Raw genomic sequence first — 56,632 nt, forward strand, 5'->3', positions numbered from 1 at the left:
ATTAGGGTGGAATCGTGACTGATCTAATGTGAGTTCGCAGCCCGTTTAGCTAAGTATTTTTCGTAGGTTTTCCCAATTCCAACGATAGAGTTGCCCGGCATCCTTGACCGGAGTGTAGTTTCCGTCTCGATAGCCAATGATTTGTACCACTTTTTTCCCTTGATCCCGGGCCATTTTGATTTCCTTCAATACACCGGGCGCGCGGTGCGTTTGAGGACCGACCATGACGAGCACAACCCTGGCTCTACCGATTGCCCTATAAGCCTTGGCCTCCCAACTCATCTCGGGAGCTGCTTCCTTCAACGAGTGATCGATGACTTGGAACGGCGAGTCGGGCCTACGAGCTTGTTGGATTATGAAATCCTTTAGCCGTCGGTCGTTGTCAAAGTCGAAGCTTACAAAAATCGGTGTCTTCAATCTTACCTCGTCTCGTGGAGCTTGTGGGTGGGCAGAGAACATCTAGTGCCGACTCTAGATATATTGTGGTGCGTCCGTCCTGCGATTGCAACTTCTAGTGGCGAACATCAGTACAGCAACCGCAAGTAATCGGTTTTCCTCGGGTGCCTAATGTTTCAAAGCGACGGTTGTTACGTGCGGAACTAGTGCGGCCATTTTCGGCTCGTGGCCGTGGGTGATAGAAGTTGAGGAGGTCTATTGTCCCTCTGCTGTCCCGTCCCATTGATCATGGCCCCTCCTGTCCTTTGGTCAGGACCGCGCCCTACTCGGCCGGCTGCACGCAGCCGGCCTCCCCGAGATGAAACGCTGCCTCTCCCTGCGACGTGCTGCTGGCCGGGCAGTCTCCTCCGGAGCCATCCCGACCAGCCGTCGCATGGTCGTGGCAACGCTTCATCTCGGCCATTCGGTAACGGTCGCTGGGGCGGGGCGGATTGCCTCAATGGTCTCGTCCAGCGCGCCTCCGCCGGCAGTATTCCTCGCATTGCCGGACATGCTGTTCTGCCATCATTGACCGTAGACGACGCTCGACGACTGCCGGATTGCATTGGCAGCAATTGGCAGAGGACCGGAGATCATTGCGATGCAAGAAATCGCAAACGATTGGGCTGCCGAAGAGGGGCCGTTCAAAATCGGGATGAACCGCGCCCGGTGCAGATGCTTCGACGGTCTGCTTCAAATCGCTCAGTCAGATGGCACCACACTCGACCAGCTTGCCTGCGGATGTGCGCTGGCGCGCCACGTTGGGCAAGGCTCGGCAAAGCGCGAACCCGTCCGGCTGCGGCTCGGGGTGAGAGGGCTGAAAAGACACCGCCCCCGGTCGTTCTATTGGCAGTTCACCCAGTTTCCAGTCGCGGCCATCGCACTTCTCCCGATGTGTTGCTTTGCATGACATGCTGGTCGCAGCTGTCGTCCCGTCCACAAAGGTTGTCGCCGATCTTTTTCCCCTGTCCCTGCGGGCCATTCCTCGCGCGCCAAAAAGACCGGCGCCTGCCCCTCTCCGCTGCGCTTCGCCTTCGGTGTGGCCAGGCCTTGGCCAGCTGCAAGGTGACCATCATTGCAACGCAAACAAGGAGAAGAGCAATGACCACGAACTGCATCAAATTCACCAGCGCCGACATCGAAACCGCCAAGGGCGTCGGCTCCATCTCGACCCTGACCTTCGATCTCGACATCACGGTCGAACCCGTCGCAAGCGCGAACCCGATGGCCCCCACGCACCGCGTCCTCGGCCGTTCCCCGCGCGGCAAGCTGGTCGAGTGCGGCGGCATCTGGAAGAAGCAGAACAAGGAGACCGGCGCGGACTACTACACGCTGACCATCCGCGACCACGGCTTCAACGCCAACCTCGGCAAGGCCGCGAACCAGGACGATCTGTCCCTGCAGGCGGTCATCCCCTGGGGTCCCAAAGACGCCGCCTAAGCCAACAGCCAGGCCGCTCCGGCGGTCTGGCCTTTTCTCGTTCCGAGGAACTGGTCCTGGGCGGGCGCAAGATCAGTGTCCAAAGATTGCCGCATATTTCGGACTCGGACGTAGTGGCGGGTAGTCAGACTGGATCGGTCACAGATGCGGCTCCGATCTTTCGGTTCAGTGTCAGCGTGGACCGTGGGAACCCGAGGCGGAACCGAATGTCCGCAGGGAGAGCTGGCAGCGCACTGAGCGAGGCAAGTGCACCCCTTCTCTTATTCGAGCAACCCGCGCTTGGGTCGTGTCGGCGAAGCTGCCAGGGCGCCGAACTCACCTTGTGCCGCGAGGGTGCAATCCGCAGATGAACGTCATGCGTCTGGAGGGCATCGTCTCCAATCCGTGTCACCGCCGCGCGCCTTTCCGTCGACCTGTTGGCCTTAGAGATCGCTAGCCCGGGGTCGAGCGGTCGGCAACGCCGGGGGCAGGTTTCTGGACGGCTGACGCCTTGAGCGCTGCGGTGCATCTCTCACAACAAACCTGCCCTCGGCGTGCTCCATTTCATTCCGCCCCGTGCCGGGTGCAGCCCGCTCTCATGCCCCCGGTCTTTTCCACGATCTGTCCAACGACGATCAACGGAAAGGATCACATCATGACACTGGAACAATCCATCGACCTCGCCGAACTGCAAGCCGATATGGCCTTCGATGCCTACCTCGCCGCCTTTGATGAAGACGCCCATCCCGAGACACTCGACAGCCTCGAGACCGAGGCTCTGATCGCCCGCAGCCGCTACGACGATCTGCGCAATCAGGGACTGGGTCACTGACCCAGACACCCCTGCGGGTCTTCGGATCCGCAGGGGGCTGACGCTGTTTCGTTCAAGTTCTTGATGCCCTAACCGGGCGTGACCTGCGCCATCCCGCGCGGGCCGTTTTCGTGGTCCTGGCGCCGATCCGTGACCGGCTCGGGCGTTCGGTTTGTCTGTCGTTGCGTCCTGCTTGAGCGCAAGTTTCGGAAGATTTTCGACCTGGCTGTCATGCATCTATGAGGGCGGGACCCGTTCCATGTCGGGCCGCGACACGCGGTCTTGATGGCATCCAAAGCCAGCAAAAAGACATGACACGCAAAACGTAATATTGCGCAATATGATGTATTGAAGTATAAGCGAATGAGAGAAGGAAGACGTTGGCAGGATATGGCCAATGTTTGCACATTTTGTCCGAGGGGTCTGACCCGTGCCGAGGCCAGCGAAAAACCTGAAGCTTGAAGAGCGCATCGAAGTCGCGCAGCGCTTTGCAGCGGGCGAAAGCGCGAAGGACCTGGCGGCGGCATTTGGTATCTCTCCGCGCCACGTGAACCGGCTCGCGAAAGAGGAGGCGGGCGAGGGGATTGCGGTGCGCGATCCGAGCGAGACAGTGGCGTTCAGGGCCAGCCGATCCGAGCTGGACGCCTTCGATGCGGAGTGGCGCGAACGGGGCTATGCCAACCGGTCTCAGGCATTCAATGCGGTGCTGCGCGGTCGCTGCGGTTTCCTCGATGTACCCCGTGATCTGGTCGCGGAGTTCTGCTCCGCATGGCGTCAGGCGAAGGACGTGAGCGACGCCGGATTGGTGCTCGCCAAGGCGGTCCATCGCGGTCGGCTGGAGGTCTCGGAGGCGGACCGGGCGGTGCTGATCGAGTTGCTCGATCTGGCGCAGTTAATGAGCCGTGAGATGGGTCGGATGAAGGATGCGGCGCAGGTGCTGCGTCATCAGGAGTGGCCGCGAAAGGAAGAAGGGCAGGGGGCGGAGAGCGCGGTTCTGGAGGACGGCCCGCGCACGATCGAACGCGGATTGAGGCTTGTCAGGAATGGCTGACCCGCTCGCCCTCTACGCCTCGGTCATGGGGCGGCTCTGGGAGGATGAGCGCATCCGGGGCCAGGCCGCGGCGCGGATCGACGCGCGGCTGGCGGGACGTCGGCAGGGGCGGAGTTTTGCGCGCGTCGGCTCGATGTCGGCACGCAACGCGCTGAAGGCGGCGTCGGGTCAGAGCCGCGCGGCGGTGTTCAAACGGATCCGGGCCGGGGGCTGCAAGACGCGTGCCTCGCTCGGTGCGCAGATCTCCTACATCAACGACAAGGCGGTCTACACCTACTCGACGATGACCAATGCGCTGACCGATGCGGCGGTGCTTTCCGAGGAGCAGAAAGAGGACATCATCGAAGACTGGGCCGGGACCTGGCGCGGCTCGACCAAGCTCGGCTTCACCTCGCACATGCTGCTCTCCTTCCCGACCGACGTGACGGTCGACCAGGTGCGCGACATCGCGATGGACTGGACGGAGCATTTCTTCGAGAGCGGCGAATACGGCGATCAGTGGGACTATGTCCTCGCGGTTCACGACGACCGGGCGCACAAGCACGCCCACATCATCCTGAACAATCGCGGCGTCGAGAAGGGCACCTGGTTTTCGTGTTGGGCCGAAGGCGTGATGTCGCCTCAGCTGATGCGTGAGAAGCAGGCCGAGATCGCGGAACGCTACGGCGTGATGCTCGACGCCACGACCCGGCTCGAGCGGGGCATCTTCGAGAAGCCTGCCGGGATCGAGGAAATCTATCGTGCCAAGGAAGAGGCCCGCCTGCCGCGCGAGATCGTCATGACGGCCCAGGAATCCGCCATCGCGCAGGCGCAGGTGGTGGGCTTCGCCAAGGACTACAAGAACCTCGCCGACCTGCTGGACCGGATGGACCAGCGCCACATGGCGCGCGCCGTGCGCGGCATGGCGGAAGGGCTCGGCTCCGGCACGCCGTGGAACTTCACCGAAGGAGAGATAGACATGAAGGACATCAAGACCGTCGGTGACGCGATCGACTATTCAGAGCGCACGATCGAAGCGCTGAGGCTCAAGGCCGAAGAACTGGACCCGGCCGAGCGTGCCGCGTTCGAGGCCAAGGCCGCGCCGATCATCGCGGATCTCTCGCAGATGGTGCCCGACCCGGAGTTGCGCGCGCGCTTCGGCAAGCAGCTTGAAGAACCCTATCCGCCGGGGGCGGGCAGCGAGGTGCTGATCGCGGCACTTCAGGCTGGCAATGATGAAGGGCTGCGTGACGTGCTCGAGCGCGCCGAAGAGGCAGGCATGGACAGCGAAGAGCTGGTGGCCCGGATCGCGGCGGGTGGCACGCGGAACTACGGCATGGCACAGGACTGGGTCGAGCGGGACATGAACGCGGTGCTGGCGAAGGATGGCCTCAGCGTTGAGATGGCCAATGACGACCAACTGGATGTCGCGCTCGAGAAGGTCGACGGGGTGATGGACGCGCTTATGGAACGCGCGAAGGAACTGGGCGTCGAGATCGGCCGGACCCTCGCGGACGAGGAGGAGGCGACCTTGCCTCTCATCGACGAGGACGCCCGGAAGCCCAATCCCTACCTGCAGGACCTCGCCGACATGTTGCGGGATGGCAAGCTCACCGAGGAACAGGAAGAGGTGGTCGAGCGGACCCTGCAATCCGAGCTTTTCAAGGAGCTGGGCGAAGAGGGCTTGGCCGAGCTACGCCGTGGCAACTACGAAGTGCTGGATGCGGCCCTGCCGAGCAAGCTCGACCAGATCACCGTCACGCAGGAATTCCTCGAGATGACCTTTGAGGAGACCGGCGATCAGGTCTTCACCGACCGCGCTGCCGGGTTGCAGCAGGACAAGGCGACCGAAGTGGCGCGGATGCGTGGCCAGCAGGAGGAGCTGGGCCGCGATCTTGGTCGCGACCGCGGTCTCGATGACGAGATGGAATTCTGAGGGGGATGACCACCATGACCAAGACACTTCCCCTCTGGGCTGCGCTCCTCTTCGGCGTGATCTGCGGTGCTGTCATCGGCACGATCATCGCCGCCTTCTACCTGACCCTTGCCCTGAAATCCGGGTTTCAAAGCTTCGACATGTTGGCGCTCTGGAAGGCCAGCGCCGGCACCCGCGCGGCGCACCCCGAGGCCTTCAAAGTGGGGTTTGGCGCTGTCGGGCTCAGTTCCATCGGCCTCGGTGTCCTCGCTCTCGCCTGGACCTGGAAAAAGGAGAGAGACGATTACGGATCGGCGCATTGGCAGACCAAGGCGGAGCTGAAGAAGAACGACATGCTTCAGGCCCCCGGCAAGGGTTTTGTCTGCGGCAAGCTTGGCGCGCCGACTTCGAAGGCGGAGTTCATCTCCTCGACGATGATCCCGCATGTGATGATGGTCGCGCCGACCCGTGCCGGTAAGGGTGTGGGTTTCGTGATCCCGAACCTTCTGAGCTTCGCGGGCTCGGTCGTGGTGCTCGACGTGAAGGGTGAGAACTTCGAGAAGACCGCGCGGCTGCGGGCGCTCAACGGCGACGAGGTCTATCGCTTCAGCCCCTTCGACTGGGCCAACGCCACGCACCGCTACAACCCGCTTGCGCGGATCGCGAAGGCCCCGAGCTTCGCGCAGCGCTTCACCGAGGTCTCGATCCTCGCTGATCTCTTCCTCGACAAGGACAACAAAACGCTCGACACCTTCTCCGAGGCCGGCAAGTCGATCTTTGTCGCGGCCTGTCTACTGGCGATTCAGCGCGGCACGCCGAACCTCGGGGAAGTCAACAAGATCGTCGCCGGGGGCGAGTACAAGAACGCGCAATACAAGACCTATGCCGACGAGGCCGAGGAAGACATCCTGCGCGAGCTCTGGACCAATGCGGCGTCTGCCTCGTCGCGGCTGCTGACCTCGAACATCCAGGCGCTGATGACTGCCGGTCTCAAGCAATGGGACAACCCGGCGGTGCGCTCGGCCACCGAGGCGAGCGACTTCGATTTCTCGACCTTCCGCAAGACCCCGCAGTCGCTTTATATCGCGGTGTCCGAGGATCACATCGCCACCCTCGCCCCGCTCCTGCGCCTTATGTTCGCCGATCTCATCGCCTCGATCCGGCTCAACGAACCGGGTCCGGACGAACCCTGGCCGGTCATGATGATGATCGACGAATTCCAGCAGATGGGGGCGATGCCCTATCTGGAGCGCGCGATTCATTCGCTGGCAAGCTATGGTGGCCGCGTCGCGATGATTGCGCAGTCGCTGGCCTCGCTCGACCGGATCTACGGGCCCGAGGGCCGTGAAAGTCTCGAGAACGGTGCAGGGTTGAAGCTCTACATCACGCCACGCGACCAGCGCACCGTGAAGGAGGTCTCCGCAGCCGTCGGCAGTACCACCCGCGAGGCCGTGACCCGGATGTATGGTCGCAACAAGGGGTTCCTTGGCGCGACCTCGACCTCGGCGCGGCTGGAAGAGCGACCGCTGCTTTCCGAGACCGAAGCGCGCCTGATGGACCCCGACGAGGTGATCATCCTCGCCTCGCCCCAGCATCCGATCAAGGCGAGCCGGATCAAGTATTACGACGATCCGTTCTTCAAGGAGATGTTGACACGCCAGGAGGGCAAGCCGTTCCCCTATCCGCCGAGCGTGCAAGGCGTGGGACCTTGGGGCGGCGATGGTGGTGACGAGACCGGCGCAGACGAGCAGGCGAAACCAGCCGACCGCGCGCCTGTCCGGGATAGATCGCAGCGGCGCGAGGCGCGGGCGATGAGCGTGATGGCGTTGGAGGCCGGGCGCGGGCAGCCCGAGCCCGAGACGCTCGAGCGGGAAGCTGCGGTGCCGAAGGAATGGGAGGCGGCGCTCGACCGGCAGGAGGATTTCATCGAGGAATTGTTGGGAGGGTGAGCGCCGTCGACTAGTCCCCTATTCGTCGTAGTAGAATTTCAAGTCGCGTCGCTCTTTCAACTGGGCAGGTCGGTAGGGCTTAACCTCGCCACACTGGGCGACGGCCTTGGCTCGCATGCGCTCTTCGACTGAAGGATGGAGCGGGAAGTCGTCGCCAACTGCGCGAATTCCCTTCTTCCAGCGGATGCGGAGGGGGCCAAATGCTACCAACGCGTCTTCGCGGTGCTGCAAACCCAGAGGGTCAGGGGCGCGGTTCAAGACGTTCTCGTTGATCTGGATCGACGGCACGCAGTCTTTCAATTCGTCGACCATCCAATCGAGGGCGATATCGCTCAGGCGGGACTCTGCCTCGGGATAGCTTCCGCCGATGTCGCTATGGCAGCCCGGGAACCAGACCTGCTTCAACCACTTCGGCTCTCGATCTTTGGTTTCGATCGCGGCCGCCTTGGATGCCCATCCGACCCTTGGAAAGTCAGCACGGTCTTCGTCGATCGCCATGGCGTGACGGGCGTGTTGGACATCGGGATCAAGCCACTTGTCGTAGTTGCGCTTGTTCCAAGCCGCGAAATGACCCGTCTTGAGAATCTGCGGCCAATCGGTTGGGTGCCATAGCGTCAGTTTGTGCTCAGGATCGTCAGAGAAATATTTGAAGTTGTCGAGCAACAGGGAACCAAGCTGCCAAAGAAGCGCTACTAGTAGGACGCCGAGTGGAACAACCAAAAGCCAAGACCACCCGAATGCAGCACCTGCGGCAAAAGCCGCTCCGACCCCGAAAGTGACGCCCCAGACCAAGGTGCGGACAACTGCCGTTCGCAGTGATGCCACCGTGTCGAAGACCCCGATGAAGGTAGGCTGAACGTTGCCTTGGTTGTCTTCACCTTCATTGGGAAAGCTCGAATACTTCTTGCGGAATCGTTTGCCGAGCTCTTCACGGTTCTTGAAGTAAGGATCTTGTCCGCGCGGTTTTCCAGCACCGTGATTATACACGAATTTTACAGCGTCCTTGGCGATCTTGCGCAATCCGGGGCCGTAACGCGGGACCGGCGAACCATCTGGCATCTGCGTCGGGACACCGCAGAGGTTCATAACGTTTGCCAGTGCTCTTACTGTGTAGGCCCCGCGCGAGAACCCAAACAGCAGCACGCGATCACCGGGCTCGTAATGGGCGATGATCTGCTCGTAGCAATCGATGATGTTGTGGTCGATGCCAGTTCCGACGGCGCTTTCCAGGATCGGCTTGATCCGACCGAAAAACCCACCGCGTTCTCCTGTTCCCAGGCCCGGGTCGTAAAAAGCCACTTGGTCCTTAGGGCTAATTGGTGAATCTGGGCCGGGACGCATGGCTCGATACATTTTGTAGACATTCGACAGCCGTTGGTCCGGCCTGGCGCCACCCATCTGGCCGGTTCCGTCCGAGAATATGCAGATGTTCTTTACCATTTGTCGCCCTATTCAAGAACACGAAGTACAGTCGAAGTCCTAAACCTGCAGCAGTTCTGCCATGCTAGGAGTGAGTGCAGCGGAAATGTTTCGCCCGAGTCGGGAAAAATTAGAACATAGTGGAAACACGGATGTCCACCTGATATTGTGGCGCACAAGAAAGGAGTGCCCAATATGTTGGACAAGAAGCAGCAAATGGAAGTGTTCCCGACGACGATCGATCTCAAGCGGATCGATCCGTCTCTCAACATGCGGCGCTTCTATCGAATGAGCGTTCAGTCAGAACTCTTTGGCGGCGCATGTCTCGTGCGGGAATGGGGCCGCATCGGGTTTCGAGGACAGATGCTAATCGAACAGCACCCCGACGAGGGTATCGAGCTGCTGTCGATCAACGAGAGCAGCGGGTCTCGGGTGTGCCAATCGTTAGCGATGCCATTGCCGCCAGCCAAGACGAACGTAAAATCAAGAGCATACGGGCTGAAGAGCCATAGAAAATCTGCAAATACGGTTCCGCAAAAAGGTTGAAAAGTCGGGGCCAAACGAACATCTTTAAGTTGAGGTCGATTGAGTTAGGAAGTTGATGATGAACACGAGTTCGAACATAGGTTTTGGCTATAACGTCGCGATTGAAAAACTTGCTGAAGAATTGGCAGTGCCACAAGATCGCTTTGATCAAGCCGAACGACGCTACAAGGACCTTGGCGAGTTCTTGCATCGCGATGAGTCCAAGGTTCGTGACCATGATCCCGATGTCTATATTCAAGGCTCGTTCGCGCTCGGCACGCCGATCAAGCCGACGTCAAAGAACGAAGACTACGATCTCGACATCGTTGTTTCTTTCCGGTCTCTGACAAAAGCGCAGATTACCCAGGCAGATCTCCGCGCTCATCTGCTGGCTGAGCTCGAGGCGTATCGCGATGCGCGAGGGATCAAAAACGAGGTAGGTGAGTCTAGAAGGTGCTGCACCTTGATCTACGCCGATGGTGCGCAATTTCACATGGACGTGTTGCCGGCGGTTCCAGACGAGGCAAATATGCGCGCGATCCTTTCTACTTACCTCGCGGATCAAGCGCTTGCGGAAGGTGCGATCGCCATCACCGACAGCGATAAGGCTGAAACTTACCATGTCATTACGGATGATTGGCGCACGAGCAATCCCAGGGGCTTTGCCGCATGGTTCAAGTCAAGGCAGATCGAACAACTGAACGAACGTAGAAGGGCAATCCTGGACGCCCAAGGCAAAGTGACAGCGAGTGTGGAGGACGTCCCGGTATTTCGGGTAAGAACACCTCTCCAGTCATCCATCATGATTTTGAAACGTCACAGAGATGAGTGGTTCGCGGCGCGGGATAAGGACCTGAAGGTTATCAGTGTGATCCTCACGACGCTCTCGACCCATGCGTATGCAGGCGAAGCAAGGGTATCGGATGCAATTGCCAAGATTCTGAGGGATATGCATCTCGCGATCGAAGAGCGGAATGGGGTGTCATGGATCGCCAACCCTACGGACCCTTCAGAGAATTTTGCGGATAGGTGGGAAAAATTTCCCGGGCGCCGGGAATCCTTCTTTGCGTGGCTTGAGGCTGCTCGAACGGATTTTGGTGCCGTTCAAAGGTTCAGCGACACAAATATTGTTCTAAACGAGCTCTCACGAAATCTTGGAAGCACCCTCGTTGAAGGTGCGCGCTCGAGGGTAGCGACATCTGCGGGGTCACGTGCGGCATCCGTTGCTCCTGCCGCTGCAGCCGGGGCTTCTGCGCCCGGTCTCGTCTTTGGTGGTGAGGATCGGAGGCCGACGGAGCCAAAAGGTTTTGGTTGATGGACTTCACAGTCGGCGAAGCGCGGCTAATCCGTGAGTGTGAAGAGCTCGCTGACCTAGCCGCGGCATCAGATTGGCTGGAAGAACCCCAATTCAGCAAAAACGCCGATGGCCTGCTGACTTGGTCGTTTGTTCTGCTCGCCGGGGAGCGTCGCATTCCATTGCGGCTGGTTTTCCCAGCACTTTTTCCAGATCTGCCACCATTTGTACTTCCAGCCGACAGCTCGGTCCGGCTATCCCAGCACCAGTATGGCGAGGGTGGCGAACTATGCCTTCAGTATAGACCGGATAACTGGCACCCCGACTGCAAAAGCACGGATGTGGTCCGGAGTGCCAAAGCACTTCTCGAGGCAACCCCAAAGGACGATGCTTTCTCAGACGTGGAAAGCGCTCATCCAGCCGACTTACCTTCGTTGCTCTCGGGGTGCTCCCGGCGCTTCATGCTACCGCCTGACACCGCACGGCTTTTAAGGTTGCGCCTTGCCGGACACGCAACCGATATTCATATGACTTTGGAGCGCCGGGTTGGGGGTTCTGAAGTTCTTGTTGCTCGCATCGCGAGCATCGGGCTGGATTCTGGTTTACGGGTGCCGATTGATGGTGCGGGATTTGGGGGAAGGGTGGTCCCTGGGGTCCTATATCGATTGCCCGATATTCGACAAATTCCAGATCTGCATCCCGAAGAGCTGAAGGGGCTCCTGTACCAGTACCTGCCTTCATGGCTCCGTAAATGGGTAGAAGACGCCGGCGACATGTTGGTTGTCATGTCAAATGGTAGGCGAGAGGTATTGCTGCGCGTTCGGCACAACGGATCGAAACGAAAGATTGACCTGTTTCATACCTTTGAACCGCCGAAGGCTAGAGAACGCCGACTCCACGGGAAGATGTTTCGAGAATCTAGCATCTGCATCATTGGCGCAGGTTCGCTGGGATCAAAAGTGGCCGCCAGTCTTGCGCGCGAAGGCGTCGGTCATTTCATGTTGCTGGATAATGATGTTCTTTGGTCCGACAACTTGGTTCGAAACGAACTCGATGAAATGGATGTGGGGCATCACAAGGCAGTTTCTCTAAGGCACAGATTGTTGCGAATAAATCCGGCAGTAAAAGTCGGTGCTTTGGGTATGAGTCTGACGTCTCAATCCGCTGTCCAGCATATTGCTCAGTTGAGCGAGATCATCAGCACTTGTGATCTCGTCATAGATACGACGGCTGATAGCGGAGTGTTTCGAATGGCAGCGGCCATTTGCACGCAGAAGCGTAAACCCCTCGTTTGGGGACGAGTCTACGCGGGAGGGCTCGGAGGATTGATTGCACGAAGTATCCCGTCTGAAGATCCGCCACCACTGACCGCTGCAACTCAATTGCGAGCATGGTGCGACGAGAAAGGTATGGCACCGCCAGAGGGCCGCGAGCACAATTACGGGGTGCAAGGTGATGACGACGATGAACCCCTCTTCGCTTCTGACGGCGATGTGGGTGTCATTGCCAATAGGCTGGCACGTCACGCCCTAGACGCCCTGGCAATCACAGAGATGAGAGTTCATCCGGAACCTGCCTACTTTGTCGGGCTGCGCAAAGGTTGGATCTTTGATCATCCCTTCGACACCCACCCAGTTATTTTCGCTCCTCACGAAGGATGGGAAAAGGGCAGCACTAGTTGTGCAGAAGAGGGCGTTGAACGCGTCATGACTCACCTTGGAGTACAAGATGACGCTTAGCCTCACAGTCTCACGCTCGCAGCTTGCTAAACTGCAGACCCACCTCAAGAAGGGCGGCAACCGCGAGATCGGCGGGTGGTTGGTTGCAGAACAGACAGCTCCGGGAAAATTTGATCTCGTCGGTTTAACCGTCGATCTTGAGGCAGGGACACGAGATCGTTTCGATAGTTTACCTGAGCCCCACTCACAACAGATGGATCGGATCTTGCTGGAGAATAGCGGTCGCGCTGGACGGGTTGACTATCTTGGCGAGTGGCACTCGCACCCGACATTCCCACCAATACCTAGCGAGATCGACGTGGCCGCGATGACGGATATGGTAGAAAACAGCGGACCTTCGTTTGCGGCGTTGGTTATCGTCCGTCTAATCGCCAACGCCTCGATTCAGGCTACTATTACCACGTTTCAACGTGGCCAATTGCCCGAGGCCGGCCAGTTGATAATTGCGGATGAAGTTTCAGAAGCTGAATTTGGCGAGGGTTGGCAACTGCCGGAACACTAGCATCATTCGGTAGCCTGAAATTGGTTGGGTCCTCGACTGACCATCCCATCGTAACTCGCTGTGGCGGCACTATTCAAAAATGGAGCAGAAAATTGTCTAGTTCAAACATCCCGGCCAAGATTCAGACCCAATTGTGGGCTTTGGCGGCGGGTCGATGTGAATTTTCAGGATGCAACAAGCTCCTTGTCGGGGATCTAATCGCTGGCAAGGAAGACGGAAAGTTCGGTTTCATCGCGCATATTGTGGCAGATAGCGAGAATGGTCCGAGGGGTGACAAAGTCCGTTCGCCACTTCTCGCCCGCGACATCAGCAACCTGATGCTAATGTGTCCCGTCCATCACAAGGAAATCGACGTAGATCACGTGGACGACTATCCGGAAGAAACGCTCGTGGCAATGAAGCGCGAGCACGAAGAGCGGATCGAGACTGTTACAGATATGGACTCTGACCGCGCAGCTCATGTGCTCCGTTTCGCGGCAACTATCGGCCAGATGGACTCGCTGGTTTCCACCAAAGCCATCTTTGCCGCTATGCCTCCCGACAGACATCCGGCGGAGCGACGAACCATCGACATCGAGCTAAATTCCGAAATCAAGGATGATGAACCGGGATTTTGGGGCATGCAAAGCGCGCATCTGCATCGTCAGTTTCAACGCAAGGTGAAGGAGCGGATAGAGCAGAAGGAGATCCTTCAGTTGAGTGTGTTTGCGCTTGCTCCGCAGCCTCTTCTCATTGAGCTCGGTACATTGCTGGGTGACATCATGCCCGTGTGTGTTCACCAAAAATATCGCGAGCCATCTACTTGGAAATGGCAACTCCACCAGCCGTCGATAAATTTCAAAATTGGCGAGTACTCTGGGCCGAAGGACGTACCAGTCGCCCTCAAGCTGGCGCTCAGCGCGACTGTAGATGATCAGAGAATTCGCTCGGTTCTGGGCGATAACGCTGCAATCTGGTCGATCACGGCAGAGGATCCTCATAACGACATCATGCGAAGACAGGACGATCTTGCAATCTATAAGACTCACCTTCGCAGGCTCTTTGATCGGATCAAGGCCCACCACGGCGAGGATGCGACTATCAACGTATTTCCTGTTCTTCCGGCTTCCGCGGCTGTCGAAACGGGTCGCTCTCGAATGCCCAAAGCCGATCTGCCTTTGGTGATCTACGATCAAAAACCGGGGAAGGGGTTCGAGCCAACGATCAAGATTAGCGCTTAGGCCATTGTAAATCACCGAGCGCAAATTTTCATACCTTCGCGGGATTGGCCGCCTCTCTTCTACTCAGCCCTGCCTTCGCCAAATCAGTAGACGACGGGCATAAGCACCGTATGGTGGTTTAATATAATGGAATTCCCTTTGACGAATACCAGGCCTGTTGAGTAAGTCTCCGGGGAGGACCGTCTTTCGGACTTGAGGCTGGCGGCGTAGGTCCGGCGCTATGTCCGACCATAGATACAGACCTGAAGTAGAGATCCTTTCTGTCACCGATACCGGGCGCCGCCGGCGCTGGACGGATGAAGAGAAGGTGCGCATCGTTGAAGAGAGCTTTGGCGGTCGAGGGCGTGTCGCCGAGACAGCCCGGCGTCATGATATTGGCCGCACCCTGCTGGTGCGCTGGCGTCGTCAATACCGCGAAGGCCGGCTGATGACGGGCAACGAGGCGCGCCCGCGATTCACACCGTTGGCCATCGCCACTCCTGATGCACCCGAGGGTCACGACGGGCCGTTCGCACCGGTTCCGACGCCAGCGACAGCCCAGGTCCAGATGGCAGATATTACCTTGATGAATGGCCGCCGCCTGTCCGTGGCCGCCACGATCGACCCGATGGCACTGGCGCGCCTTGTGCAAGCACTGGATCCATCATGATCGCTTTCCCGACGGGGGTGCGCGTGTGGATCGCAGGCGGGGTTACCGACATGCGGCGCGGCATGAACACCTTGGCGTTGACGGTGCAGCAGGGTCTGGGGCGCGATCCTCACGCGGGCGAGATCTTCTGCTTTCGCGGGCGCAAGGGCGACCTGGTCAAGCTTCTCTGGCACGACGGGGTGGGCATGTCGCTCTATACCAAGCGGCTGGAGGCGGGGAAGTTCATCTGGCCGACCAGTGGAAGCGGCGAGGCGGTGCAGATCTCCGCAGCCCAGCTCGGATATCTCCTGGAGGGGATCGACTGGCGCAATCCACGCTGGACCCAACGCCCTGCAAAGGCGGGATAAATTGGCCTCATCGGCCTTATTTGCATGGGCTTTCCGTGGTGGGTGTGGTAGGTTTCGGCCATGTCAGATGCCGCTTCCGAGATCGCCCGATTGCGCGCCGCCCTCGCGGCTGTGGAGGCCCGTGCCGAGGCCGCCGAGAGCGAACTGGCGCAGGCCCGGGCGGTAGTCTCGACCTCCGAGGCGATGATCAAGCATCTCCGGCTCGAGATCGCCAAGCTCCGGCGCGCACAATATGGCCACAGCTCGGAACGCCGCGCCCGCCTGATCGACCAGATGGAGTTGCAGCTCGAGGAACTCGAGGCCGCGGCTGCCGAAGACGAGATCGCCGCCGAGAAGGTGGCGAAGACCTCGACCGTCGCCGGGTTTGAGCGCCGCCGCCCGGCTCGTAAACCTTTCCCCGCCCATCTGCCGCGCGAGCGGGTGGTGATCGAAGCACCTTCGGCCTGTAACTGCTGCGGGTCTGACCGCATCGTGAAGATGGGCGAGGATATCACGGAAACGCTCGAGGTCATCCCGCGGCGGTGGAAAGTGATCCAGACGGTACGGGAGAAGTTCACCTGTCGGCATTGCGAGAAGATCAGCCAGCCGCCCGCGCCGTTCCATGCGACGCCGCGGGGCTGGGCGGGACCGAACCTGCTGGCGACGATCCTGTTTGAGAAGTTCGGGCAGCACCAGCCGCTGAACCGGCAGGCGGAACGCTATGCCCGAGAAGGCGTCGATCTCAGCCTGTCCACTCTGGCCGACCAGGTGGGGGCTTGCGCCGCCGCGCTGGAGCCGATCCACGCGCTGATCCAAACCCATGTTCTGGGTGCCGACCGCTTGCATGGCGACGATACGACAGTGCCCCTATTGGCGAAGGGCGGCACGCGAACGGCGCGGCTTTGGACTTATGTCCGGGACGACCGGCCCTTTGCCGGTGGAGCCCCTCCGGCCGCGTTGTTCCACTTCTCCCGCAACAGAGAAATGGCCCATCCCAACCGGCATCTCGCCGGATGGCAGGGGGTGCTCCAGGCCGATGCCTATAGCGGATACAATGATCTCTACCGAGCAGGCCGCGATCACGGCCCGGTCAGTAGCGCGCTCTGCTGGGCGCATGCAAGGAGGAAGTTCTTCGAGCTCGCCGACATCAAGCGCAATGTCCGCAAGGGCAAGCCTGCCCATGACATCTCCCCCGTGGCGCTGGAGGCGGTGGCGCGGATTGACGCGATCTTCGACATTGAGCGCGAGAACAACGGGCTGGACGCCGCAGCCCGGCTCGAAGCCCGCCAACGCCTCTCGCGTCCGCTGATCGACAGCCTGCACGAATGGATGCTGGCCGAGCGCGACAGGATGTCGAAGCACAACCCCGTCGCCAAGGCGATCAACTACATGTTTACGAAGGATCGTTGGGCGGCCTTCACCCGGTTCCTTGATGATGGCCGGATCTGCCTGACGAACAACGCGGCCGAACGGGCGCTGCGGGGCGTGGCCCTTGGCCGGAAGTCTTGGCTCTTCGTCGGTTCCGAGCGGGGCGGAGACCGCGCCGCCTTCATGTATTCCCTCATTGTCACAGCCAAGATGAATGGCATCGATCCGCAAGCCTGGCTGGCCGACGTCCTCGCCCGGCTGCCCGACCTGACCGCCTCGCAGGTGCCCGATCTCCTCCCTTGGAACTGGAAGGCCCAAGAGGCCGCTATTGCGGGGGCCGCGTGAAAAACCTTTGAAACAGGGCCTCTGAGCAACGCAGCCCTTCATCGGTCAGCACCACAGATTTGGCCCGATTAACCGGGTCATGTATCAAACCCTTCCGATGAAGCCGGTCCAGTACCGACCAGTCCATGCCCTTCCAGGCGCGACGCTCCTCATGCAGCGTCAGCCAAAGCAGCCCCAGAACCGCGTCGTCGATCTTGTCCTCGTCAATCTCCATGAACATCAGAGTATCACATCAGGAAGCCCAACGGGTCGCGGTTCTCGCCGGATGCTTACCCTGTTGATCAATTATTGGAAGACTTAGTTGAGGAGCTTCAGGTCCCGCCCGGTCGGTATGAACAGGCTGAGCGCAGTTACAAGTCGCTCGGCGAGTGGTTGCACCGGCCGGACTCGACTGTTCGGGATGACAGTCCCGACGTGTATGTGCAGGGTTCATTTCGGCTGGGGACTGCAATACGGCCCGCGTCAGACGAAGAAGACTATGACATCGATATGGTCTGCCGCCTCGATTACGAGAAGTCGGCACTGACCCAGGCAGAGCTGAAACGTCGCGTCGGCGTCGAAGTCAAAGCCTATGCCCGGCGATATGGCATGAGCAAACCCGAAGACGGGCGCCGTTGCTGGACCCTGGTCTACGCAGATGGCGCACAGTTTCACATGGATGTTCTGCCTGCGGTGCCTGACTTCGAGAAGCGGCGCTATCTGAGTGAAGCGGGCCCCGCGCTTGCCCGACTGGGGGCAACCGCGCTCGCGATCACAGACAAGGAACACGACGGCTTCCGGCAGGAAGGCGGCCGCTGGCCGCGCAGCAATCCCAAAGGCTATGCGCTCTGGTTTCGCGATCGGATGGGCCAGGCGTTCAGAAGTCGTGCTCTCAACGAGGCGCGCAGGATGCAGGCCAGCGTTGAGGATGTTCCTGCATGGCGGGTGCGTACCCCTCTGCAGGGCGCTATCCAGATCCTTAAACGCCATCGCGATCTCATGTTCAGCGACCGGCCGGATGACAAGCCGATCTCCATCCTGATCACGACCCTTGCTGCACATGCCTATAACCAGGAGGAACGCCTCTCCGATGCGCTGTTCTCGATCCTTCACGGAATGGACCGGTATATTACCCGTCGCAATGGCGTGGACTGGCTCGAAAACCCGGCCGACCCCGAGGAAAATTTTGCTGACAAGTGGGAGGAGCACTCCGAACGCCGGGACGCATTCCATGAGTGGCTTCAGCAGGCCCGCAGCGATTTTGCATCGGCACACCAGGCTCTCACTGCCGACGGTGTTGGCGCCGTCCTCAGCGAACGCATGGGGCAGGGGCTGGTCGAACGCGCACTGGGCCGTCGCAATCCGGCCAGGAAACCGGGTGTTCCCGCGCGGCTGGTCCGTGCGGTGAATCTCGTCCTTGCGCCAGCCTATATGCGAAGACCGCGATGGCCGCAGGCTGCGGAAGGTAGCGTGACTATTCGTACGGCGAGCTTCACGCAGCAGGGATTCAGGCCGCAGAGCTTCGTGAGCAATGGCGCGCCGCTTCCCAGAAATTGCAGCCTGCGCTTTGAGGCGGACACAACGGTGACCGGGCGTTTCAAGGTCTACTGGCAGATCGTGAACACCGGAAGGGAAGCCGAGGATGCGGATTGCCTGCGTGGGGGCTTCAGCCCGGACGCGGCGGTCCGGGGAGGTCTGTCCCATTCTGAGAGCGCCCTCTATCGGGGCCAGCACAGCATTGAGTGTTTCATTGTGAAGAATGGCAAACTGGCCGCGCGCAGCGGTCAGTTCATCGTAAATATTGGCTGATCCGGAGGCTGAAGACATGTCGTTCTGGCGCAAACATGGTGACCGGTTTTTCGATGGATTGATCACCTATGTCTTCCGGTTCCCGTCCTGGCCGTCGAGGTTGCTGCGTGCCGGTGTCACATTGATCGTCGCCGGGTTGGGCGTCGGCGGGCTGGCCGGTGATCTTTCCTGGATCGATGCGGACCGCGTCCTGCGGCTGGTCGTGCAGGCGGATGGTGGCGGGCTATCGGTCTACTGGTCCCAGATCACCGTCTTCCTCGGCATTCTGCTCCTCGCTGCGGGGGGTGTCCTTGGTGTGATCGATCACATCGCCGACCGGCGGCAGCTCAGGAAGCAGAGCGTGGTTGTGCTGGAGCACCGCGGGCTGCACCAGACCGTTGATACTCCCCTTGCCTCTGCCGTGCCGAAGCACCTGAAAGGCCGTATCGATCTCCTGCCGGTCGACCACCGGCAGTCGACCTCAACGAGTCAGATCAGCAGTCCCGAAGATGCACTCTCACAGATTGCCGGGTTGCGGCAACAGCTTCGTCAGAAGCGTGATGCGGCGGGTCCTGGCAACGTCAGGCTGGTCTACGGTGGCATGGCTCCGGTTCCGCTGACGTTCCTGACCGGTATGATGGTTGGCAATGAAGCCGGTCTCACCGTGATGGACTGGGATCGTTTCGCAGAAAAATGGCGCGAACCTGACGGCGAAGATGACGGAGACCGGTTCGGCGTTTTCGGAGACGAAGGTCTGAAGGACGATGTTCCGGAGGTAGCTTTGGCCGTCGCTGTTTCCTACCCGTCGGACGCAGACGGTATCAGGGCGACTCTCGGTGATATGCCTCTGATCCGCCTCGCTTTGCCAACTGTGAGCACGACGGCGCACTGGTCTGCCGACAAGCAATCTGCCATGGCGAAAGACTTCACGGATCTTCTGGGTGACCTCATGGCGAAAGGGGTCAAACGCGTTCACCTGTTCATCGCAGCCCCCAACAGCGTTGTATTCACTCTGGGCCGGCACCTCGATGACAGGCTGCATCCCGAGGTGCTGGTCTACCAGTACGAGCGTTCGGCGTCGCCACCGTTTCCCTGGGCGGTTCAGATGCCCACCCACGGGCGGAGTGCAGCGCAGATTGTCAGAAGTGTCGCGATAGCAATCCCTTCCACAGCGAACTGACGAATTACAGGTGACTTGCGGCGAGGTCGGCGCATAATGTTTGATGAGCAAGCCGGCTCTGGCGAGGAACGCTAGGGTCGAGAAACTCCTCTATTTAGCTGTTAATCCCATGTTTTTGTGGGGGGAATTACCAATTCACCGCCCTAAAGAAGTCCGCTTCGGGTATTGGAAGGCAAGGCCAGCGTCGCGCTGTCGCAAACCCGCTCAGCGCTTTTGTTCTGGGGCTTTCAAGACCCCGGCAGATAGAATTCCGTAATCCCCCGCTTCCCTTCGGCCCGCCCCAGCTGCACGATTACATCGATGGATTTCCGGATATATTCCCGAACTTCGGCGAAGGTCAGCGGCGTGCCAGCCTGCAGCACCATGATCGCAAGCCGATCGATGGCAAGTGCAGCGGTTTCAGCGTGGATGGTGGAGACCGACCCGCCATGGCCGGTGTTGATGGCCTCGAGATAAGTCAGGGCCTCGGCGCCGCGCAGCTCGCCGACGATGATCCGGTCGGGGCGCATGCGGAGGGAGGCTTGGAGGAGGGCGTTGGCGCTGCGTTGTGAACCGGCACCTCGGTCGGCCAGGAGAGCGACGGTGTTTGGTTGGCCGGGGAAGAGTTCGAAGGCGTCTTCGATGGTGATCAGCCGTTCGTGTTCGTTTACATGCGTCAGAAGGTGCCGGGCGAAGGTGGTCTTGCCGGTCGAGGTGCCGCCACTGATCAGGACATTGAGCTGGGCCTCGACCAGAGTCCGCAGCGCCGCCTCGAGGTTCTCCTCGGCGAGACTGGCAATGTTCTTCATCTTCTCGGCGCGGAGTGCATCGAGCGAGACGGCCTTGCCGAAGAGATAGGTGGGTGTGTAGTCTCGGACGCTGCCCGACGCGAAGAGGCGGATGGTGATCGAGGCGCCGCGATCGATGGCGGGCGGTACGGCAACCTGGACCCGGAGGGGACGGCCCGCATATTCCACCTTGCCGGAGACGAGGGGGTTCTTTTCAGAGACGCGGGCCTTGGCGTCGCCGACGATGGTCTGGGCCATGTTGAGGGCTGTGGTCCGGTCCACGGTCTGGCCGTCGTGGCGCATGGTGGCGTCGCCCGCGACCTCGAGCCAGACCTTGCCATCCGGGTTGATCGCGATCTCGACCACGTCGTCACGCCTTAGGAGGTCGCGGAACGGGTCGAGATAGCGCTCGAGGTATGAGGCTGGTGATGCCTGATCCATCAGTAAATCACCACATCCCGGTCCACGAGCACGGTGACCGACGCGCCTTGATCGACATAGATCGTCGGCGCGATCGACACCTGATCGGCGATGACCGATCCGACCGCGTCCTGAAGATCGCTGCCAACATCGCCCAGGACGATGCTGGTGGTTTCATTGTTGGCGCTTTCCGCCGCCACCGCAGGCGCGGCTCCGATCACGGAAATCAGTGCAGCTCCGCCGAAGCGCTCGGCAAACTTGGTGTCAACGAGACCGGTTAGGCCCGAGCGGCCAAGCTGATCGCCGCCCACGGCGGCGATCTCCATCGAGGTACCGTCCGGGGTCAGGACGCGGGTCCAGAGGATCAGGATGCGCTTCTGGTTCATCTCGATCCCGGAGCGGTATTGGCCAAAAAGGCGGGAGCCCCGGGGGATCAGGATCCGGTCCCCGGAGAAGGCCGGGACCGGCTCGGAGACCACCGCCACGACAGACCCGGGCAGATCGCTGTTGATGGCGGTCTGGAGCGCCGCCTGGATGACAGACCCTTGGGTCAACGTGCGTTCGGGATGGGTGAGGCGGGCGGCCTCCTGCACCTCGAGCGGCCGCGCACTCTGCAGGAACTGCTCGTTTCCTGACAGGACCGGGCCCCCGGTTCCAGCGGCAGCAGGGTCGGCGACCGCCGCGCCACTTTGGCCACCCCGTGGACCGTCGGCAAAGACTACGGCGGGGGATTTGATCTGCGCGGTCAGAAGCTCTTCGGCGACCCGCTCGGCTTCGCGCTGGCGCTGTTCCTCTTCCTGACGGCGACGCTCTTCGAGCAGGCGCTGATCGGCGATCAGCCCTTCGCGGTCGAGCTCGGCCTCGAGCCCCTCGCGCTGCGCCCGTTCAGCATCGAGCATCGCCTGCAGACCTTCAATGCGGGTCTCGGTCTGGCGCTGCAGGTTGACAAGCTCGGTTTCCTTCGCGGCGAGCGTTGCTTCAAGCGCGGCTTTTTGCTCGTCGAAGGCTTCGCGCAGGTCCGCAACAGCGGACTGGATTTCCGAATTCCGCGCGGCCTGGCTGGCGGCGAGGGCCTCGCGAAGCTTGGCGATCTCGGCCAGCACCTCGGCTCTCGGTTCCGGGGCAGGGGCCGCGGGCACGTCGAGCGCTTCCTCGACGGCGATCAGCGCGTCATTGACCCGTTGCTCGGTCTCGTCAGGCGGGAACTCCAGCCGTCCGCCGGTGCCGGGGCGTCGGTCCTGGAAGGTCTCGACATCAGAGGTCTCGAGCGCACTGTCGCCTTCCTGCAGACCTGTCGCCAGGAAATACGCCACCCCGGCACCGCCAAGAGCGAGAGCGGCGGCGAGGGCGCCGACCCCGAGGCTGTTGCCCCGGCGTTTGGACTTGCCGCGCAGGCTGAATTGATCGAGGCGGTTTTGAAGGTCAGGAGGGGTTTGTTCGGCCATGGTCAGTTGCTCACGTAGATCGCGCTCTCGTCGCGGGCGGCGCAGATCGCCTCGTCGCCGATGCGCAGTGTCCAGTAGGTGTTCACCCCGAGCACGCGGACCGTGTTGCCGGCTTGCGTCCAGTTGACCGTGCGCTCACGGCCCTGGTCATCGGCCTTGAAGAGGGCAGGCTGGCGGGCGTTTTCCGGGAAGACGAAGTAGGTATAGCGCCCGTCGTCATAGATATGGCTGGGGCGGAAATCCCCCTCGCCCGAGACCCGGTAGTTGTAGTTGCGCGGGGCTATGAGGCCCTTGGGCTGGGTTGCACTCGCCGCGCGGCGCTCCTCGTCGGGGTAGCGGAAGCGCACCTCGAAGAACATGCCGGTGCGGTTCGGGATCGAGCCCTCGCGCAGATGGAAGGAATAGGTGCGGCGGTTGGTGATCACCGTCATGTTGGTCGAGGCATTGGCCACATGCGGCTTGATGGTCAGCACGTTGCCAAGCTCGGGGATCGGATCGACCTGGAAACTTTCGGTATCGCCGACAATCACAGCTTCAAACCGCTCGCCCGCCCCGAAATGTATCGTCGTCGAATGCCGAAGATCGGTTTCGATCCGGTAGACCTGGTTTTCATTATAGACGGCGGTGCGGATGCGGATATCGAGCGGGCCGCCTTGCGGCGTGGCCTCGGCGAGTGCGGCAACAGGAAGGGCAAGCGCTAGGAGAAGTGTGGTGAGGAGCGCGGGCAGGGATTTCATCGGGATCAGTTCTCCAGGGTCTCGGCGTCGACGCGGTAGGAGGTCACCACGAAGCCCAAGGGGTTGGCCCAGACGTCCTGCAGGCGCTGGCGGGTTTCGGGTTGGAAGTCGTAGCCGACGGTGGCGACGTAAGAGCGCGTCACGGTGCGGGTGTCGCGGGGACGACGTAGTGTGCGGGTGAAACGGACCTGGGCCACGCCGCGCTCGATCTGGTTGACGGACTTGATCACCACCTCGATCTTGGCGTCACGCCCATAGACGGTGATCGGGTAGTCTTCGTTGGTCGAGGACCAGAGATCGCGCAGCGTGCGGGCGGCGTCGCCGTCCGAACGGTCAAGAACCGAGTTGATGCGTTGCTCGCCATCGGTCAGGTCATAGCTTTCCCGATCATCGACGTAAGCGACGAGATTGGCCTGGATGATGGCGTCGCTCTCGGAAAGCGTCAGCGCCTGAACGGCGGCCACGCGGTCCATCTCGCCGGTTTCCTTGTCGACCACGACCACGAAGGTCTCGGTCGATTTGAGCGGGAAGAGGCTCGCGCCCGCGACCATGCCGGTCACACCGACCAGAACGCCGGCGGCCGCGACGAACCAGGCGAAACGCTCGCGCCGTCTTGGCCCGTAGATGAAATCCACCTCAAAGGCGTCGCGGTCGCTGCTCGCGGAACTGGTTGCGGTTTTCTTCAAGTCTTGGGTCTTTCAAATCAGGGTTTGCGGAAGGCCTTGGCGGCGCTGAGAAGCGCGCCGGGGCTCTGGCGGATCATCTCGCCGGTTTTCACGACGCCGGTATTGGCGGCCTGATTCAGCTCGTGCGGGGATTTGCCGGTGACGAGGCGCGCGGCCGTGCCGGTGCCATACTGGCGGGTGTTCACGAAGCCCTGGCGCGCGAGGCCTGTGAGCCCCACTGCATTCGAAGCGATGCCGACAACGCCGGTGAGGTTGGAGGCGATGTAGGGCACCGAGGCCATGATCCCGGCGCTGAGGATCAGGATGACGAGGAAGGGCAGGATCAGGCTGACGGTTTCTACGTCACCGGGATCGGCGGAGGCGTCCCCGATCGCTTCGGCGATGGCGACGATGATGCCTGCGGCTCCGGCTGCGGCGACGGGCATGAGCGCATAGCCGATGGTGGCCCGGGTCCAGGCCTCGAAGAGGGATTGGGTCGGTTTGAACAGCGAGGTCACGATCATGAAGGGGGCGATCACAATCATCAGCGCGAAGACGATGCGGGCGAAGGCGATGATGCCTGCCGTGACGGCGGCGAAGACGGCGGAGAGGACGAAGAAAATGGCGCCCAGGACCGCGCCGAAAACCCAGCCCGCCCGGTCGCCGATCGTGTCGCCATAGGCGGTGATGCGCGCAACCATGTTGTCGAGGCTTTCATAGACCCCGGCCTCGTCGCCCGAGCCGGTGAGGGCGAGGATCGAGGCACCGATGGAGTCGGGGACCTGCGTGACGATGCCATAGATGACGCTGAAATTGTCCCAGCTCTGCGCGAAGATTCCGACGAGTGCCACCTTCATCCCGAAGGCAAAGCCTGTGCCGAAGGGCAGGGGGCGCAGCTGCATCACGGCGTTGATTCCCAGAAGCACGAGCAGCAGTGTCGCGCCCGCCGAGATGACGTTGCCGACCGAGGCTGCGGAAGAGACAAAGCCGTCCTGCGCCACGGTGTTCACCGCGGCGTCGACCTGCCCGAGGATGTCGCGAATGACCCCCATTTACTCCGCACATCCTGCGGCAATTTGGGCTTCCAGCTCATCGGCCTTGGCGTAGAGATCCAGCACCTTGAAGGGCAGGTGCGGGGTGTCCGAAGTCTGGAACCGGGGCAAAGCGTCAAGTGCCTGATCCCAGGTGAACTGGTCCAGCAGGCAGGTGCAGCTTTGCGAGGCGAGCGCCTCTTCGGCGATCAGGATGCGCAGGATCGCGCGGTAGCCGTTGCGTAAGTAAGCGGTCTCGGCCAGATCGGCGGGTGGTTTCGGGACACGGCAGGCGTCGCCCTCGTCCCGCGCGATGGCCATCGAACTGAAGGGCGTATTGCTGGACGGGTCCGTGCTCGGGGTCTGGGCCAGCGCGGCACAGGGCAGGGCACCGAGCACTAGCGCGGCGAAACCAACGAAGCGAATATCCGGGATAGTGAGGCGCATCGACGTGCTCATGGATCCACCGCCATCGAGCGGAACTTGCGCTCATCCGCGAGGGTTGCGGCATCGACGACGCCAAGCTGGCCGGCACTGACGCCCTGGGCCGCTTCCAGCCGCCAGATTTGAGTCAGGATGATACCCAGCTCGGCGGTGACGCGGGTGTTGAGATCGACGGCGGCTTTCAGCCCGTCCTGATCGTCGATCAGCCCGACCATGGTTTCGAGCCGTTCAAGGCTCTGGCCTGCCTCTTCGTGGCTTTCCTGCGCCGCGACGGACAGCATGGCGCTGGCTCCGGCGGAGGCGGCTATGCGGTTGTCGGCGGGCTGATCCGATCCCGAGAGCGTGCTCAGGCGCTCCGAGGTGAAGCCGCTGCCCGACAGCACGCGCTCGACGGAGGCCGAGAGTTCCGCACCGGGATTGAAGCCGCTGAGGAAATCGCCGCTGGCCAAGGACTGCGCGGTGTTGAGAGGAGCCACGAGCTTGCCGCGCAGCGCGCGGAATTCCTCGACTGTTGCGAAGAGCTCGCCCAACCCGCTGCCCTCGATCAGCGAGGTCAGTTGCGCCTCAAGGTTTGTGAGCTGCGACAGCTGGGTTTCCAGTTCCAGCCGCATGGTGGCGAGTTGCTGCATCTGGACATTTAGATCCTCAGCCATGTGTTCGAGCTGGGCGACGAGTTGGCCAAGCTGCGAGCCATCGAAGGTCGGCACGCCCTGAGCCGTGGCGGGCCCGCTGAGCCCGAGCGCGGTGACCGCGGCGGCGGTCAGGAGAAGGTGTCTCATTCGGGAACTCCCATCTGCATGAAGTCGCGTTCGGCCAGACGGTCGGCGACGAGGTGCTGCGCATAGGCCGCCTCGCGCTGCTGGTTGGCGGCCATCAGCCGGACGCGAAGGTTGAGGATGCGGCCGATCTCGGCCTTGGCGTAGGTGTTGAGCTCCCAGGCCGCCTTGGCATTGGGCTGCGCATCGATCTGCAGGATGATCGCGCGGAGGCGGTTGATGACCTGTTCGGTGGTGGCGGAGCTGTCCGCGGCGTAATAGACGCCGGCCTCGGAGATGCTGGCATATTCAGCCAGCGCAAAGTCCGAGGGCGAGAGCGTGCCGAGCGCGTCGGCCCCGCCCACCACGGCGAGGTATTCGTTGTAGAACTTGGAGATGTTGCGCACGTAGCCTTGGGTCTCGGCAAAGGGCGGCACACCGCCATATTCGATGACCCGACCGGGGCCTGCGTTATAGGCCGCGAGTGCATGGGGGATGTTGCCGAAGCGGCCCAGCTGTGTGGTGATGTAGCGCGCGCCGCCGCGCAGGTTGTCCTTCACGTCGTAGCGGTCGACGCCGAGATCGGAGGCGGTGCCGGGCATGAGCTGGGTCAGGCCATAGGCCCCGACCGGGCTTTGTGCGGTGACGTTGAAACGGCTTTCCTGCTTGATCAGGGCCTGGAAGAGGCAGCGCCACTGCGTGGCCGAGAGCCCGGCGCGGGCCACACCGGGCGCGCCAGCGAATTCGCCCGCAACCTCGACGATCATCATCTCGACCGTCTCGCGGCCCTCGCCGAAAAGGCGGCTGTTCATCGGGCTTGGATCGGTATTGGGATAGACCGCCGCTACGCCAAAATCCGCATTGCCTTCGAGGGCGCGGATATCAAATCCGGGGCCGGTGATGGCCGCCGTCATCTCTTCGAGGACGCGCAGTTGGTCGGCCTGGACATCGGCCAGCGTAGACTCGGTCCGATCCTTGTCCCGCTGGACGCCGAGATCTTCGGCGAGCGCCGTCACCCGGGCGATGGCGCGGCCAATGGCGGAATTATCCTGCGTCGGGACGCCCTGGGCATGCGCGGGCAGGGCACCAAGACCGAGGCAGAGCCCGGCGGATATGATCGCGGCGCGGTTCATTCCGGACGGGGCAGGGGCTCGAAGGTGCAGTCGGGTTTGGCCGTCTCCTGAGCCGGTGCGCCCATGGTCGAGAAGGAAAGCGCGGACCGCGTCACCTGCGGCGCGCCATTGCGTCCGAAGCAGGGCGAGGTTTTCTCGGTGTATTTCTCGCAGGCGGCGAGCAAGCTAGCGGCGGCGCAAAGCCCGAGGAGAGGTTTCAGACTCATAGTAAATGTCTCCAGAAATCGGGTTTGGCGCGCCAATCGGCGGGCACGCGGGCTTCGCCAGTGGCGCCGCCGCCAAGGATCGGAAGGAGGTTACCCAAGGCGGAGAGGTCGGCGTCGACGAAGACGCTGTCACCCGCCGAGCGAACGAGCGCGATGCGCTGGCCAATGGTGGGCTGGACGAGGAGCGCGGCCTCCTTGGCGTTCACGCGAAGGAAGTCGTAATCCGTGACCGTGGCGCGATCGTTCGGGAAGAGGATCTGGGTCGGGACCGTCTCGACGATGGTCTTGCCGACGCGGCTGTCGCGCAGCTGGCTTGGATACTGCGTCATCATGATCACGACGCAGTTCATTTTCCGAAGCGTCACAAGCCAGTTTTCCAGCCGCGCCCCGAAGTAGGGATCGTCCAAGAGCTTCCAGGCCTCGTCGAGCACGATGATCGTTGGGCGGCGATCTTCGACCACGCGTTCGATCTGGCGGAAGATGTAGGAGAGTACGGCCATGCGCTCGGTGGTCATGTCGAGGATTTCGGTCATGTCGAAACCGATAATATCGGAGGCCAGTTCAAGCCCGGCACCGTACTCTGGCTCGTCGAAAACCCAACCGTAGCGGCCGCCCGGGGCCCATTCGGCGACGCGGGACTGTAGCTCGCCATCGTCATCGAGCGACTGAAACAAGGTCTCGAAACTCGCGAAGCGCCGGAGCGAGCCCTCGGCATGGGCATTTTGCGAGACCGCGCTTTGGATGTGTCGTGACTGCTCGCCGGTGAGGGTTCCGCCCCGGGAAAGAAGTGTCGCAAGCCAATCCGAGAGCCAGGCGCGGCCACGTTCGTCGATTTCGGTATCGAGGGGGTTCAAGCCCGAAGGCACCCCGGCACGGATTTCGTTGTAGCGCCCGCCGAGGGCGCGGACGGCCATCTCAAGCCCGCGATCCTTATCGAAGAAGAAAAGCCGTGCGCCGACCCGCTGCGCCTGCGCTGCGAGAAAGGCAGTGGTGAGCGTCTTGCCGGTCCCGGTGCGCCCCAGAACCAGCGTATGGCCAACCGTGGGCTCCTTGCCCGCACTGCCCGCCTCGTGGAAATTGAAGCGATAACCCGAGGTGCCGACCGTCGGCATGACCGAGATGGTCTGGCCCCAGGGCGACTGGTCCGGGCCGCGTCCGTCGACGCTACCGTGCAGGGCCGCGAAATCCGCGAAGTTGATCGAGGAGATTGGCGTCTTGCGGGCGCGGTAGCCGAAATTACCGGGGCTTTGCGCGAAATAGGTGGCTTTCAGCGCCATGTTCTCGCGCACGATCACCGACATGATCTCCTGGCCGACGCGCTTGATCTGGGCTGCAGCGCGCTCGAGCGTGTCGCGGTCCGGCGCATAGACGGCGATGGAGAGGTGATGATCGCCAAAGGCGATGCGGCCCGCCTCCTGGTCGTCGGCGGCCTGGCCCAATTGTTCGCGCAAGGAGACGGCGGCATCGTCGGAGGCATGCATCTGGCGGATGGTGCGTTGGATGCGTTCGGCCATGATGTTGTTCGGGATCGGGCTGAAGGAATTCGTCAGCACGATGTCGAGCGGCAGGTCGAGCGCATCGAGAAGGGTGACGTCCGTGAGCGCGGGATAGGTTTTCATGGAGAAGAGCGCGCCAAATTTCCTTTGACCGGTCACGGCATCGGTCAGGGTGACGACATCGCCGTCAAAGGTCGCGCGGCAATTGCTCAAGGTATGCGAGAGGGGCAGGGCGCTTTGCCCGAAGGCGATGGGGGAGAATGCCCCAGCGTTCAGCGTGTTGAGATAGCCAAGCCATTCTCCGCCCGTGCGGGTCAGGCGCACGGGATTGGCCGACGCAAGCGCCACCTCGAAGAAGCCCATGACCTCGTTCAGCTCCTGCATCCGTGTCGCGCGGTCCTTGACCCAGGCCTTGCGGGCCAGCGCCCGCAGAAGCGGAATGCGCGCAGAGATATCAGGGCGACGGACGACGCTGAGATAGAGCTGGCGCTTTGCCGGGCGCAGGTCTTTGACATGGGCCTGCCATCGGGCGTCGATCGCGGCGGCGAAGCTGTCACCCTCGATGGGGCGCATGCCGAGATCCTGCGGGACCGAGATCCGGTGAATGTAGAAGCCGAAGGCGTTACCGGTCTGGGCGACGATGGCCGCGACCGCGCGTTTCAGGGCATCGAGCCGGGCGTCCTCAGTGGTCATCGGGTTCAGACCATCAAGGCGCAGGGTCGCCAAGAGATCGCCCTCGCGCAGCACCATGACATCGTCATCGGCGAGGGCAAAATACGGCAGGTGTTCGGCGAGATAGCTCTCCCGCGCGAACTCCCCGCTGCCGGCCTGGAGCAGAGCGGTTCCGTGAGTGGAAAGTGTGCCTGCATCAAGCGCCAAAGCTGTCGCCTCCGTGCAGGGCCCGGTTCTTTGTCGGGCGTACCGAGCCATAGGAGACGTGCAGCACCTCGAAAAAATGCGGCTCTCGGTCGGCGACGAACCAGAGGATCGGGTAGGCGACGAGCCCGATCAGGAAAAAGACCATCGACTTCGTCCAGATGAACGGCAGAACGACCCCAGTCGCCAGAACCACGAGGTATCCGACAGGGAGACCCAGATACTTGGGCGGACGGGCGAGGCCCAGAAAGAGGGGGGATCGTTCTGCCATTGGGTGATATTCCGGCTTAGAAGAAATTGTGTGTCCGGAGAGGGACCCGAGGCAGCGTTTGCGAAGCACAACGCGTTCGGGGCGCTCGTAGGACGCTATTTTGCCGGAATGTCACGAGAAGCCGTCGACGATGGTGCCGGCCGAGAAGATCAGCACGATCCCGATGATGACCGAGGCGAACCAGCCCCAGTTCAGCCGTCCCATCATACACATGAAGCCGGTGCCGATCACGGCGAGCGTGGCGACCGCGATACCGATCGGACCAGTCAGTGCGGCCTCGACGGTTTCCAGCATGGTCTGGATCGGCGACAAGTCTTGCGCGAGAGCGGGCGTTGCGAAAGCCGCCAGGGTTGTGGCGGCGGGCAAGAGGCGGCTGAGGCGATGTCGAAGCATGCGAGATTCCCTTGTTTTACTGAAGTTCGATGAGGACCGGCGCGCGGGCGGGCATCCGGTCTGCGATGCGGATGTCCGGAGCTGAAGCGGGAGGGCCTGCCAGCCGGGACCGGATCCGGTGGATGCGCGCGATGTAGTCGCGGGTCTCGGTGAAAGGCGGGATGCCGGAATACTCGACCACCCTGTGCGGCCCGGCATTATAGGCTGCCAGCGCCAGGTCGATGTCCTTGAAGGTGGCAAGCTGAGCGAGCAAATAGCGCGCCGCGCCATCGAGGTTCTGGGACGGATTGCGCGGATCGACCCCGAGTGCGCGCGCCGTGTCGGGCATCAGTTGCCCCAATCCATAGGCACCTTTCGGGCTCATGGCGGCCGGGTTGTAGCCGCTCTCTGCCTCGACCAGGGCGCGGAACAGGACCTGCCAGTCACCCGCCTCAAGGCCAACCTGGCGTAGAGCACGGTTACCTTCATGTCGGACTGCCGTAGCTTGGATCAGGGAGAGGATATCGTGGCGACCGGAAGGCGGCGCGGCTTCTAGTGACGCAAGTACGATCTCGGCCTCAGCCGGTTCGTCCAACCCAGCCCAAGCAGGGCGCTGGCCATGGAAGGTCCAGCCGGAGGTCCGGGCTGTGCCGTCGCGGCCGAAGGCGATGACGTCAGCCGCGCTCCTCGAGGGTAATACTGTAGTCAGGACCAAAGCGCAGATCGCGCCCGTCACCGAACTCGAGATGATGTTTGAAGAGCCCCGGCCATATGTTGAAATACCGCGGCTCAGGCCCGTGTGGGGTGATCCGGGTCGAGACCAGAATGGCTTCCGGTTCGCCCTCGCGCAGGTAGATGCACTGGTAGCGCGGCTTGCCATCGTCCGTGAACCCCACGAGTTCATACCGGCAGCGGTACGCGATGCCCTCCTCCTGGAGGTCTTTGACACCATCGATGGTGATCAGGATCTGGTTGCGCGCTATCGGCATGTTTGGACTCTCCCGTTGAGAGCCCTTCTACTTCACGACACTAAGGCCATAAAGTCATATAGAGTAAATACGACATATTGCAGAAAAATACAAATTGCACGATAGTTGCCGCAACTTTTGCGGGAGAGTGGCATGAAACGTCAGATGATGGCGGCGATAATCGGGGTGTTTGGTGCTCTTGGTGCCCCTGAGAAAGCGCAGGCCTATGATATCGACTGCGCCATCATGCTCTGTATGGCGGGAGGTTTCCCCCCGAGCGCGGTCTGCGCGCGGGCCTATCGCACCATGATTCGTCGGATCACGCCCTGGCCGAGTCTACCGCCCTTCGGGGTCTGCACCTTTGCCCATGTGCCGGTCGAGCTGGGTGGGCCTGGCGGGGAGGGCGAGCTCGACACCAACCTGCCGGAATACGAATGGCTGAACCGCACCCATGTGATCTGGTTCACCGGGCGATCCTACGAGCCGCGCGACGAGCCGCGTCAGTGGGATTGGTCGATCCGCTCCTGCGATCGCGAAAACCGGACCTGCCGCTACATCCAGCGTGTCTACGGCTCCCACACCCCCTGGCCCGCGACATTCGTCTCGGAAAGCGGTCAGGAGATCGCCTATCCGAACGGTGGTGGCCTCTGGCACTTCTACTCCCGCAGCATCATGGTCGAATACGGCGACTATGAGGGCAACTTGGGCCATTCGGAGTGGTTTTCCTACTGATCTGAGCTGTCACTGGGCGTCAGGGAAAACGGGCGCACGATGGCAAGACTGGCATCAAAGCGTTCCGGATCGACATGCCAACGACGGCTCACCGAGCCATCATTCCAACGGTAATCGGTGAACAGGTGAATCTTCTGCGTCCCGTCGTTCAGAAACCCTTCCTGGAAAGGCCAGCCTGTCTTTCTCTTCGCCATGTATCCGCGCCACTCGTACCGTTTTTGCCGTTATGTCTCTCGCGTTGGGGGACGGGATCAAAGCCTCAGGAAACGGACTTGCGCTTCGCGAAGAGTTCTTCGGGGTCGACATTGAGCGCCTTGGCGATGCGTTCGAGAAGGTCGAGGGAAGCCGCGAACTTGGCGTTCTCGACCTTGCCCATATGGCCGCGGCTCACTTCGGCCCGATGAGCAAGCTCCTCCTGGCTGAGGCCGCGGGCGCGTCTCAATTCCTGGATGTTCAGTGCTACACGGTCCCGCAAGTTCATGCCCGCGAAACGGGCACGATGCGCGAAATATCGCCACGCGATATATGTTACATTCGGAGGCGCAGAGAAGAAATGTTTGAGCGGCGCGAGATCGCCGAAATGGGATGCCTGCCGAAACGCAGGTCACGGGATTATCCGTCTCGCAAACATTTTGGGCCGTTCAATCGTTCTTTCTGAAAAGGGCGGCACCGGCAATACCGGTGCCGCCAGTTGGTCGTCCACAGGGAGGTTCAAGAGGACGAATTCTACAGCGAAATTTGAGGTCAGCCAAAAATCGCATAAGAGAACTTATGTTAGTTTTGTGGTTGTCGCGGCACCTCAGACAGCTTCGAGCGCGATTGCAATCCCCTGTCCCACGCCAATACACATGGTCGATAACGACTTTTCTCCAGGTTTGAGGTCCAGCATCGCTGAACCAGTGATGCGGGCACCTGACATGCCAAGCGGATGGCCGAGAGCAATAGCGCCGCCGTTCGGGTTCACGCGGGCGTCATCATCCGCGATCCCCAGGTGCCGTAGTGTGGCCAGACCCTGCGAAGCAAAGGCTTCGTTAAGTTCGATTACCGAGAAGTCTTCTTGTTTCAGTCCAAGTCGCGCCATCAGCTTTTCCGACGCCGGTGCCGGCCCGAAACCCATGATGCGCGGTGCGACGCCCGCGGTTGCGCCGCCCAAGACCCTTGCGATCGGTGTGAGGCCAAATTTTTTTGCGACGTCGCTGGTGGCAAGGATCAATGCTGCGGCACCATCGTTCACGCCCGAAGAATTCCCAGCGGTTACAGTGCCGTCCGCTTTTACGAAAGTTTTCAGTTGGGCGAGCGCTTCCAAAGTCGTACCCGCGCGAGGGTGTTCATCCTGTACGACGATCTTTGGCTCCCCCTTTCGCTGAGGAATCTCTACCGGGACAATTTCACGGGCCAAACGACCGTTCGCCATGGCATCTCTCGCCTTTCGCTGCGAACGCATGGCGAAGGCATCTTGGTCGGCGCGGTTGATGCTGAAGTCTTCCGCTACGTTTTCGGCCGTTTCAGGCATGCTGTCGACGCCGTATTGACTCTTCATCTGTTTATTGACGAAGCGCCAGCCGATGGTGGTGTCTTCAGCAGAATTTTCGCGCGAGAATGCAGTTGTAGCTTTTGGCATCACAAACGGAGCACGAGACATGCTTTCCACACCGCCAGCAACAATGAGATCGGCTTCTCCAGCTTTGATCGCGCGGGCGGCTGTGATTACGGCGTCCATACCCGATCCGCACAACCGGTTCATCGTCGTGCCAGGGACACAATCCGGAAATCCCGCGAGTAGCAGCGACATGCGTGCGACGTTGCGGTTGTCCTCGCCCGCCTGGTTGGCGCAGCCGAAAATCACTTCGTCAATGGCCGCTAGATCTAGCTTCGGGTTTCGGCTGGCCAGGGCCCTGAGTGGGATTGCACCAAGATCGTCGGCTCGCACAGAAGAAAGCGCGCCGCCATAGCGACCAATTGGTGTGCGGATGTAATCGCAGATGTAGACGTTTGTCATTCTTAGAGTGCCTTTGTCATATCCGGGACGGCGTCGAGCAGGTCTGCGACCAGGCCGTAGTCGGCGACCTGGAAGATCTGGGCCTCTTCATCCTTGTTGATGGCGACGATGACCTTGCTGTCCTTCATGCCTGCAAGGTGTTGAATTGCCCCGGAAATCCCGACCGCGATGTACAGCTCGGGCGCCACGACCTTGCCGGTCTGGCCGACCTGCCAGTCGTTCGGTGCGAACCCGCTATCCACCGCCGCGCGCGAGGCGCCGACCGCCGCGCCCAGCTTGTCGGCCAGGCCCTCGATGATCGCGAAGTTCTCCTCGGAACCGACGCCGCGACCGCCCGAGACCACGATCTTGGCCGAGGTCAGTTCCGGACGATCCGACGCCGCGACCTTGTCCTCGACCCAGGCGCTCAGGCCCGCGTTGCCGGCCGCTGCGATGGCCTCGACGGCGGCCGAACCACCCTGGCCAGCCGCGTCGAAGGCGGTGGTGCGGACGGTCAGTACCTTCTTGGAATCGTTGGACTTTACCGTCTGAATCGCGTTGCCCGCGTAGATCGGGCGTTCGAACGTGGACCCGTCCACGATGGCGGTGACGTCCGACAAAACCATCACGTCCAGCAGCGCCGCGACGCGCGGCAGGATGTTTTTCGCGCTCGCCGTGGACGGAGCAACGATATGTTCATAATTGCCTGCCAGGCTGACCACCAGATCGGCGACCGGCTCGGCCAGGCCGTTGGCATAGGCGGCGTCATCCGCCACCAGAACCTTTGCCACGCCGTCGATCTTCGACGCGGCCTCGCCTGCGGCAGCGGGGCCCGCAACCAGAACGGTCACATCGCCCAGCGATTTGGCAGCGGTCACCGCCTTGGCGGTGGCGTCCAGCGCCAGTGCACCACCGGCGATTTCTGCAAGGAGAAGAACAGCCATTACACGATCCCCTTTTCTTTCAGCTTCGACACCAGCTCGTCGACCGAGCCAACCATTTCCCCGGCCGAACGCGCGGCGGGCTCTGCCGTCTTGACGACGGTCAGGCGCGGCGTGACATCGACGCCGAAATCGGCGGCGGTCTTTTCGTCCAGCGGTTTCTTCTTGGCTTTCATGATGTTGGGCAGCGAGGCGTAGCGCGGCTCGTTCAGGCGCAGGTCGGCGGTGACGATCGCCGGCAGCTTCACCTTGATGGTCTGCAGACCGCCGTCCACTTCGCGGGTCACGACGGCATGCTCGCCCTCGATCGCAACCTCAGAGGCATAGGTCGCCTGACCCCAGCCCAGCAGCGCCGCCAGCATCTGGCCGGTCGCGTTCATGTCGTTGTCGATCGCCTGTTTGCCCGCGATCACCAGGCCCGGCGCCTCGGCGTCGATCACGGCCTTTAGGATCTTGGCCACCGCCAGCGGCTCGATATCTTGGTGCACGTCGTCGGCGGCCACGACGAGGATCGCCCGGTCCGCGCCCATCGCCAGCGCCGTGCGCAGCGTTTCCTGCGCCTGTTTCACGCCGATCGACACGACGACAAGCTCGTCCGCCTTGCCCGCTTCCTTCAGACGGATCGCCTCTTCAACCGCAATCTCGTCGAACGGGTTCATCGACATCTTCACATTCGCGAGACCAACTCCGCTACCGTCCGCCTTAACGCGAACCTTCACGTTGTAATCAATTAGGTGTTTTATAGGTGCAATTATTTTCATTGGCGTTTATCGTCTTGGAAATTTGCAATGGCAGTAACGGCCCGGGTTCCAGGCCGTTACTTGGGATGTGTCTCTGTCAATTCGCAGTATAACCGCCATCTACTACAATCTCTGCTCCGTGAACGAACGATGACTCATCCGATGCGAGGAACAGGACCGCATTCGAAACCTCTTCAGGTTTGCTTGGCCGCTTGAGCAGCGTGGCCCCCAGAATTGCCTGCCGGGTCTCTTCGTCGGCGTGTAGCAGATCTTTTGTCATGGGAGTATCGATGACACCGGGATGGATCGAATTGACACGTATGCCACTTTCGGCCAGGTCGACTGCGCAGGATTTGGTCAACATCCGTACGGCGCCTTTGGATCCAATGTAGGCTCCCGCCGAAGCGGCACCAACAATCCCATAGATTGAAGAAATATTGATAATTGATGCTTTTTCGGTCTCTTTCATCAATGGAACCGCGGCTCGGATACCGAGATAAACACCGCGTACATTGACGTTGATCGTCATGTCAAATTCGTCAGGCGAGGTTTCGTGGAGCGGCTTCAGAATGAGAATGCCAGCGTTGTTCACTAGCACATCAAGTCGACCAGCACTTGATTACACCGTGGAGATGACATTCTTCCAATCTTCTTCAAGCGTCACGTCATGCTGAATGAATTCCGCCTTCCCTCCGGCTCCAATGATACCTTTTACTACGCTTTCACCCGCTTCCGTATCACGGTCGGTTACAAATACATGCGCGCCTTCACGTGCCAGCGTTTCACAATGGGCTTTTCCCATGCCCATGGCGCCACCTGTTACCAGTGCGACTTTTCCGGATACCCGTCCCATAGTTCTCTCCTGAGTGTTCATGAACAAATTTAATTGTTTCCGCCGGGTTTTCTTAATGCCCGACGGAATTCTTTACACCTTCTCGGCAGTGCGGTCGCGGATCAGGGATGTATAACCTTCCTCCTTAACCGCACTAATGGCATTGCGATAATTGCCAATCCCGGCCATGTAGAACATCACCGCATTCTTCTTTCCGGGGATATTTGCGCCGAAGATCCAGCTTTCAGCTTTGGGGAAGAGTGTCATGTCGGCGATTTCACGGCAGGTGCCAACCCAAGCGTCGCGCGCCTCCACGGTTGGCTCCACACTTTGAACCCCCTCTTCTTCCATTGCGCAAATCGTGTCAGCGATCCATTCAACTTGCGTCTCAATGCTGGGGGGCAGGTTAGTGAAGGGGCCATTAGGGCCAAGGATCATGAAGAAGTTAGGGAAGTCTACCTCCATCATGCCGAGGTAACCGAGTGGGCCTTCCTTCCAAGTGTCGCGCATGGTCACGCCTCCGCGTCCGCGGAGGTCCATTTTGACGTAATTGCCGTCGACCGCATCGAAACCAGTGGCAAAGATTACGATGTCAAGCTCATGCTCCTCGCCGCTTTCGAGACGAATGCCGTTCGGAGTGAACTCTGCGATCGGATCGGCCTTCACGTCGGCGAGGGTCACGTTGTCTCGGTTGTAGACCTCGTAATAGTTGTTTCCGCAAAGCGGGCGCTTGGCGTAAAGGTCCTTCGGCGTCAGTTTCTCTGCGACCTTGGGGTCCTTCACGATTTGCTTGATCTTGCCCTTGATGAAGTCAGCGGCCGCATCATTGGCCACTTGGCTGGTCGCAATATCGCAAAAGGTGCCAAACATGAAATAGAAACCACCGCCGCGCTGCCAGGCGGCTTCGAAGACCCGCTCCCGTTCCTCGGGCGAGGCGGTTTCGGCGGGTTCGGCGCTTTCTTCGAAGCCGAAGGCCACAACAGAATTCTTCACTTGATTCCAGATATTATCGTAGTTCGCCTTTTGCTCGGCGATGGTAGCATCGTCTTGCGGGGTGTTCCCAATCGGCACGACATATTGTGCAGAGCGCTGAAAAACAGTCAGGTGTTTTGCAATTGGTGCCGTTGCAGTGATAACCTGAACACCCGTCGAGCCGGTGCCGATAATGCCCACGCGTTTGTTGCTCAAGTCCACTCCCTCGGGCCAGGCACCTGTGTGTAAGATACGGCCTTTGAAATCATCGATGCCCTTGAATTTTGGAACATTCGTTGCGGACAAGAGACCGAGGCCAGTGACAAGGTATTTTGCGGTAACTGTCTCACCACTATCAGTGATCACGTTCCAGAGACCGGTTTTTTCATTATAGTGCGCGCCATCCACTTTGGTGTCGAACTTGTAGCTGCGTCGAAGATCGAGATGATCCGCTACCTCGTTCATGTATTCGAGGATCTCGGGCTGGGTCAGATACCGGGTTTTCCAGCGGCCTTTTCGAAGCAACTCTTTGTCAAAAGAATAGCGATAGACATAGCTTTCCGTGTCTGACAGCGCACCGGGATATCGGTTCCACCACCAGGTGCCGCCAACGTCACTGGCGCTGTCATAGCCCCGGACGTTCAGTCCCTGCTCGTTGCGAAGTTTGTGGACAGCGTAAAGCCCGCCGAAGCCCGCGCCAATGACGACTGCGTCAAAATCCGCTCCGACCGTTTTAGTATTCTCAGTCTGAATGTTCATATCACTCCTCCCAGAGTAAGACCGCTCCGCCCCGCAGATTGCGGGTGAGATGCTAGATGAATGTTTCGTAGGGGTTTGTCTCGCACCGCACCGCAATGCAGTGCGAGTACAGGTCTCAGAGGGCCCGATACCATGCGGCGATGCGACCAAGTTCCTCGTTTGCCTCGGGCGCGCGTCCCGAAAGCGCGGGAAAGACATGCTGCATGCCTTCGACGATAGACAGGGTCACGTTTACGCCCTGTGCCTTGGCCTTTTCGTGCAACCGTTCGGCATCGCTCTTAAGCGTCTCGGCCCCTCCGGCATTGATATAGAGCGGCGGGTAACCGGTGAAATCGTTCTCCAGCGGGTTGGCCAACGGATTAAGCGGATCCGTGCCTTCACCGAGGAACATCCCCGCCATCGCTTCGAGGATCGGTTTGCCGACTAGCGCATCGGTTTCCGCGTTGGTTTCCAGTGTTTCCCCGCGCATCGCCATGTCGAGCCAGGGCGAATAGGCGATGACCGCTCCGGGCAGTGGCAACCCAAGTTCGCGTAACTTCAGCACGCTGGCGATGGCAAGATTGCCGCCAGCACTGTCGCCAGCCGTCAGAATATTTCTTGCCTTGAAACCCTTATCCAGCAGCGCTTTGTATGCGGCTACTGCATCTTCGATCTGCGCCGGAAATGGGTGCTCGGGTGCGCGCCGATAGTGCAGGATCACCGACGTAACCCCAAGCACCTTAGCGAGGTGCCCTGCCATTTTTCGATGACTATCGGCTGAGCCGACGGCAAAGCCGCCACCATGAGTGTAAACAATTACACGCGAGGTATCTGCCCCGGCTGGTAGGGCCCAGATAGCCTCAACTCCTCCGACATGATCGCTTTTGTAGCTAACGTTTTCCGGCTCTAGTGCGGGCTGCCCCCATTCATCGAACATGCTGCGCAGGTTCGCGATCGTCAGGTCTGGGTTCTCGACCATCTGATCGGTCCAATTCTGATAAAGCGCCCGCAGCGTATCGGCTTCTCTACTGATTTCCATGTTTATCCTCCCAAGCATAACATTTGGCAAAGCCACCAACTGACGTCGCCAATCTCGAAGACGTCAAACGGTCAACGGCATACGCCAATTATCTCAGAGTAAGGGCGAAAAATGCGCCATGTATTGAACAATACTGCTTTGGAAATAGTATGATCGTGCTCAGCCTGTCGTGAGGCAGATATGCCCGTTACTAGGCTCTGTTGATGGCGTGGATACCCCCTCCCGACGGCATCGCAATGTGCCACTATGATGAGCGTTAAAAGCCATCACAGAAGGAAGGAGCATCTATGTCCGAAATTAAAATTATCGGTGTCGACTTGGCAAAGCGCGTTATCCAGTTGCATGGTGCGTACAATGATGGGTCAGTCGCGTTTCGCAAAAAGCTTTCACGAGGCCAGTTTCTCGCGTTCGTGGCGCAGCAACCCAAATGCATGATCGCCATGGAGGCGTGGCCACGGCGCATGGCTGGGGCCGCGAATTTGAGAAGCTGGGGTGCGACGTGCGGTTGATACCGCCGGTCTATGTGAAGCCGTTCGTCAAACGCCAGAAGAATGATGCGACCGATGCAGAGGCCATCTTGGAGGCTGCATTGCGTCCAACCATGCGCTTTTTCGCAGTGAAGACGGAAGATCAGCAGGCCCGTGCCATGCTGTTTCGCACGCGGCAGATGTTTGTCGGCCAGCGCCCCCAGATGATCAACGCTTTACGCGGCCACCTCGCCGAACACGGATTGGTCGCGGCCCGCGGGCCTGCCCATCTCAAGCGACTCGCGGACGCAATCGCAGGTGATGACACCGCGCTGCATGCTGAGGTTCGTGACCTCGGCCGGATGTATCTGGGGCAGATTGAGGGGCTGAATACGCGTGTTGCAGAGCTTGACGCGAAGATGCGATGTGCCGCCAAGAAAGCCGACTTGGTGCGCCGAACACAAACCATGCCGGGCGTGGTTCCTGTCACGGCGCTTGCGATCGAGACATTTGCCCGTGACCTGGCCACCTTCCGGCGCGGGTGCGATTTTGCCGCCTGGCTTGGGCTTGTGCCGAAGCAGCACTCGACGGGCGGCAAAGCCCGGCTCGGGAAGACCTCGAAGATGCGACAGCGCGACTCCGGACACTCTTGGTCTCTGGCGCTATGGCTGTCCTCCAGGCTGTCGAGCGGTTTAACACACCGAATAATGGCTGGCTGAAACGCCTACTAACCCGCAAGCCGCGCATGGGTCGCCGCGATTGCGCTGGCCAAGGCATAGCGAAGACGGCATGCCACGACGTCCCGGTAAGTTGGGAGTGTGAGGAGGTCACTGAAAAGTAAGGGCGAAGGATCGATCAGATCCGGGTCAGAGAAAGCAGCATTTGTGCAGGAGCCACCGAGCTCGGTTTGTTGATATGCCTCTGGTCCGCGCATCGCCATACCGGCCCGCGGTTACATCAGCGCCGCACACAGAGGCCTGATACATGACCGCACCCGATCACACGCTCGCGCCGTTCAAAAAATCACTTGCACCAATGGGGGCATGCATGCACAAATCCCGTGTCGGACTCATCTTATGAATCCAGCGTGGTAGCTGAGGTGCATGAGCAGACCGACAACCCCGACATACAAGACCATGAACTGGCCCGCTTATAACGAAGCGCTCAAGCGCCGTGGCTCGCTGACGATCTGGTTTGACCCCGAGATGAGCTGGGAGGCCGTGCCGACAGGCAGAAGAGTTACAGCGACGCCGCGACCCAGACCTGTCTTTCGATGAAGGTCCTGTTCGGCATGGCCTTGCGACAGGCGACCGGGTTCGTCGAGAGCCTGTTGCGGCTGATCGGTCTCGACTGGACGGTGCTCGACTTCAGCACCCTGTCCCGGCGCCAGAAGACCCTGGCCGTGAACATCCCGTATCGCGGCTCCAAAGGGCCGTTGCACTTGTTGGTGGACAGCACGGGGATCAAGCTTGAAGGTGAGTGGCATGCCCGCAAGCATGGCGGCCCCAAGCGACGGGTCTGGCGCAAGATCCACCTCGGGATCGACGAGCAAACGTTGGAAGTGCGCGCTGTTCAGATCACCGGGAGCCACATCGGTGACGCTCCAGTGTTACCCAACCTTCTTGAACAGATCCCGGCAGACCAGCAGTGTCACGGCTGACGGTGCGTATGACACACGAAAATGCCAGGACGCGATTGCGGACCGTGGCGTCCACGCCGTTATCCCACCAGGTAAGAACGCAAAGTCTTGGAAGACCATCACCGCCTAAGCCGCGTCGAGACGAAGATGCACTGTGTTAAGTTGCTGGGGCAGCGCCTTATGGCGCGGGACTTTGACCGTCAGGTCGCGAAAACCCTTTCTAAATAACGAGGCACCCTCCAGTCGCAAGGGTCCTCTTTGACAAGCGCGCTAAACAGCGCGGCCAACCGATCCTTGCCGATATTTTTGGCGTGGTGCATCAGGCCTCCCCGCCAGCGGGGAAATCCGTAGCCGTGAATCATTACTAGGTCGATGTCTTGCGGTTTTTCTGCGACGCCTTCGTCAAGGATATCGCAGGCTTCCGCCACCATTGCGAGCAAGAGCCTTTCTACGATTTCGTCAGCTGAGAACTCCCGGCGAGTGAAGTTCATTTCTTCTGAGACACGGAGTATTTCGCTAGCGACCAGCTCCGAAGGTGAGGGTTTGCCGTCCGGCCCATAGTCGTACCATCCGGCGCCCGATTTGCGTCCTAGGCGTTTGTGCTTTTCGACCAGCCGCTCGACCAAGGGCATGTGACCACAGCAGTTCCCTTCTGCAGCGGCCTTGCGACGGATATTCGCGTAGGCGATGTCCAGCCCCGACATGTCCTGTGCAGCATATGGACCCATCGCCATACCGAATCCGCGCATAGCCGCGTCGATCTCGTCGACAATAGCCCCCTTCACCAGAAGGCGATTAGCGGCGTGACGGTAGCTAGACAAAATTCGGTTTCCGATGAAGCCATCGCAAACACCAGACAGTACCGGGATTTTACCAAGCCTGCGCGCCAGCACAAATGCTGCACCTAATGTATCGTCTGACGTTCGGTCGCTCCTGACGACTTCCAGAAGCTTCATAATATGCGCAGGACTGAAGAAATGAATCCCTACAAAGCGTGCTGGGTGCTTCAACCCATCAGAAAGCCGATTTACATCGAGATAGGATGTGTTTGTGGCAATAATCGTCTCGGGCGGCAGAGCACCTTCGAGTTCGGTCAAGATCGCGCTCTTGACCGCAAAATCCTCGAAGGCCGCCTCGATTGCTAGATCGGTTGGTGGCAGAGCGTCATAGCCTGAGACCGTAACCAGCCGGTCCTCAACCGCCTTTCCCGCATCGGGGGACAGAATGCCGCGACTGATACCCTGATCAATCAGCTTTTGCAGGTTTTCTCTGGCCCACTCTGCGGACGAGGCACTGCGTTCGACGACAGTCACCGAGATCCCTGCGGTCGCTAGCGTGTACGCAATAGCTGCTCCCATATTACCACCACCGACCACGATGGCGGTTTCAGCATCTCGGGAAGGTCGGGGGTAGGTGCGCCCCTTGTTGGTTGCGGTACGCTCGGTGAAGAAAACGTGCCTAAGGGCCCGCGCCTGATCCGAGGCACGAAGGTCCAAAAACGCAGCGCGCTCGCTGGCCAGTGCGTCGTGCAGCGGCGTCATCGCGCTGGCCGCGACCAGGTCCACCGCAACATGCGGGGCATTCTGGCCAGGCATACGCCGCGCTACCTGCGCGCGGGCGACTTCCGCTGCGAAGTGGTTTGGCATTGGTGAAGGAAGATTGTCGGGTGCCTGTGCCGCCTCTAGAACAGCGTCATCGAGAGCTATGGCCGCGCCAAGCGGGTCATCGGCTAGCAGCTGGATCAGTCCTATTTTCAGTGCCTGCTCGGCGGAAACAGCCTTCCCGGTGACGATCATGTCAAGCGCAGCTTCAATACCGATAAGTCGCGGCAGTCTTTGGGTTCCCCCTGCGCCAGGCACGATCCCCAAGTTTACCTCTGGCAGGCCCAGTTTGGTAGAAGTTGAGGCGATGCGATAGCAGCAAGCCAGAGCAATCTCTAGTCCCCCACCAAGCGCAGCCCCGTTGATGGCTGCGATAGTCGGAATCGGAAGGTGCGCAAGTTGCAACAGCACGTCATTTAGTTGTGGATCAACAGGCAACTGTCCGAATTCCTTCGCATCCGCGCCCGCGACGAACGTCGTTCCTGCGCCGGTGATAATCAGCCTGGTAGCGCCAGTTTCGAGGACTTGGAAGATACATTGTTGTATTCCAGCCCGAACCTCCGCGTTGATTAGGTTAAGCGGCGAATTGTCTATGGTCAGAATTGCTGCGCCATTTGAGAAGCTTAATTCAACAGGCATGGGCATCCTCACAGCACTGGCGCTCGATTGCGCGAGATAAATTTGGTATTGAGATAGCCTTCGAAGGTTTCTGTCCCGCCTTCAGTCCCATAGCCGCTGTCTCTTACGCCGCCAAACGGAGTCTCGGGCAGAGCCAGGCCGAACTGGTTGATGCTTACCATACCTGCCTGCAAACCCGCAGCTGCTTTATCTGCACGCTCCAACGAATTGGTAAAGACATAGGACGCCAGCCCGAAGGGTAGCCCGTTGGCCCGCGACAGTCCGTCCTCTATTTCACGAAAAGACGAGACGACAGCAATCGGGCCGAAGGGTTCTTCGCGCATCAAGTCGATGTCGTCGTTGGGCGTATCGACGACTGTCGGGGCATAGAAGTTACCATGATTCCCAACCCTTTTGCCTCCCGTCAACACCCGTGCACCGTTTTCGCGGGCATCCTCGACGAGCTTTTCCATCGCATTCACGCGTCCGCGATGACACAATGGCCCCATCTGTGTGCCCTCGGTTAAACCATCGCCCACCTTTACGCTCTCAAATGCTGAAACTAGCTCGGACAGAAATCGGTCGTAGATGCCTTGTTGTACGTAAAACCGGGTTGGGGCGATGCACACCTGGCCTGCATTGCGCAGCTTGTTGCCCGCCAAGGCGCGCGCCGCGGCCGTGGCATCGGCGTCGTCGAACACCAATACGGGCGCGTGACCGCCGAGTTCCATCGTCGCCCGCTTCATGTGGCGGCCAGCCAATTCTGCCAGATGCTTGCCCACCTCGACCGAACCGGTGAAGGTGATCTTGCGCACCTCGGGGCGCGCAATAAGAGTTTCCGAAATGAAGGCCGCATTACCCCAGACAAGGTTCAGACAGCCTTCGGGCAAGCCTGCATCCAGCAGATAGCGCGCAATTGCCATGCAGCCCGCCGGAGCCTCTGCCGGGGCTTTCAAGATCATCGTGCAACCTGACGCAAGCGCCGCCGCGACCTTGCGTACCGCTTGGCTCAGCGGAAAATTCCAAGGCGTGATGGCAAGGCAGACGCCTATCGGTTCGCGCACGACAAGCTGCTGTACCCCCGGGCTGCGCGATGGAATGATGCGCCCATAAATGCGCCGACATTCCTCGGCGTGCCAGTCGACGTGGTCAGCTGAGGCGCGGACCTCAGCCAAGGCCTCAGCCAGCGGCTTGCCTTCATCGAGAGTGATCCAGCCAGCGATCAGTCTGTCATTTTGGCGCAGCAGGTCGGCAAACCGTCGCAAAATTGCACTTCGTTCCATGGGAGAGCTGTTTTTCCATCGGCGAAAAGCTGATTCGGCCGAGTGAACCGCATGGTCCAGATCTGCGGCGCTAGCCTGCGGAATCTGTCCGATAGTTTGCCCGTTTGCAGGGTTTATGACTGCACGATCCTCCGGCGTGGGAGAAGCGATCCAGTCCCGTCCGATGAGGTGCTGGATGGTCGGATAATTCATTTCTTTCATGGCGTTATGCCCTCGCTCAGTTGTGTCATCCGCAGGATCCGGCACGAAGGGGACCAGATGGACGACTTTAGTTTTCCGCATAGCGGAAAAGTTTACCACAGTATTGACGCGGACGTTATCGATCGTTTAGATGTGTTTCAAGACGCATAATTCTTCCCGAGGAGGGATGTCGTGAGACCAAGGAAAGACCGCACCAAGGACGCCGAGAGACAGGACCGCGATTTTGTCACGGCGTTGGCGCGCGGCTTGGAGCTGTTGCGGGCCTTTCGGCGGGAAGGGGAGGCTCTGGGGAACGGTGAGTTGGCCGAGCGCACTGGCCTGAGCAGATCGACGGTCTCCCGGCTGGCCTATACACTGAACAAGCTGGAATACCTCAGCTACGACCCGGATACAGCACGTTATCGACTGGCCCCTCCAGTGCTTTCGTTGGGTTTCTCCTGCCTTGCAGGGATTCCGCTGCGGCAACTGGCGAAGCCCTTTATGCAGGAGCTGGCTGATTACACAGGCATGCCGGTGGCCATGGCCAGTCGTGACCGGCTATCGATGGTCTATCTGGAGCGGTGCAAGGGCACTAATGCCGTCACGCTGGCGATCGAGGTTGGTGCCCATATTAAACTGGCCACGACCGCGGTTGGTCGCGCCTGCATAGCGGCGCACGACCCGGATGAGCGGGCCAGAATTCTGGCCCTTGTGGAGGAACATGAAGGCGACAACTGGCCGAATGTGCAGCCCGGAATCGAAGCAGCTATCGCAGACTACCAACAGCACGGTTACTGCACGTCCTTCACGGAGTGGAAACGTGATGTGAACGCTGTAGCGGTGCCCTTCGTGCCGAAGGACGGCTCACCCATTATTGCCTTCAACTGCGGTGGCCCTTCGCAAACCCTTACGCGCGACTGGATCGAAAGCGACGTCGCGCACCGCCTTGTCGATCTTGTCCGCCGCGTTGCGGCGGTCGCACCCTGAACAATAGAGAGCATCATGGCCCTTGATAAAGATACCCTTTCCCAGTTTCTCGACGCGCTCGACCGCTTCGTGAAAGAGCGACTAATCCCTTACGAGGATCGCGTCGCCGACGAGGATGTGATTCCGCCGATGCTGGTCGATGAAATCCGCATGATGGGCCTTTTCGGCATGTCGATCCCGGAAGATTTCGGCGGGCTCGGCTTGTCGATGATAGAGGAAGTGCAAGCCGCTTTCGTTCTTGGCCAGGCTTCGCCTGCGTTCCGGTCGCTAGTTGGCACCAACAACGGGATCGGCTCTCAGGGAATCATCATCGATGGAACCGACGAGCAGAAGGCGCAGTATCTACCAGCTCTCGCGTCCGGAGATATGATCGCATCCTTCGCCCTAACCGAGCCAGATGCTGGGTCGGATGCTGGCAGTCTGCGCACTACGGCGCGGCGTGACGGTAACGATTTCCTTCTGAACGGCACGAAACGCTACATTACCAATGCACCGCGTGCCGATCTATTCACGGTTTTTGCCCGGACCAATCCAGAGGCGGAAGGTTCTGCCGGCGTAAGCGCCTTTCTCGTCGAGGCAGGGACGCCAGGCATAACGCTTGGCCAGCCTGACAGGAAGATGGGGCAGAAGGGCTCGCACACATGCGACGTCATCCTTGACAATGTCCGCGTGCCTGCCGCGAACATTATCGGCGGGCCGGACCGTCTGAACAAGGGCTTTAAGACAGCAATGAAAGTCCTTGACCGGGGCCGACTGCATATTTCTGCCGTCTGTGTGGGCGCCGCCGAACGGCTGATCCGTGACAGCCTATCCTATGCGATGGAACGCAAACAATTCGGTGAACCCATCGCTGAAAAGCAACTGATCCAAGCCATGCTGGCTGACAGTCGCGCCGAGGCCTTCGCAGCGCGTTGCATGATCGAAGAAACAGCACGCCGCAAGGACGCTGGTCAGAACGTGTCGACTGATGCTGCCTGCTGCAAGATGTTTGCCAGTGAGATGGTAGGTCGAGTGGCCGATCGCGCAGTGCAAATCCACGGCGGTGCAGGATACATGGCCGAATATGCGGTCGAGCGCTTCTATCGCGATGTGCGTCTCTTCCGCATCTACGAGGGGACAACCCAGATTCAGCAAATACTGATCGCGCGGAATATGATCCGCACTGCAGCAGCTTAACAGGAGCGAAGACAAACTATGGACTTCAATTTCCTTTCCACCCCGAGGATCGTCTGCGAGAGCGGTGGGCTTGGCCGGATCGGCAGCCTGATGCAAGATTTGTCTTGCACCCGTGCGCTGGTCGTGACGGACCCGGGCATATTGGCCTGTGGTTTTGCGGACGAGGCAGCCGCCTCACTTAGGGCTGCTGGCATCGAGGTTGAGATTTTTCATAAAGTCGAAGCGGACCCCCCGATCGCTGTCGTCGAGGCCGCGGTAGAGGTCGCGCGGGCCTTTGGTGCTGACGGAATCATCGGACTTGGCGGCGGCAGTTCACTGGACACTGCCAAGGTCATCGCAGCGGCGGTAGCCAACGATCAACCGATTACGGACATGATCGGGATTAATCAGGTCACCGATAAACGCTTGCCACTGATCCAGGTGCCAACCACGGCAGGGACCGGATCAGAGGTAACATGGGTGTCCGTGCTGACTTCGGAAAGCCACGAAAAAAAAGCGGTATATGCACCGCAGCTTCTGCCTGACGTTGCCTTGCTAGATGCAAAGCTAACATTGGGAATGCCTCGTCACATCACAGCGGCCACGGCGTTAGACGCAATGGTTCACGCCATTGAGGCAGTAACCAGTCGCACCAGAAAGAATCCCATTTCCGATGGAATGGCGGACAAAGCGCTGGTGCTTCTCGGTCAGAACTTACCAATCGTCATGGAAACGCCTTCGGACCTGTCAGCGCGAGAGGCCATGCTGTTGGGGGCGACACTGGCTGGGATGGCCTTCATTAATGCCAGCGTGGGGGCGATTCATGCCTTGTCATACCCACTTGGAACAGGTTTCAAGGTTCCTCACGGGCACGCAAACGCTCTGGTCGCAGGACCAGTGATGAGGTTCAACATGCCCGTTGCAGAAGCTGAATATGCTCGTCTATCGCGGTTACTACTGCCCTCGCGGCCTTTCAACTCTGATGCGGCTGCGGCCCATGGCCTGATCGACGAGATGGAACGGATGCTAGTCGAAAGCGGACTTGAGTCTCGACTTTCTGGTGTCGGAGTGACCGAGGCAGCCATTCCCGGAATGGCTAATGAGGTCGTGACCGGTATCACGCGATTGCTGGAGACCAACCCGCGCGACATGACAGCCGAAGATGTGTCGCGCCTCTATCAGGAGGCGCTTTGATGGCTGGCTCATTGGACGGGATCAAGGTGGTCGACCTCAGCCGCGTGCTGGGCGGGCCTTACTGCACCCAAATGCTTGCGGATCATGGCGCTGAGGTCATCAAGGTGGAGCCGCCTCTGGGCGACGAGACCCGCAGTTGGGGCCCGCCTTTCAATGATGAACTCAGCGCTTATTTCTCTGGCGCCAACCGCAACAAGCGGTCCATCGCTATCGATCTGCAGCAACCGGAAGGGCGCGACCTGATTTTGCGGTTTCTTCAGGATGCGGATGTTTTAGTTCACAATTTTAAGTCTGGTACTCTTGAAAAATGGGGGCTTGGTTATGCTGATGTTCTCAGGGCACGTTTTCCTAGACTGGTACTCTGCCATGTGACTGGATTTGGTTCCGATGGCCCACTTGGCGGTTTTCCCGGCTATGACGCCGTGGTACAAGCTATGACGGGCCTCATGAGCATCAACGGCAATCCCTCCGAAGGCCCGACACGCATGGGTACGCCCATCGTGGACATCGGCACCGGTCTGATCGCCTGTAACGCTATTCTCGCCGCACTTTTGGAACGGGGCCGGTCCGGATTGGGCCAAGCCATCGAAGTGCCGCTATATGATTGCGCGATCAGCATGATGCATCCCCAAGCGGCTAATTCCCTCATGTCCGGACAGATACCAATGGCGACCGGCAATGGGCATCCAAATATCGTACCATACGACATGTTCGAAACAAGTAATGGCAAACTCTATCTGGCTATCGGTAACAATGGTCAGTTCGCAAAACTCTGTGACGTGCTTGGCCTACCTGAGGTGCCCTGCGATCCACGATTTGCCGACAATGCCGCGCGTCTTGCGCATCGGTCAGAGATGACAGAGGTCTTGTCAGAGTGCCTGGTGCAACATGACGCCTTCAAACTTGAGCCGGTGCTTTTGAAAGCTGGGATTCCCGCCGGAGTCGTTCGGAATGTGAATGAAGCGTTGGAGCATCCACACACCCGACATCGCGGCATGGTGGTATCAGTTGGCACCTACCGCGGCACCGGCGTGCCAGCACGCTTGTCGCGTACCCCCGGAGCGGTTCGCGCGGCACCGCCTCGCTTCGGGCAGCATAGTAGGGAGTTGCTTAGCGAGGCTGGACTGACAGAAGCTGAAATCGATAGATTGACTCAAGCGAATATCGTTCGAGAAGAACCGCGGATGCGCGAGACGACCTAAGCCGAAATTTCAGCTCAAGCGGACGATCGTGAAAAAGTTCAGGGAGGCCAAGATGGAAAGACTGCTCATATCACCGGACCGGATACCCGAATGGATTCCCGGCACGACTACGTTGGACAGTTCCGGGTGCAACTGGAACGGCATTACCCTGAAGGGCTATCGTTATGAGCGACAAGACGCGGCAATTCCCCCCATGCGCGACTATATGATTGTTGCATATGATGGCGCGCCAACCACTATGCGCCGCACGAGTGGCGGCCCATGGCAAAGCGCGCGCGTAGAGAAAGGTAGGATTTCCTTGCTCACGCGTGCAGAGGAATCCACTTGGAGTTGGTCCGAGCCTATCACGGTTAGACACGTCTATCTCAGTCACAGTGAACTCGAAAACACGGCCCTTTCGGTCTTTGATCGTGACCCGAAGTCCATTGAGATCAATGATTGTCTGTCTGCGAAGGACCCCTGTATCCTGAACTGCATCCAATTGCTAGAGAATGAGCTAAAGAACGGTGGAATCGGCCAGAGATTGATCATCGACGCCCTGCGCATCCAGATCGCCGTTCACCTTCTGCGTCAGTACGCCAAGGTCTCTTTGACCAGCGACGCAAACTCGAACTTCAGCCCTGCTCAAAGGCAGAGAATCATCGATCTCGTTGAAAGCTGCTTAGGTGAAAACCTCAGTCTGGAAGACATGGCCGCATCTATCGGTTTCAGCCAGTTTCACTTTTCGCGTCAGTTCAAGGCGGAGTTTGGGTTGGCACCGTATGCATATGTTTTGCGCAAGCGAATATCGAAGGCCCAGGAGATGCTGAGAAAGGGTAATGCCCCCCTGAAAGTGGTCGCGCTTGACTGCGGTTTTGCAGATCAGAGTCATTTTAGTCGAACTTTTCGAAAAATGACAGGCGCGACCCCCGCCGAATTCCGGCGCATGGCATAATGACCGGAAAACTATTCCTTCCTATCGCTGTCACGCACCAGAGACAAAGAAATGTTGAGCCCGTAACGCTGCAATGAATGTACCAGAAACAGAATTTAAACCACGATTTGCCTTCGAACGCAGGATTTTCTTTGGCGACTGTGACCAGCTGGGAATCGCCTTTACTGGCCGGATTACGAATTTCGCGCTGGAAGCGATCGAGACTTTCTGGGACGATTTGCTTTCAGGCCGGGGCTGGCTTTTTCTACTCACGGAAAGAAACACGGCCATGCCTTTTGTCTCTATGGACCTACAATTCCATGCGCCGGTGAAAGCAGGCGCGAACCTAGCATGCGAGGTCTATGTGGTCCATGTCGGGGAAAGTTCAGTTGGTCTAAAAGTTGTCGGCCGTCAGCATGACTTGATTTGCTTCGAATGCGAAACGAAGTCAGTTTTCCGAGATGCTTCAACATTTGGTAAAGTCAAAATTGAAAGCTCAATTCGGCAGATTTTGCTCGCGGAAGTGGGTTCGGAAAATCAAACAGTGAGCTAGGCCTGTAGGCTTTGGAGACAGCAAAGCCTGTGCAAAACGATCTCATGTAAGGGAACACAAGAAAAAGCCAGAGAAAGGGAAGCCCGGGTGCCGGGCTTGAAAGGATAGAGAGAGGCTCTTCCGGGTCCGGCGTGACAAGGACCCTGACCATGGCCAAGACCACAACCCGCCCGAAACCCGCCACTGCGAAGAAAACCGAAGCCACTGAGTTGTCCGTGCCTGGCGGCGGGACCGACATCCGGATGATCCCGCTCGACCAGTTGGAGCCGAGCCCGCTCAACGTTCGAAAAGTTGCGGCCAGCGCCAGCGACGATGCTGAGCTCCTCGTCAGTATCCGCGAGACCGGAATTAAACAGAATCTGGTGGTTCATGCGCTGTCAGAGACACGTTTTGCAGTCGATGCCGGCGGTCGTCGCCTCAAGGCGCTGAAGCAGCTCGCTGAGGACAGCGTCATCCCCGCCGATCACCCCGTGCCCTGCCTCGTCGATGATAAGCGCAACGCCATCCTTACTTCTGCAACTGAAAACCTCCAGCGCGCGGCGATGCACCCCGCCGACCAGTTCGAGGCTTTTGAGGCGATGATCGCCGAGGGCCGCAGCGAAGACGAGATCGCGCTCAAATTCGGCGTCTCCGTCGACCTGGTGCGCCGCCGCCTCAAACTCGCCCGTGTCGCGCCCGAGATCATCGAGCAGTTCCGCGCGGGTGATCTGACCCTTGAATGCGTGATGGCTTTCACACTGACCGACGACCATGATCGCCAGCTGGCGGTCTGGAACGCAGTGAAGGGCGGCTATCACATCCATCCGCAAAGCATCAAACGCCATCTTACCGAGACCGCCCATTCGGCGAACTCGGCCATCGGGCGCTTTGTCGGCATTGAGGCCTATGAGGCGGCGGGTGGTGTTCTGCTGCGCGATCTCTTCGACGACCGCGCCAGCGCCCATATGGAGAACCCCGAACTCCTAGAGCGTCTCGCCATCGAAAAGCTGCAGGCTGCGGCGAAAACCTTCGAGGGAACGTGGAAATGGGTCGAGGTGCATCTCTCGGTGGATTACGGCGCGTTTCGCAGCTTCGGGCGGGTCTATCCGCAGGACATCGACCCCGATCCGGACCTGCTCACCGAAGAAGAACGTCTCATTGCGCGCGAGGAAGAACTGGCGGCGAAGAATGACGGCGAGGACTGGACGGACGCGGAGACGGAAGAATATTATGCCATCGAGCCGCGCCTGCGCGAGATCGAGGCCCTGCAACGCGAACGGCAGCCTTACGCGGACGAAGATCGTGCCATCGCGGGCGTGGTTCTGACCATCGGTCATGACGGCGCGCTGCGTGTCGAGAAAGGCCTCGTGCGGCCAGAAGATATCCCCGCTGCGGTCGTCCCGAGCGAAAATAGTGCTGACGCGGGTGATGCCCCGTCTCCTGTCCGCCCGAACGTGACGCCGCCAACCTCCTCGACACCGGTGCCCACCTCCGACCCGGCCGCGACCTTGCGCAAGGCGAACGGGATTTCGGCGAGCCTCGCCGACGATCTGCGCGCGACGCGTCAGCATATCCTTCGGGCGCATCTGGCGGCGGATTTCGAGGTGGCGTTCGATGCGATGCTCTACGCGCTCTGCGAGCAGGCTCTGGGGCGGTCCTACAACAACGAGGCGCTCGATATCTCGATCCGGCCCTTCCAGGCGCAGAACCGCGAGGTGCTGCATTCGGATACTGTTGCCCAGAAGATGCTCGAGGCGCTGGAGCAGGGCCTCGCCACCGACTGGATTACGCTGGAGAAGCCCGAAAACTTCCGGGCGATGTCGGCGCTGCCCATTGCCGCCAAGCAGGCGCTTTTCGCCTGGGCGACGGGTCTGGCAGTCAAGCCGCAGCTTTCCTCCGACAATCGCCCCTCCCCGATCATCGAGGAGATCGGCGCGCGTCTTGACGTCGATGTGGCGGCCTGCTGGCGCCCGACTGCTCAGAATTACTGGGGTCGGGTCAACAAGGGGCATGCGGTCGCTACCGCGCGCAAGCTCATTGGCGACGATTACGCCGAAGATCGCAATCGCGAGCGTAAGGGCGATATCGCGGCCGCGATGGAGCGGGCCTTCGCGGAAACGGCCGGCGAGACGGAAGGGTTCGACGCCGCAACGGTTGTCAGGACGACGCGCTGGCTGCCCGACGGGATGGTGTTTGCCGGTGCGGCGGAGGCTGTTGCCGACATGGCAGGCGAAGCGCCGGAGACCGAGGAGGGGGATGTGTCCGCCGAAGATTCTCTGAGCGACGCCGAGAGCGATGAACCGTCGTCCTTGCCCGCCTTCCTCAGCGAGGATGCGGCTTGACGAGCCGCACGCTGACCTGATCACGACATGAGCCTTGGGCCGTCCTCACATCGAGGGCGGCCCTTTCCGGCTGACGGGTTACCAACAGCCGATATCGGATCGGCGGGCCCGTCCCGGAGATATCCCATGACCACCACACTTGACCTCGATCCCGTTAAGGAAGCCGCACTCGTCGCTTCGCAGAATGACGCCTTTCGTCGCTCTATCCTTGGCAATATCCTCGTCACCGATGCCCCGCAGGGCCAGTTCGTGATGACCCGTGGCGTTGCAGCGCTTGGGCCCGATGCCCAGCTTGCTCTCACCCGCAGCGTGGCTTCATTTGACGCGTTCAACGCTGACAGCGACCCGCAAGGATGGCACGAGATGGGCGTCATCGACCTCGACGGCACGAAGGTCTGGTTCAAGATCGACCTGTACGACGTCGACTACACCTATGGCTCGCCTGAGCCCTCCGATCCTGATCAGACGCGCCGGGTCCTGACCCTGCTTCTGCCGTCGGAATACTGACGCCCCTTTTTCACCGACATCGCCACGGATCGCCCTTGCACAAAGGGCGGTCCTTTCGGGCTGGCGGGTTCCAAGGGGCGCGATGATCGTGTCCGGCCTGCCGCAGGAGACCAGAGATGGCCAAGACACTCGACTACCAGATCACCCTCTATCCCGCACATCGCGATGGCGCCTTCGTCGTCACCCAGTTCCAGATGCTGGCGAACTACCCCGAAAAGCGCATCGAGGCCGCGGGCATGGATGATCTGATCGACCAAGTGACGCAGTTCGCGATGGAGCACGGCGAGAGCTGCAGCGCCTCGGTGCGCTGCCTCGCTCCGCGCAAACCGCCGGGGTTCAAGCGCGCGACCGAGAATTTGTATTTCAACCTGGTTGACCGGACGGCTGAGAAACGCGGCGACGCTGCGGCCTGAAGCCCCCCAAAGGAAACCTCCGGGGCGCGGCCTGCAAGACGGTCGCCCTCACCCTCCCTCAATTCCAAAGGACCGAAGATATGACACAAGCAAATGATTTCTACGCGCAGATGCTCGAAGCCCAGAGACGGGCAGCCGAACAGCGGGTCGAGACCCGCGCAGCCCTTCTCACCGAACTGCGCGGCCTCGGCGTGACCGGCCTCGACGTGCAATATGAAGGCTATGGCGATTCCGGCAATGTCGAGGAGGTCGTCGTGACGCCTGACACGATTACCCTGACAGAAGAGCTGCGGCGACGGGTCGAAGATTTCGGCTGGGACTTTGCCTATGCGCTGAGCCCTGGCTTCGAAAACAACGAGGGCGGCTATGGCGAATTGACCTGGGCGCTCGAGACGGACAAGATCGATGTCAGCCACTCGAACCGCTTCATCGAGACCGACACCACAGAACATGAGGGGCTCTGACATGGCACATCCTCTCCACCACGCCGAAAGCTCGGCCCGTAGATTTGGCGGTGTTCCAGATGATTACCAACATGTGCATGACTGGTTTGACTCATCTAAAGAGCACCTAGGTCTCTTTGTTCACAGAGCCCAAAAACATCATACGGTCGGGATCTATGATGCCGAGCGGGTGTTCGGTCGCAGCCTGATCAACAGCGCGGGCCGGGTCGTTCCGATCCGCTGGATCGGCGAGCAGCATGTGCGCGAAGACTGCCAGGGGCGTATCCCGTCACTGGCTGACTGGCTCGGACGCATACAACCCGAACCGTGGATGGCCAATGGCCGGATCGACAACGACCCGACGCAGATCGGCAGCGATCCGCGTGCGGCCTGGGTCCAGGCGGTTGCGGGTCACCAGACCATTCTTGGCTTTGAGGATTGGCTTCTCAAGGTCTCTGTCGAGCACGTCCAGCATCGCCAGAATCGCGCCGCCGCCTGATCCGCCGGGCGGCAAACTCACCAACCATCTGATCCCATCCAGATCGACCCGCCTGCGCCACAACCGGCTTGGCGGGTCGATTGCGTTTCGAGAAAGGACATGGACATGCAAGATCCCGTCTACGAGGAGGTCCACCAGGGCCACACGATCAAGATCTACCACGACCCCGACGCTGAGGACCCACGAGAGTGGTGCAACCTCGGTACGCTGATCTGCTGGCACCGCCGCTATCGGCTGGGTGACAGCCATCAGTACGACAGCCCTGAGGCGTTCCTGCGCGATCTTGCGGGCGTCTCGGATCAGAGCGATCTCTCGATGGATCGTCTGCGGGACCGCGCCGAGCGGAAGGCAATCATTCTGCCTGTGTTTCTCTATGACCATTCCGGTCTCGCGATGAACACCGTCGGGTTCCACTGCCCGTGGGATTCTGGGCAGGTCGGTTACGTCTACGTGACGCTCGAAGCGGTCCGAAAGGAATTCGGTGTAAAACGCGTGACCAAGGCCCTGCGCGAACAGGCTGTAGACATCTTACGTGGTGAGACCGCCGACTACGATTCTTACCTTGGTGGGCGTGTCTATGGTTACATCGTCGAACAGGGTGGCGAGGAGATCGACGCTTGCTGGGGGTTTGTTGGCGCCTATGAGACGCATTGTTTGCCGGAGGCGCGGAATGCCGTTCCTCGGTCCGATCCCCATGCGCCACCCGCGACCGGTGCATTGACCGCATATCCATAGAATAACTCGCCGCCACACACCGGAACTATGGGCAGCACCCGATCGCGGACATGCATTGCTGCATTGCAGAAAAGTCATAGCCCGCCCATTGTGCGACTGCAGCATTGCTCCTATGTTCGCTCTTGTGATCGGTTCTCTCCTCCTCCCTGAGCCGATCCGGAATAATCGGCGGCATCCACCTCCTCCCGGATGTCGCCTTTTTATTTGCAGATCCCCATTCTGAGCTCTTGCGATTTCTCCTCGTTGACCATTCGGTCCCCGAGCTTGCTGTGTGTCGGGTCCGTTTCGCTGGAGGTGCCCAAAATGCAGGCACGGCCGTGTCCCAGCAGCCTGGCATGGGTTTGCGCGACAACGCCCACAGCGTCATCCCCAGATTTTGTGGATAAGTTTTCGCTGCCAAGACTTCAGTTTTCGAGGCCATGAAAGAGTGAGAGACAGGGCGGGAGGGGTGACCCCTCCCGGGTGAGAGAG

Annotated in this window: 54 protein-coding genes and 3 pseudogenes; 30 read left to right on the top strand and 27 right to left on the bottom strand. The window is 60.1% G+C overall.

What is annotated here, in order from left to right:
• Positions 1–45: 45 nt before the first annotated feature.
• Positions 46–417 carry a TIR domain-containing protein gene (locus tag AADW22_RS15160; RefSeq protein ID WP_156209801.1) on the bottom strand — a complete coding sequence of 124 codons (372 nt, stop codon included), beginning with the start codon at positions 415–417 and terminating at the stop codon, positions 46–48.
• Positions 418–1,536: 1,119 nt separating this feature from the next.
• On the opposite strand from AADW22_RS15160, the gene AADW22_RS15165 reads away from it, so the two are divergent.
• The 5 genes from AADW22_RS15165 to AADW22_RS15185 all read left to right on the top strand — a co-directional run bounded on the left by AADW22_RS15165 (position 1,537) and on the right by AADW22_RS15185 (position 7,559).
• Complete coding sequence (locus AADW22_RS15165) at positions 1,537–1,875, top strand: DUF736 family protein (protein WP_008335621.1); 339 nt, start codon at positions 1,537–1,539, stop codon at positions 1,873–1,875.
• Between the two features lie 634 nt (positions 1,876–2,509).
• Complete coding sequence (locus AADW22_RS15170; protein ID WP_176832925.1) at positions 2,510–2,686, top strand: hypothetical protein; 177 nt, start codon at positions 2,510–2,512, stop codon at positions 2,684–2,686.
• Between the two features lie 409 nt (positions 2,687–3,095).
• A complete protein-coding gene (locus AADW22_RS15175) occupies positions 3,096–3,716 on the top strand; it encodes a helix-turn-helix domain-containing protein (protein ID WP_407474617.1) in 621 nt (206 codons plus the stop codon).
• Positions 3,709–5,631 carry a relaxase/mobilization nuclease domain-containing protein gene (locus AADW22_RS15180; RefSeq protein ID WP_407474618.1) on the top strand — a complete coding sequence of 641 codons (1,923 nt, stop codon included), beginning with the start codon at positions 3,709–3,711 and terminating at the stop codon, positions 5,629–5,631. The genes AADW22_RS15175 and AADW22_RS15180 overlap by 8 nt, the downstream gene beginning before the upstream one ends.
• A 14-nt stretch (positions 5,632–5,645) precedes the next feature.
• Positions 5,646–7,559: a type IV secretory system conjugative DNA transfer family protein gene (locus tag AADW22_RS15185; protein WP_407474619.1), complete on the top strand. Its 1,914-nt coding sequence runs from the start codon at positions 5,646–5,648 to the stop codon at positions 7,557–7,559.
• An 18-nt stretch (positions 7,560–7,577) separates the two neighbouring features.
• On the opposite strand, the gene AADW22_RS15190 is transcribed toward AADW22_RS15185, so the two are convergent.
• On the bottom strand, positions 7,578–8,999 hold the full coding sequence (locus tag AADW22_RS15190; protein ID WP_138865831.1) for a DUF2235 domain-containing protein: 1,422 nt from the start codon (positions 8,997–8,999) through the stop codon (positions 7,578–7,580).
• A gap of 174 nt (positions 9,000–9,173) precedes the next feature.
• On the opposite strand from AADW22_RS15190, the pseudogene AADW22_RS15195 reads away from it, so the two are divergent.
• The 8 genes and pseudogenes from AADW22_RS15195 to tnpC form a co-directional block, all read left to right on the top strand.
• Positions 9,174–9,410 (top strand): annotated as a pseudogene (locus AADW22_RS15195) (WGR domain-containing protein); the annotation flags it as partial.
• 172 nt (positions 9,411–9,582) lie between these two features.
• On the top strand, positions 9,583–10,818 hold the full coding sequence (locus tag AADW22_RS15200; protein WP_407474620.1) for a nucleotidyltransferase: 1,236 nt from the start codon (positions 9,583–9,585) through the stop codon (positions 10,816–10,818).
• Positions 10,818–12,536, top strand: a complete 1,719-nt coding sequence (locus AADW22_RS15205; protein WP_138865834.1) for a ThiF family adenylyltransferase — start codon at positions 10,818–10,820, stop codon at positions 12,534–12,536. The genes AADW22_RS15200 and AADW22_RS15205 overlap by 1 nt, the downstream gene beginning before the upstream one ends.
• Entirely contained in the window at positions 12,526–13,038 is a 513-nt protein-coding gene (locus tag AADW22_RS15210; RefSeq protein WP_138865835.1) for a Mov34/MPN/PAD-1 family protein, read from the top strand. Before AADW22_RS15205 ends, AADW22_RS15210 begins: the two co-directional genes overlap by 11 nt.
• Positions 13,039–13,130: 92 nt before the next feature.
• A complete protein-coding gene (locus AADW22_RS15215) occupies positions 13,131–14,258 on the top strand; it encodes an SAVED domain-containing protein (RefSeq protein WP_138865836.1) in 1,128 nt (375 codons plus the stop codon).
• A 220-nt stretch (positions 14,259–14,478) separates the two neighbouring features.
• The gene (gene tnpA, locus AADW22_RS15220) at positions 14,479–14,907 is read left to right on the top strand and encodes an IS66-like element accessory protein TnpA (protein WP_407474621.1); all 429 of its coding nucleotides are present in this window, start codon (positions 14,479–14,481) and stop codon (positions 14,905–14,907) included.
• Positions 14,904–15,254, top strand: a complete 351-nt coding sequence (gene tnpB / locus AADW22_RS15225; protein WP_407474622.1) for an IS66 family insertion sequence element accessory protein TnpB — start codon at positions 14,904–14,906, stop codon at positions 15,252–15,254. Before tnpA ends, tnpB begins: the two co-directional genes overlap by 4 nt.
• A gap of 60 nt (positions 15,255–15,314) precedes the next feature.
• Entirely contained in the window at positions 15,315–16,946 is a 1,632-nt protein-coding gene (tnpC, locus tag AADW22_RS15230) for an IS66 family transposase (RefSeq protein WP_407474623.1), read from the top strand.
• On the opposite strand, the gene AADW22_RS15235 is transcribed toward tnpC, so the two are convergent.
• Complete coding sequence (locus tag AADW22_RS15235) at positions 16,927–17,160, bottom strand: DUF6429 family protein (RefSeq protein WP_407474631.1); 234 nt, start codon at positions 17,158–17,160, stop codon at positions 16,927–16,929. The two genes, tnpC and AADW22_RS15235, sit on opposite strands and share 20 nt — an antisense overlap.
• 74 nt (positions 17,161–17,234) lie before the next feature.
• Here AADW22_RS15235 and AADW22_RS15240 point away from each other — a divergent pair, with 74 nt between their 5' ends.
• Together AADW22_RS15240 and AADW22_RS15245 are read left to right on the top strand one after the other, a co-directional pair.
• Entirely contained in the window at positions 17,235–18,734 is a 1,500-nt protein-coding gene (locus AADW22_RS15240; protein ID WP_407474624.1) for a nucleotide-binding domain-containing protein, read from the top strand.
• Between the two features lie 16 nt (positions 18,735–18,750).
• On the top strand, positions 18,751–19,893 hold the full coding sequence (locus AADW22_RS15245; protein WP_138865838.1) for an SAVED domain-containing protein: 1,143 nt from the start codon (positions 18,751–18,753) through the stop codon (positions 19,891–19,893).
• Positions 19,894–20,120: 227 nt separating this feature from the next.
• On the opposite strand, the gene virB11 is transcribed toward AADW22_RS15245, so the two are convergent.
• The 14 genes from virB11 to AADW22_RS15315 all read right to left on the bottom strand — a co-directional run bounded on the left by virB11 (position 20,121) and on the right by AADW22_RS15315 (position 31,500).
• On the bottom strand, positions 20,121–21,101 hold the full coding sequence (gene virB11 / locus AADW22_RS15250; RefSeq protein WP_284376280.1) for a P-type DNA transfer ATPase VirB11: 981 nt from the start codon (positions 21,099–21,101) through the stop codon (positions 20,121–20,123).
• Positions 21,101–22,525 carry a TrbI/VirB10 family protein gene (locus tag AADW22_RS15255; RefSeq protein WP_407474625.1) on the bottom strand — a complete coding sequence of 475 codons (1,425 nt, stop codon included), beginning with the start codon at positions 22,523–22,525 and terminating at the stop codon, positions 21,101–21,103. Before AADW22_RS15255 ends, virB11 begins: the two co-directional genes overlap by 1 nt.
• 2 nt (positions 22,526–22,527) lie before the next feature.
• The gene (locus AADW22_RS15260) at positions 22,528–23,262 is read right to left on the bottom strand and encodes a TrbG/VirB9 family P-type conjugative transfer protein (protein ID WP_172431763.1); all 735 of its coding nucleotides are present in this window, start codon (positions 23,260–23,262) and stop codon (positions 22,528–22,530) included.
• A gap of 5 nt (positions 23,263–23,267) precedes the next feature.
• The gene (locus AADW22_RS15265) at positions 23,268–23,948 is read right to left on the bottom strand and encodes a virB8 family protein (protein ID WP_172431764.1); all 681 of its coding nucleotides are present in this window, start codon (positions 23,946–23,948) and stop codon (positions 23,268–23,270) included.
• A 17-nt stretch (positions 23,949–23,965) separates the two neighbouring features.
• The gene (locus AADW22_RS15270) at positions 23,966–24,979 is read right to left on the bottom strand and encodes a type IV secretion system protein (RefSeq protein WP_172431765.1); all 1,014 of its coding nucleotides are present in this window, start codon (positions 24,977–24,979) and stop codon (positions 23,966–23,968) included.
• Positions 24,980–25,405, bottom strand: a complete 426-nt coding sequence (locus AADW22_RS15275; RefSeq protein WP_233501452.1) for a hypothetical protein — start codon at positions 25,403–25,405, stop codon at positions 24,980–24,982.
• Between the two features lie 8 nt (positions 25,406–25,413).
• Positions 25,414–26,181 carry a type IV secretion system protein gene (locus AADW22_RS15280; RefSeq protein ID WP_064225010.1) on the bottom strand — a complete coding sequence of 256 codons (768 nt, stop codon included), beginning with the start codon at positions 26,179–26,181 and terminating at the stop codon, positions 25,414–25,416.
• Entirely contained in the window at positions 26,178–27,290 is a 1,113-nt protein-coding gene (locus AADW22_RS15285) for a lytic transglycosylase domain-containing protein (RefSeq protein WP_407474626.1), read from the bottom strand. Before AADW22_RS15285 ends, AADW22_RS15280 begins: the two co-directional genes overlap by 4 nt.
• The gene (locus tag AADW22_RS15290; protein WP_350080807.1) at positions 27,287–27,496 is read right to left on the bottom strand and encodes a hypothetical protein; all 210 of its coding nucleotides are present in this window, start codon (positions 27,494–27,496) and stop codon (positions 27,287–27,289) included. Before AADW22_RS15290 ends, AADW22_RS15285 begins: the two co-directional genes overlap by 4 nt.
• Positions 27,493–29,922, bottom strand: a complete 2,430-nt coding sequence (locus AADW22_RS15295) for a type IV secretion system protein B4 (protein ID WP_407474627.1) — start codon at positions 29,920–29,922, stop codon at positions 27,493–27,495. The genes AADW22_RS15290 and AADW22_RS15295 overlap by 4 nt, the downstream gene beginning before the upstream one ends.
• The gene (locus tag AADW22_RS15300) at positions 29,861–30,139 is read right to left on the bottom strand and encodes a type IV secretion system protein VirB3 (protein WP_037931006.1); all 279 of its coding nucleotides are present in this window, start codon (positions 30,137–30,139) and stop codon (positions 29,861–29,863) included. Before AADW22_RS15300 ends, AADW22_RS15295 begins: the two co-directional genes overlap by 62 nt.
• 111 nt (positions 30,140–30,250) lie before the next feature.
• On the bottom strand, positions 30,251–30,532 hold the full coding sequence (locus AADW22_RS15305) for a TrbC/VirB2 family protein (protein WP_009574106.1): 282 nt from the start codon (positions 30,530–30,532) through the stop codon (positions 30,251–30,253).
• A 16-nt stretch (positions 30,533–30,548) separates the two neighbouring features.
• Positions 30,549–31,106: a lytic transglycosylase domain-containing protein gene (locus tag AADW22_RS15310; RefSeq protein WP_037931001.1), complete on the bottom strand. Its 558-nt coding sequence runs from the start codon at positions 31,104–31,106 to the stop codon at positions 30,549–30,551.
• Positions 31,107–31,185: 79 nt separating this feature from the next.
• Entirely contained in the window at positions 31,186–31,500 is a 315-nt protein-coding gene (locus tag AADW22_RS15315) for a hypothetical protein (protein ID WP_037930998.1), read from the bottom strand.
• A 132-nt stretch (positions 31,501–31,632) separates the two neighbouring features.
• Between AADW22_RS15315 and AADW22_RS15320 the strand changes: the two genes are divergently transcribed.
• Positions 31,633–32,211: a hypothetical protein gene (locus AADW22_RS15320; protein ID WP_037930995.1), complete on the top strand. Its 579-nt coding sequence runs from the start codon at positions 31,633–31,635 to the stop codon at positions 32,209–32,211.
• On the opposite strand, the gene AADW22_RS15325 is transcribed toward AADW22_RS15320, so the two are convergent.
• From AADW22_RS15325 to AADW22_RS15360, 8 genes and pseudogenes are all read right to left on the bottom strand, one after another.
• A complete protein-coding gene (locus tag AADW22_RS15325) occupies positions 32,205–32,405 on the bottom strand; it encodes a hypothetical protein (RefSeq protein WP_009804208.1) in 201 nt (66 codons plus the stop codon). The genes AADW22_RS15320 and AADW22_RS15325 overlap by 7 nt on opposite strands.
• A 65-nt stretch (positions 32,406–32,470) precedes the next feature.
• Positions 32,471–32,692, bottom strand: a complete 222-nt coding sequence (locus tag AADW22_RS15330; RefSeq protein ID WP_037930992.1) for a helix-turn-helix domain-containing protein — start codon at positions 32,690–32,692, stop codon at positions 32,471–32,473.
• 318 nt (positions 32,693–33,010) lie between these two features.
• Entirely contained in the window at positions 33,011–34,210 is a 1,200-nt protein-coding gene (gene pcaF, locus AADW22_RS15335; RefSeq protein WP_009804213.1) for a 3-oxoadipyl-CoA thiolase, read from the bottom strand.
• Positions 34,211–34,212: 2 nt separating this feature from the next.
• Positions 34,213–35,133, bottom strand: coding sequence for an electron transfer flavoprotein subunit alpha/FixB family protein (locus tag AADW22_RS15340; RefSeq protein WP_009804214.1), 921 nt, complete (start codon positions 35,131–35,133; stop codon positions 34,213–34,215).
• The gene (locus tag AADW22_RS15345) at positions 35,133–35,891 is read right to left on the bottom strand and encodes an electron transfer flavoprotein subunit beta/FixA family protein (protein ID WP_009804215.1); all 759 of its coding nucleotides are present in this window, start codon (positions 35,889–35,891) and stop codon (positions 35,133–35,135) included. Before AADW22_RS15345 ends, AADW22_RS15340 begins: the two co-directional genes overlap by 1 nt.
• Positions 35,892–35,967: 76 nt before the next feature.
• Positions 35,968–36,723: pseudogene (locus AADW22_RS15350) on the bottom strand (SDR family NAD(P)-dependent oxidoreductase).
• Positions 36,724–36,795: 72 nt separating this feature from the next.
• Positions 36,796–38,433 (bottom strand): NAD(P)/FAD-dependent oxidoreductase, encoded by a 1,638-nt coding sequence (locus AADW22_RS15355; RefSeq protein ID WP_009804217.1) that lies wholly within the window; start codon positions 38,431–38,433, stop codon positions 36,796–36,798.
• A gap of 115 nt (positions 38,434–38,548) precedes the next feature.
• Positions 38,549–39,451 (bottom strand): alpha/beta hydrolase, encoded by a 903-nt coding sequence (locus AADW22_RS15360; protein ID WP_017468330.1) that lies wholly within the window; start codon positions 39,449–39,451, stop codon positions 38,549–38,551.
• A gap of 427 nt (positions 39,452–39,878) precedes the next feature.
• On the opposite strand from AADW22_RS15360, the gene AADW22_RS15365 reads away from it, so the two are divergent.
• The gene (locus AADW22_RS15365) at positions 39,879–40,637 is read left to right on the top strand and encodes an IS110 family transposase (protein ID WP_336434079.1); all 759 of its coding nucleotides are present in this window, start codon (positions 39,879–39,881) and stop codon (positions 40,635–40,637) included.
• Positions 40,638–41,021: 384 nt separating this feature from the next.
• Positions 41,022–41,770, top strand: a pseudogene (locus AADW22_RS15370) (IS5 family transposase); the annotation flags it as partial.
• Here the strand turns inward: AADW22_RS15370 and AADW22_RS15375 are convergent.
• Both AADW22_RS15375 and AADW22_RS15380 read right to left on the bottom strand, forming a co-directional pair.
• Entirely contained in the window at positions 41,758–43,797 is a 2,040-nt protein-coding gene (locus AADW22_RS15375) for an FAD-dependent oxidoreductase (protein WP_037930989.1), read from the bottom strand. The pseudogene AADW22_RS15370 and the gene AADW22_RS15375 sit on opposite strands and share 13 nt — an antisense overlap.
• 8 nt (positions 43,798–43,805) lie before the next feature.
• Positions 43,806–45,260 carry an NAD-dependent succinate-semialdehyde dehydrogenase gene (locus AADW22_RS15380; RefSeq protein WP_224769585.1) on the bottom strand — a complete coding sequence of 485 codons (1,455 nt, stop codon included), beginning with the start codon at positions 45,258–45,260 and terminating at the stop codon, positions 43,806–43,808.
• Positions 45,261–45,431: 171 nt separating this feature from the next.
• Between AADW22_RS15380 and AADW22_RS15385 the strand changes: the two genes are divergently transcribed.
• From AADW22_RS15385 to AADW22_RS15440, 12 genes are all read left to right on the top strand, one after another.
• Complete coding sequence (locus AADW22_RS15385; protein WP_009804224.1) at positions 45,432–46,226, top strand: IclR family transcriptional regulator; 795 nt, start codon at positions 45,432–45,434, stop codon at positions 46,224–46,226.
• A gap of 15 nt (positions 46,227–46,241) precedes the next feature.
• Positions 46,242–47,402, top strand: a complete 1,161-nt coding sequence (locus AADW22_RS15390) for an acyl-CoA dehydrogenase family protein (RefSeq protein ID WP_007120593.1) — start codon at positions 46,242–46,244, stop codon at positions 47,400–47,402.
• Between the two features lie 18 nt (positions 47,403–47,420).
• Positions 47,421–48,575: an iron-containing alcohol dehydrogenase gene (locus AADW22_RS15395; RefSeq protein WP_007120592.1), complete on the top strand. Its 1,155-nt coding sequence runs from the start codon at positions 47,421–47,423 to the stop codon at positions 48,573–48,575.
• On the top strand, positions 48,575–49,777 hold the full coding sequence (locus AADW22_RS15400; RefSeq protein WP_007120591.1) for a CaiB/BaiF CoA-transferase family protein: 1,203 nt from the start codon (positions 48,575–48,577) through the stop codon (positions 49,775–49,777). Before AADW22_RS15395 ends, AADW22_RS15400 begins: the two co-directional genes overlap by 1 nt.
• Before the next feature lie 52 nt (positions 49,778–49,829).
• Complete coding sequence (locus tag AADW22_RS15405) at positions 49,830–50,711, top strand: AraC family transcriptional regulator (RefSeq protein ID WP_232272173.1); 882 nt, start codon at positions 49,830–49,832, stop codon at positions 50,709–50,711.
• A gap of 73 nt (positions 50,712–50,784) precedes the next feature.
• On the top strand, positions 50,785–51,243 hold the full coding sequence (locus AADW22_RS15410) for a thioesterase family protein (RefSeq protein WP_007120589.1): 459 nt from the start codon (positions 50,785–50,787) through the stop codon (positions 51,241–51,243).
• Positions 51,244–51,392: 149 nt separating this feature from the next.
• The gene (locus AADW22_RS15415) at positions 51,393–53,564 is read left to right on the top strand and encodes a ParB/RepB/Spo0J family partition protein (RefSeq protein ID WP_009804227.1); all 2,172 of its coding nucleotides are present in this window, start codon (positions 51,393–51,395) and stop codon (positions 53,562–53,564) included.
• A gap of 126 nt (positions 53,565–53,690) precedes the next feature.
• The gene (locus tag AADW22_RS15420) at positions 53,691–54,071 is read left to right on the top strand and encodes a DUF3768 domain-containing protein (protein ID WP_009804228.1); all 381 of its coding nucleotides are present in this window, start codon (positions 53,691–53,693) and stop codon (positions 54,069–54,071) included.
• Positions 54,072–54,187: 116 nt separating this feature from the next.
• Entirely contained in the window at positions 54,188–54,484 is a 297-nt protein-coding gene (locus AADW22_RS15425; RefSeq protein WP_009804229.1) for a hypothetical protein, read from the top strand.
• An 80-nt stretch (positions 54,485–54,564) separates the two neighbouring features.
• Entirely contained in the window at positions 54,565–54,948 is a 384-nt protein-coding gene (locus tag AADW22_RS15430; protein ID WP_009804230.1) for a DUF6878 family protein, read from the top strand.
• 1 nt (position 54,949) lies between these two features.
• Positions 54,950–55,426 (top strand): DUF6915 family protein, encoded by a 477-nt coding sequence (locus AADW22_RS15435; protein WP_037930962.1) that lies wholly within the window; start codon positions 54,950–54,952, stop codon positions 55,424–55,426.
• A gap of 105 nt (positions 55,427–55,531) precedes the next feature.
• Complete coding sequence (locus AADW22_RS15440) at positions 55,532–56,161, top strand: hypothetical protein (RefSeq protein ID WP_037931030.1); 630 nt, start codon at positions 55,532–55,534, stop codon at positions 56,159–56,161.
• The last annotated feature ends 471 nt before the right edge of the window (positions 56,162–56,632 follow it).

The sequence above is a fragment of the Sulfitobacter sp. PM12 genome, from assembly GCF_045586035.1.
Taxonomy (GTDB): domain Bacteria; phylum Pseudomonadota; class Alphaproteobacteria; order Rhodobacterales; family Rhodobacteraceae; genus Sulfitobacter; species Sulfitobacter pontiacus.

Bases quoted from the DNA above. Each gene is read 5' to 3' on its own strand.
- AADW22_RS15185 (WP_407474619.1), top strand. From the start codon at position 5,646: ATGACCAAGACACTTCCCCTCTGGGCTGCGCTCCTCTTCGGCGTGATC.
- tnpA (WP_407474621.1), top strand. From the start codon at position 14,479: ATGTCCGACCATAGATACAGACCTGAAGTAGAGATCCTTTCTGTCACC.
- AADW22_RS15420 (WP_009804228.1), top strand. From the start codon at position 53,691: ATGACCACCACACTTGACCTCGATCCCGTTAAGGAAGCCGCACTCGTC.
- AADW22_RS15255 (WP_407474625.1), bottom strand. From the start codon at position 22,525: ATGGCCGAACAAACCCCTCCTGACCTTCAAAACCGCCTCGATCAATTC.
- tnpB (WP_407474622.1), top strand. From the start codon at position 14,904: ATGATCGCTTTCCCGACGGGGGTGCGCGTGTGGATCGCAGGCGGGGTT.
- AADW22_RS15200 (WP_407474620.1), top strand. From the start codon at position 9,583: ATGAACACGAGTTCGAACATAGGTTTTGGCTATAACGTCGCGATTGAA.
- AADW22_RS15380 (WP_224769585.1), bottom strand. From the start codon at position 45,260: ATGAAAGAAATGAATTATCCGACCATCCAGCACCTCATCGGACGGGAC.
- AADW22_RS15440 (WP_037931030.1), top strand. From the start codon at position 55,532: ATGCAAGATCCCGTCTACGAGGAGGTCCACCAGGGCCACACGATCAAG.
- AADW22_RS15280 (WP_064225010.1), bottom strand. From the start codon at position 26,181: ATGAGACACCTTCTCCTGACCGCCGCCGCGGTCACCGCGCTCGGGCTC.
- AADW22_RS15330 (WP_037930992.1), bottom strand. From the start codon at position 32,692: ATGAACTTGCGGGACCGTGTAGCACTGAACATCCAGGAATTGAGACGC.
- AADW22_RS15320 (WP_037930995.1), top strand. From the start codon at position 31,633: ATGAAACGTCAGATGATGGCGGCGATAATCGGGGTGTTTGGTGCTCTT.
- AADW22_RS15410 (WP_007120589.1), top strand. From the start codon at position 50,785: ATGAATGTACCAGAAACAGAATTTAAACCACGATTTGCCTTCGAACGC.
- AADW22_RS15400 (WP_007120591.1), top strand. From the start codon at position 48,575: ATGGCTGGCTCATTGGACGGGATCAAGGTGGTCGACCTCAGCCGCGTG.
- AADW22_RS15285 (WP_407474626.1), bottom strand. From the start codon at position 27,290: ATGAACCGCGCCGCGATCATATCCGCCGGGCTCTGCCTCGGTCTTGGT.
- AADW22_RS15405 (WP_232272173.1), top strand. From the start codon at position 49,830: ATGGAAAGACTGCTCATATCACCGGACCGGATACCCGAATGGATTCCC.
- AADW22_RS15415 (WP_009804227.1), top strand. From the start codon at position 51,393: ATGGCCAAGACCACAACCCGCCCGAAACCCGCCACTGCGAAGAAAACC.
- AADW22_RS15170 (WP_176832925.1), top strand. From the start codon at position 2,510: ATGACACTGGAACAATCCATCGACCTCGCCGAACTGCAAGCCGATATG.
- AADW22_RS15305 (WP_009574106.1), bottom strand. From the start codon at position 30,532: ATGCTTCGACATCGCCTCAGCCGCCTCTTGCCCGCCGCCACAACCCTG.
- AADW22_RS15290 (WP_350080807.1), bottom strand. From the start codon at position 27,496: ATGAGTCTGAAACCTCTCCTCGGGCTTTGCGCCGCCGCTAGCTTGCTC.
- AADW22_RS15375 (WP_037930989.1), bottom strand. From the start codon at position 43,797: ATGCCTGTTGAATTAAGCTTCTCAAATGGCGCAGCAATTCTGACCATA.
- AADW22_RS15390 (WP_007120593.1), top strand. From the start codon at position 46,242: ATGGCCCTTGATAAAGATACCCTTTCCCAGTTTCTCGACGCGCTCGAC.
- AADW22_RS15180 (WP_407474618.1), top strand. From the start codon at position 3,709: ATGGCTGACCCGCTCGCCCTCTACGCCTCGGTCATGGGGCGGCTCTGG.
- AADW22_RS15430 (WP_009804230.1), top strand. From the start codon at position 54,565: ATGACACAAGCAAATGATTTCTACGCGCAGATGCTCGAAGCCCAGAGA.
- AADW22_RS15360 (WP_017468330.1), bottom strand. From the start codon at position 39,451: ATGGAAATCAGTAGAGAAGCCGATACGCTGCGGGCGCTTTATCAGAAT.
- AADW22_RS15355 (WP_009804217.1), bottom strand. From the start codon at position 38,433: ATGAACATTCAGACTGAGAATACTAAAACGGTCGGAGCGGATTTTGAC.
- AADW22_RS15295 (WP_407474627.1), bottom strand. From the start codon at position 29,922: ATGGCTCGGTACGCCCGACAAAGAACCGGGCCCTGCACGGAGGCGACA.
- AADW22_RS15270 (WP_172431765.1), bottom strand. From the start codon at position 24,979: ATGGGGGTCATTCGCGACATCCTCGGGCAGGTCGACGCCGCGGTGAAC.
- AADW22_RS15165 (WP_008335621.1), top strand. From the start codon at position 1,537: ATGACCACGAACTGCATCAAATTCACCAGCGCCGACATCGAAACCGCC.
- AADW22_RS15190 (WP_138865831.1), bottom strand. From the start codon at position 8,999: ATGGTAAAGAACATCTGCATATTCTCGGACGGAACCGGCCAGATGGGT.
- virB11 (WP_284376280.1), bottom strand. From the start codon at position 21,101: ATGGATCAGGCATCACCAGCCTCATACCTCGAGCGCTATCTCGACCCG.
- AADW22_RS15260 (WP_172431763.1), bottom strand. From the start codon at position 23,262: ATGAAATCCCTGCCCGCGCTCCTCACCACACTTCTCCTAGCGCTTGCC.
- AADW22_RS15345 (WP_009804215.1), bottom strand. From the start codon at position 35,891: ATGAAAATAATTGCACCTATAAAACACCTAATTGATTACAACGTGAAG.
- AADW22_RS15300 (WP_037931006.1), bottom strand. From the start codon at position 30,139: ATGGCAGAACGATCCCCCCTCTTTCTGGGCCTCGCCCGTCCGCCCAAG.
- AADW22_RS15205 (WP_138865834.1), top strand. From the start codon at position 10,818: ATGGACTTCACAGTCGGCGAAGCGCGGCTAATCCGTGAGTGTGAAGAG.
- AADW22_RS15210 (WP_138865835.1), top strand. From the start codon at position 12,526: ATGACGCTTAGCCTCACAGTCTCACGCTCGCAGCTTGCTAAACTGCAG.
- tnpC (WP_407474623.1), top strand. From the start codon at position 15,315: ATGTCAGATGCCGCTTCCGAGATCGCCCGATTGCGCGCCGCCCTCGCG.
- AADW22_RS15235 (WP_407474631.1), bottom strand. From the start codon at position 17,160: ATGGAGATTGACGAGGACAAGATCGACGACGCGGTTCTGGGGCTGCTT.
- AADW22_RS15395 (WP_007120592.1), top strand. From the start codon at position 47,421: ATGGACTTCAATTTCCTTTCCACCCCGAGGATCGTCTGCGAGAGCGGT.
- AADW22_RS15435 (WP_037930962.1), top strand. From the start codon at position 54,950: ATGGCACATCCTCTCCACCACGCCGAAAGCTCGGCCCGTAGATTTGGC.
- pcaF (WP_009804213.1), bottom strand. From the start codon at position 34,210: ATGACAAACGTCTACATCTGCGATTACATCCGCACACCAATTGGTCGC.
- AADW22_RS15325 (WP_009804208.1), bottom strand. From the start codon at position 32,405: ATGGCGAAGAGAAAGACAGGCTGGCCTTTCCAGGAAGGGTTTCTGAAC.
- AADW22_RS15365 (WP_336434079.1), top strand. From the start codon at position 39,879: ATGCATGATCGCCATGGAGGCGTGGCCACGGCGCATGGCTGGGGCCGC.
- AADW22_RS15315 (WP_037930998.1), bottom strand. From the start codon at position 31,500: ATGCCGATAGCGCGCAACCAGATCCTGATCACCATCGATGGTGTCAAA.
- AADW22_RS15275 (WP_233501452.1), bottom strand. From the start codon at position 25,405: ATGCGCCTCACTATCCCGGATATTCGCTTCGTTGGTTTCGCCGCGCTA.
- AADW22_RS15340 (WP_009804214.1), bottom strand. From the start codon at position 35,133: ATGGCTGTTCTTCTCCTTGCAGAAATCGCCGGTGGTGCACTGGCGCTG.
- AADW22_RS15425 (WP_009804229.1), top strand. From the start codon at position 54,188: ATGGCCAAGACACTCGACTACCAGATCACCCTCTATCCCGCACATCGC.
- AADW22_RS15245 (WP_138865838.1), top strand. From the start codon at position 18,751: ATGTCGTTCTGGCGCAAACATGGTGACCGGTTTTTCGATGGATTGATC.